Below are 55,570 nucleotides of genomic sequence, written 5' to 3'. Positions count from 1 at the left end.
ATCAGGCCGCCGCCGAGCAGCAGCGTGACGACCGTGCCGAGGCCCATGGCGATGTAGCCGTGCACCGACATCCCGGTGTCGCCGGCCCCGGACCACACGTCGACCGCCATCACGATCGCAACGACCAGGATGGCGCCGAGCGCCCCGGCGAGCAGTAAGGCGGGGGACGGCGACTTCGGTTTCTCGCTCGGCATCGCCGTCATATAGTCGTCGCGAGAGGCGTTGTCAGGCGAGGAGGCATCCATGACCACAGTGCTGACCCGGGAACAGGTCGACGCGTTCTGGCGAGACGGCGTGCTGACCGTCGAGGACGCCGTGACGCCGGAGCAGCTCGCCCGGCTGAGGGCCGATCTCGCCGGCTGGGTCGAGGAGAGCCGCTCGCACACCGAACCGTTCGGCCCGCCGACAGTCGACGAGCGGCCGCGCTTCGACATGGGAACCGAGCACACCGCCGAGCATCCGGCGCTGCGGCGGGTGAACAATCCATCCGACATCTCCGACGCCTATTTCGAGGTCATGACCGACGCCCGCACCGTCGACATGATCGCCGACCTGCTGGGGCCGAACGTCAAGTTCCACCACTGCAAGATCAACGTGAAGCTGCCGGGCGCGCGCACCGAGGTCGCCTACCACCAGGACTTCGCCTACACCCCGCACACCAACGACGACGTGATCACGGCGCTGCTGATGCTGGACGACGTCACCGAGGAGAACGGTTGCCTGATGGTGGTGCCGGGCACCCACAAGGGCCCGATCCACAGCCTGTTCAAGGACGGCGTGTTCACCGGCCGCATGGACACGGACGTCGAGGCCGACATGCTGGCCCGGCAGATCCCGGTGACCGGCAGGGCCGGGTCGGTCTGCCTGATGCACACCCGCCTCGCCCACGGCTCGGCCGCCAACCGCTCCGACCGGCCGCGCGGGCTGTACATCTGCGTCTACACCGCCGCCGACGCGGTGCCGATCGCCCGCAACCCGATGCCGAGCCCGAACGAGGGCCGCATCGTGCGCGGCAAGCCCAGCCCGACCGCGCGCATGATCCCGCTGGAGGTCGAGCTGCCGAAGCAGCCGAAGTCCGCCTCGTTCTTCACCGTCCAGGGCCAGGCATCGGCCGCTGCCGCGGAGTAGCCGACGTGACATTCTCGATCGTCGCCCGCGATGCGGCGACCGGCGCGCTCGGGATCGCAATCGCCTCGCGGGTGATCGCGGTCGGCGCGCTCTGCCCGTGGATCCGTCCCGGCGTGGCAGCGGTCTCGACCCAGTCCTACACCTCGCCGGTGGCGGCCGAGCGCACCCTGGCCCACCTGTCCGCCGGCCAGCCGTTCGACGCCGCCGTGGCGCAGGCGCTCGGCGACGACGACGGGCGGGTGTGGCGGCAGGTCCACGGCGTCGACGCCGCCGGTCGGCCCTATGCCTACACCGGGACGTCCTGCGTCACCTGGTGCGGACACTGGACCGGCGACGGCGTGTCGGTCGCCGGCAACATGCTGTCCGGCCCGGCCGTGGTCGACGCCGCCGCCGAGGCCTGGCTGGGCGGCCAGGGCCGGCGGTTCGCCGACCGCCTGCTCACCGCCCTGGAAGCCGGCCAGGCGGTCGGCGGCGACAAGCGCGGCCAGCAGTCGGCGGCCCTGAAGGTCGTGGGCGACGAGGCGCATGCCGAGGTCGACCTGCGGGTCGACGAGCACGCCGAGCCGATCGCCGAGCTGCGCCGGGTGTTCGAGCTGTTCTGGACCGAGCGGCGTCCCTACCTGGCAACCCTGCCGACCCGCCGGAACCCGAGCGGGATCTACGAACCCGAGGCGCGCGAGGCGTTCATCGCCCGGTTCAGGGCCGCCGACGCGACGCCCGGCTAGGCGCCGCACTGCACCGCCGCGCGACGGCGACCGTGAACCCGATTGCCCTTCGCGCCAACCGGGACATGCGCTATTGAGGCGGTCCCCTCCCACCCACCGGAAGAAGGCCTGATACCAGATGCTGTGTGTCGGTCTCACCGTTGCCCACGACGCCGGCGTCGCCGTGGTCGAGGACGGGCGGGTCATCGGACTGGTGCAACGGGAGCGGACCGACCGGCACAAGCGCTGCGCCCTGGTCACCGCCGACTTCCTGACGAACTCGCTCGCGCGCCTGGGCATCGACTGGTCCGACGTGGACGTGGTCGCGGTCTCGACCTGCCAGGCCTGGCCGTATCTGTTCCTGAACCCCGGCCGGTTCAGGTTCGACTACGACCTATCCTGCCTCGACCGGTTCCCGTTCGGCGCCCAGACCCGGCAGCTGATGGCCAGGGGGATGAATCGCCCGAACGCGCAGCAGCGGGTGGACTTCGCGGTCGCGCGGATCAAGGACGGCGCCTACGGCGAGTACTTCCGCGACGACCTGTCGGCGTTGGACAGCCGGACCGACGCACTGTGGTGCTACGACTGGCCGTACCGCCCGAAGTGGTGGAACGAGCCGCACGACCGCCGGGCCGTCGGCGAGTGGGCCGGACAGATCCCCGGCCTTCTCGACATGCACCAGGGCTACATGCCGATCCGGGTCACGCTGGACGGGGTGTCCAAGCCGGGTCTGCTGGTCCCGCACCACCTGTCGCACGCCGCCTATGCGTTCTACCAGTCGGACGCCGAGCGCGCCGCGGTCTACACCCTCGACAACGGCGACGGATCGACCCCGGAGACCGGCTATACCGGCGGCATCTACGCCTACGGCCAGGGCACGCGGCTGGTCACGCTGGGCCCGAGCTTCCACTTCCAGGGGCATCTGTACCAGCGGGTCGCCGAGAACCTGAACCTGGGCCACGGGTCCGGTGCCGGCAAGCTGATGGGCCTGGCGCCGTACGGGCAGCCGCGCTTCGCCGAGACCGCAATGATCGGCAATTCCTTCGCGGTCTTCGGCAAGGACTTCGCGTTCGGCGCGAAACCGTCGCGCAACGCGGTGTTCGAGCCGCTGCTGAACCGAGCCCGGGAACTCTGGCCGGCGCTGTACGACGAACCGGACGCTCTGCTGCCGTCGATCGACCCGGGCTCCAAGGGCAGCCGGGACGTGCGCCGCCTGCCGGTGGACATCGCCGCCACCGCGCAGTGGATCTTCGAGCAGAACGGGCTGCAGGCCTCGCGCGACCTGGCGACCGGCCTGCGCGCGGTCGGCTACGGGACGGCTGCGCTGTGCCTCGGCGGCGGCGGCGCGCTGAACTGCCCGGCCAACACGCTGATCCACGAGCAGGGACTGTTCCGCGAGGTCCTGGTGCCGCCGGCCTGCGACGACTCCGGGCTGCCCCTCGGGGCCGCCCAGGCGGTGGTGCACGACGTGTTCGGCATCGCCCGCGAGAGCCAAGGCCATGCCGGCGCCACCTCGGCCTATCGCGGCCTGGCATACACGCGGGCCGATCTGGACCGGGCCCTGGCCGCCCATGGCGAGGACCTGGTCGTGGAGGACCGTGTCGATGCCGCCGCCGATGCAGGTCGGGCGGTCGCCGCGGGCGCGATCGTCGGCTGGTTCGAGGGCCGCAGCGAGATCGGCCCGCGGGCGCTCGGCCACCGCTCGCTGCTGGCCGACCCGCGGCCGGCGGCGAACTGGCGGCGGGTCAACGAGCTGAAGCGCCGGGAGGTCTGGCGGCCGTTCGCGCCGGCGGTGCTGAAGGAGCGGGCTGGCGACTGGTTCCAGGGCGGGCCACCCGCCTCGCCGCACATGCTGTTCACCGCCCAGGTGAAGGGCGACCGGCTGCCGGCGATCACCCATGTCGACGGCTCGGCCCGGGTGCAGACGGTGGCCGACGACACCGGCCAGTTCCGCCGCGTGGTCGAGGCGTTCGACGCCGAGACCGGCGTGCCGGTAGTGCTGAACACCTCGTTCAACGGCCCCGGCGAGCCGATCGTCGAGACCCCCGGGGACGCGCTGCGGTTCCTGACCACGACCGAGGTCGACGCGGTCTACGTCGACGGCGTCAAGATTACCCGCCGCGCCGGCTGACGGCACCGGTCGACCGGCGACGCGGCGCGCTAATCAGCCGAGGCTGACCCGGTGCTGCGGTCGGTTGGCGAAGGAACGCGCCATCAGGGCGTCGTCGTCCAGCCGCGGCGGGCCGCTCCCGTCCAATTCCCGGCAGACCGCTGCGGCATCGACCGACTCGAAGCCGCCGGCCGGGACGCCGTCGCCGAGATCGATCAGGCCGATCCGCGACAGGTTGCGGAAGTCGGGCCGGGCGCCGGCCTCGACCGCCGCCGACAGTCGCTGGAACCCGGAAACCGCGACCGCACCGATAATCGGGACACGGTCCGGCGGGCCGTCCAGCGGCAGATAGAGCGAGTGATAGTCGAAGGTCTCGCGGCCGCCCACGATCACGTCGCGGCGGGTGTAGCCGGCACAGGGCCGGTCCGTCAGGTGTCCGTAGAAGCGCGAGAACATCGGACGCGCTTCCTCGGTGTAGAGATCGAAGAAGTCGACCCCGGTGACATTGGTGCCGAGAACGTAGTCGATATGGATGCCGGACAGCCGCACGACGATCGAGTCCGGCGGCGCCCACTCGGCGAGGAACACCCATCCGAGGAGTTCCCGGAGCCGGTCCGGACCGAGGTCGCCGCGCCCCGGCAGGCGGCCGCCGAGCGAAGCGCGGACCTCCGCATAGACGCGCAACAGCTGGGCAATCGGGCTGTTCCCCGGCAGCGCCCGCAAGCCTGCACCGCCGTCGTCTCGATCCGTCATGTTCGCTGCTGCCGGCCCGGATGGAGTTGCGCTCAACCGGACCAGGATGCCGCAGCGGCAGTTAACCAATGGCTAATCTTCGAGACCGCTATGCCGCCTCGCGCCCGGTCATGACCATATGGCTGAGCATGTCGGCATCCAGGCCGGAAACCGGCCGCTCGATCACCTTGCGGCCCTGCCTGAGGATCGCCACGCGGTGCGCGACGGCCACCACGTCGGCCATGTTGTGGCTGATCAGGACGACGGTCTTGCCGGTGCCGTTCAGGGCCCGGATCAGGTCCAGGACCTGGGCGGTCTCCCTGACGCCGAGGGCGGCGGTCGGCTCGTCCATGATCACGACGTCGGCGTTCCAGCGCAGCGCCCGGCCGATCGCGACCGACTGGCGCTGGCCGCCGGACAGACTGGCGACCGGCCGGGTGGCGTCGGTGACGGCCGAGCCGAGCTGGACCATGTAACCCGAGGCCTGATCGATCATCGTCCTCTTGTCGAGCACCCTGAGGGGCCCGAGGCCCCGCGTCAGTTCCGCCCCCATGAAGACGTTCTGGTAGATGGCGAGCCGTGGCGCCAGCGCCAGGTCCTGGTAGATGGTCGCCACCCCGCGGGTCAGGGCGTCCTGCGGCGACACGAAGCGGACCGGCTCGCCGCGCAGGTGAATCTCTCCTTCGCTCGGCACGTCGGCGCCCGAGATCAGCTTGATCAGGGTCGACTTGCCGGCGCCGTTGTCGCCGCAGATCGCCAGCACCTCGCCGGCCTGGACGTCGAGGTCCACGCCGGCGAGCGCCTGCACCGCACCGTAGCGCTTGGCGAGCCGGCGGACCGACAGGATCGGTTCGCCGGTCGGCGTCACTTCAGAAAGCCTTGCACGTTGCTGGCGTCGACCAGCACCGCGTCGGTGAACAGGTACGGACCGGAGACGATCGCGTCCTTCGGCTTGCCGTCGACCGCGATCGCCTGCATCGCGTCGACCGCGGCCTGGCCCATGGCCTCGAACGGGATCGACACGGTGGCCGACAGCAGGCTGGCCGGGTCGGCGACCCGTCGGAACGCCTCGGGCCCGCCGTCGATCGACACCAGGGTGATGTCGCCCTTCTTCATGCCCTGGGCCTGCAGCAGGTCGTCGATGATGAAGGCCTGGCCGTCGAACGACGCCCAGATGCCCTGGACGTTGCCCTGGTTCTGCAGCAGCAGCGCCTGCATGCCGTTGCGCACGTCGTCGCGCCACGACTTGGTGCGGGCCATGGTGTGGCTGCCGGCGACCGTGACCGCCGTGTTCTCGGACAGCACCGCGTCGAGGATCTTGCCGCGGATCCGGGTGCCGACATTGCCTTCGAACCGCTGGGTGAGGATCGAGCCCTGGTAGTTGAGCTGGCCCAGCAGGTACAGCGCCGCCTCGGCCCCGACCTTGTACTCGTTGACCTGAATGTCGAACAGGGTATGCGGGCTGGTGCCGCTCATCACCGTGATGACCGGGATACCCTTGGCCTTGGCGGCGGCGAACTGGGCGTCGGCCTCGACCGGCTTGCCCATCGCCACGACGATGCCGTTCACGCCCTTCTGCACCAGCGTCTCGAGCTGCTCGAGATGCGTCGGCATGGTGCCGTTGGAGTTCAGCACGGTGACGTTCCAACCGCGCTGCTTGGCGGCCGCCTCGACCGCGTTGGCGACCCGGGCATGGGTCTCCGCCGACATCTGGAACGCCACCACGCCCAGGTCGAACGCCAGCGCCGACGAAGCCGTGGCGAGCGACACGGCGGCGGCGGCAATCACTCCGGTAACCAGCTTTCTCATAGCATCCTCCCCATTGGAGCCCAGTAACAGTCAAACGCCGAACGCGGCCTTCTTCAACGTGCTCGCGGAAAGCGCGACCGAGCCGATGATGATCAGCCCCAGCACGATGTCCTGCACGTAGTAGTCGGCGCCCAGCAGGATCAGCCCGTTCGACAGCACCCCGATCACCACCCCGCCGACCAGGGTGCCGAGCACGTTCGGCCGGCCCGGCTCGAACATGGTCATGCCGAGCAGCACGGCGGCGATCGCGGTCAGCAGGTAGTCGCCGGCCATGGTCGGCGCGGCCGAGGACAGGTTGGCGGTCAGCAGCACCGCGGTCACCCCGGCGAGCGCGCCCGAGAGCGTGAGCCCGAGCACCTTCATCGAGCGCACCCGGATGCCGGCGAGCCGCGCCGGCTCCTCAGCCTCGCCGGTGCAGATCATGTGGAAGCCGACCCGGGTGTTCTTCAGCACGAACAGCGCGATCAGCACCACCGCCGCCATCCACAGCACCAGCACCGGGACGCCGAGCACATGGGCCCGGCCGAGCGCCACGAAGCCGGGGTCCCAGCGGCCGACGAAGGCGACGCCGGCGGTCAGGAAGAACGCGCAGCCATTGGCGATCGAGGCGGTGGCGAGGGTGGCGATCAGCGACGGCACCTTGACGCGCGTCACGAGAACGCCGTTCAGGACGCCGCCGGCACTGCCGAGCGCCAGGCCGGCGGCGATCGCCAGCGCCGGCGGATAGCCGTTGTGGATCAGCCCGCCGGTCGCCACCGCCGCCAGGCTGGCCAGGTTGGCGAACGACAGGTCGAGTTCGCCGGTGGTCAGGGCGAAGGTGAAGCCGATGCCGAGGATCGCCAGGAAACTGACCTGCTTGAGGATGTTCAGCAGGTTGACCGGATTCGCGAAGTTCGGCGCCGCGACCACGAAGAACAGGAACACCGCGAGCCCGGCCAGCGCGGTGCCGTAAGTCCCGATGAAGCCGCGCATGCGCCTTGCCTGCAGAAGTTCCGACTGCCCGTCATCCGCCTGCCCTTCGCGGCCCGGCTTCGCCGGACACCTCAGGGCGACAGAGTCATATGACGAGTCAAAGAGTTAAGTCTATCGCCCTGAGGCGCCGCGCGCATCGCGCGGCCACGAAGGGCCGCCGTCAGCCGCCGAACCGCCGCCCGGCCTGCGCCGTCGCCGCCTGCATCTCGGCCCACAGTTCCGCCCGCCGGTCCATGGCCGCCGCCCGTGCCGGGTCCGGATCGATCCGCCGGGCGACCCGCACCATCGCCGCCTGCGCCGACGCCAGGTCCGGGTAGCGGCCGAGCCCGGTCCAGGCGACCGCCGCCGCTCCGGCCAACCCGGCCTCCGGCTGCGCCGCCAGCTCGACCGGCCGGCCGAGGGCGTCGGCCTTGATCCGCGCCCAGAGGCCGCTGCGCGCCCCGCCGCCACCGAGCCGCACCACCTCGGCCGCCCGCCCGGCCGCGGCCTCGGCCCGGCGCAGCACCTCGCGGTTCAGCAGGGCGATGCCCTCCAGCACCGACCACAGCAGGTCGGCCGGCCCGTGTTCGGCCGACAGCCCGATGAACGAGCCCCGCAGGCCGGCATCCCAGTACGGCACCCGCTCGCCCTCCAGGAACGGCAGGAACAGCGGCGGCTCGTCGGCGAGGTCGGCGGTCTCCAGGGACGCGACCGCCGCCGCCGGGTCCTCGCCGCCGCGACCCAGCAGCCTGAGCGCGTGGCGCACGGTGGCGCCGCCGCTCTGGCTGGGCCCGCCGACCTGCCAGCCTTCGCCCCAGTTGATGGTCACCAGCCCCGGGGCCGCGACCGCCCGCCCGGTGATCAGCCCCAGCACCTCGGAGGTGCCGGCGACGTTATAGGCCCGCCCCGGCACCAGCGCCCCGAGCCCGACCACGCCGGCCCAGGTATCGTGCGAGCCGCAGAACACCGGCACCCCGGCCAGCCGGTCGAACGGTGCGGGCAGGCCGGCGCGCACCCGCCCGACCGTGGCGGTCGGCGCGACGATCTCCGGCAGCAACCCGGCGTCGAGGCCGAGCGCGTCGAGCAGGGACCGCCCGGCGACCGGCTCGGCAGCGGCCCGCAGCCGGGCGCAGGAGACCGCGTCCGAGCGCGCCACGCCGGTCAGCCTGAACGCCAGCCAGTCCTTCGGCTCCAGCACCCTGGCGGTGGCGGCGTAGTTCGCCGGCTCGGCCTGCTTCAGCCACAGCAGCCGGGCGGCCGGGTGATAGGGGTTGAGGTTGGCGGCCTCCGGCAGCCCGGCGAGGTCGAGGGTCTCCTCGGCCCGCTCCACGACCTCCGCCGCCCGTGTGTCCCCGAACCCGATCGCCGCCCGCACCGCCTCGCCGTCGCTGCCGACGAACACCTGCGTGCGGGTCATGCCGCAGATGCAGATGCCTTCGAGGGCTGCGAAGCCGTCGGGCTCCCGGGCGGCGAGTTCGGCGGCGGCATCGCCCAGTTCCCACCACCAGAGGTCCGGGTCGGCATTGCCGACCGATCCATCGCCGGGGCGGCTGGCGACCGCACTTCGAAGCGATCCGTCGGCCGCGACCAGTGCCGCGCGAAGACCGGACCCGCCGAGGTCGACTGCCAGAACCAGCGCCATCAGTACCTCGGCCCGTTTCTCATTGTGTCTGGGTCCCGGCTCTCCGGGGCTGTGCCCCTGCGGCCGGGATGAGAGACTGAAGATGCGCCCTCCCCCGAATCCTCATCCCGGCCGAAGCGCAGCGAAGAGCCGGGACCCATGTCTCCGGACTGTCCAGGAGAGAGCGGCCCGTCCCCACCAGTCAGCAATGCCAATCCGCTTGCTCCCGCCCGCGACCCGCTCCGTCCGGACGTCCGACGATCGACGCGAAGATCGCACTACCGATAGCTCCTGAAGAAGCTCCGCAAAGCGCGAAAATCACGAACAGGCCAGACTTCTCGAAAATGGGAACTCGACCCGCAAGAAGCATCGCGCCCAGGGTTACGGTTAGGCCTATAGCTGCTCCGAGGAGATATAGCTGCCTCGATGAAAGAACTCTTCGCAGCGGCCAATAGAGGACCGCGAAAAGGGTGACCCCTGCCATGGTTGGCGCTCCGAACACGCCGAGCGCCAGAGCCAGAAAGGGCAGCAGGTTCTTCGATACGATCGAGATGACGAGGGGAATGCCGCCCAGTGCGAGACAAGGGGCGGCGAGCACCGTGACCACGTAGGCCAGCGGCCATCGCCACCACCGCAGTGGTGGCGCGTTCCCCGCCTCGACCTCGCCACCCGCCATCGAAGCCTCACGTCAGCGGCGTCACCCCGCACCACTTCTTGAAGGCCGGCCGCGCCATCAGGCGGTCGTAGTAGGCCTCCAGGTTCGGCATCGCCGGGCGGTCCTGGATCAGCACCATCCAGCGGTGCAGCTGCGGGCCGAGCGGGATGTCGGCCATGGTCAGCCGATCGCCCATGATGTAGTCGCGGCCCTCGAGCCGCTCCTCCAGGATGCCCCACACGCCGATGCCGTCGCGCCGGGCCTGGTCGATGACCTCGGGCTTGCGGTCGACCTCGGGCGTGCGAACCAGCCCCCAGAAGATCGGCGTCATGATCGGCAGCACCGTGGTCTGCTGCCAGTCCATCCAGCGGTCGGCGTCCGCGTATTCCTGCGGGTCGGACGGCGCCAGCCCGCCCTTGTCGTGCTTGTTGCAGAGATACCGGGTGACGGCGTTCGACTCCCACAGGACGAAGCCGTCGTCGTCGATCGTCGGCACCCGGCTGTTCGGGTTCATCGCCAGGTACTCCGGCGTCCTGGTCCGGCCGAAGGCGCCGCCGACGTCCTCGCGCTCGAACGGGACGCCCATCTCCTCGCAGGCCCACAGCGGCTTCATGACGTTGGCCGAGTTGGCGCGGCCCCAGATCTTCAGCATGGCAACCCTCGGGGTTAGGCGGTGGCGGTGCGGTGACGGGCGTCCCAGGCCTCGGGATCGGCCAGGAAGGCGCGGACCTCGTCGAGCTGGGCCTCGGTGTAGCCGCGCGCCGGGGCGGCGGCCAGCACGTCCCACCAGGTGCACAGCCCGTGCAGGTCGACGCCGCGCGCCTTCAGGTCGGTCACGCTCTGCGGGAACACCCCGTAGTGGAACACCACGAAGCAGTGGGCGCATTCCATGCCGGCCTCGCGGATGCCGTCGACGAACGACAGCTTGCTGCCGCCGTCGGTCGCCAGGTCCTCGACCAGCAGCACCCGGGCGCCGTCCTTCACCTCGCCCTCGATCCGGGCGTTGCGGCCGAAGCCCTTCGGCTTCTTGCGGATGTAGGCCATCGGCAGGTCGAGCAGTTCGGCCATGAAGGCGGCGAACGGGATGCCCGCGGTCTCGCCACCGGCGACGATGTCGAACGCCTCGACCCCGGCCTTGTGCGCCAGCATCTCGACGCCGAGCCGCATCAGCCGACGACGGGCGCGCGGGAACGCGATGATCTTGCGGCAGTCGACATAGACCGGGGACAGCCGGCCGGAGGTGAAGGTGAACGGCTCCTCCGGGCGGATGTGCACCGCCTGGATCTCCAGCAGGATGTCGGCGGCAACCGCCGCCGGGCTCTTGTGCCAGTCTGGCGTCAAGCTGGCGGGCGTGAGCGCTCCGGTCATGTCGTCTCCTTCGGGGCGTGGAACTCGCCCGTCATACGCCCGAGAGGTCGGAGTCGGCAACTGCCGGAGGATGAGACGCGGCTGGGTCCCGGCTCTGCGCGGCTCCGCCGCTTCGGCCGGGATGAGGGAGCACTATGGACGCTCGTCTCTTCCTCATCCCGGACCGGGCCGCCACCGGCGGAACGGATCCGGGACCCACGGTGCGACGGGCGTCGACCCCAGCAACCGCTCACCCCCCGTCGAAGGTCCAGGCCCGGCGGTCGTCGGCCAGGCCGATCAGCGCCAGCCCCTTGGCGACCGACTGGAACTCGTCGCCGGCCTGGATGCGGTCGGCGCCGAACCGCGCCTCGAAGCGCCGGCGCACAGCGGGGACCAGCGAGGTGCCGCCGGTCATGAACACCACGTCGACCTCGGCGCCGGCCTCGCGGGTGTCGGCCAGCACCGCGTCCAGGTGGCGGTCCAGCTCGGCCAGGTCGTCGGCGATCCAGCCGTCGAACGCGTCGCGTTCGACCGTGCACTCGACGTCGACCCCGAGGTCGTCGAGCGACAGGGTGACGGACTCGGCCGCGGACAGCGCCGCCTTGGCCGCCGTCACCCGGTGGTTCAGGTGGAGCCCGAAATTGCCGTCGACCAGCGCCAGCAGCCGCTCCAGTTTCTCCGGGTCGTCGGACTGGCGGACCAGCTGGCGCAGGTCGCGCAGCACCTCCGGCGTGCGCAGGAACGAGAACTCGTGCCAGTTGGCGATGCGGTTGAAGTAGGCGGCCGGGATGTCGAAGCGCTTGCCGAACGAGCTGTAGGTCGTGCCCTTGCCGACCAGCGGCGCCACCGCGTTCTGCACGATCCGGAAGTCCAGGCGGTCGCCGCCGATCCCGACGCCGCGGTGCGCGATCGGCGTCACCCGGATCGGTGCTCCATGGGGGGCGCCGTCGCCGATCCCGTAGCGGATCACCGAGTAGTCGGTGGTGCCGCCGCCGAGGTCGGCGACCAGCACCGTCGCGTCGCGGGTCAGGCGGGTCGCGAAGTAGTAGGAGGCGGCGACCGGCTCGTACACGAAGCCCGGAGTGCCCAGCCCGGCGTCGCCGTAGGCGGTGCGCAGCCGGGTCATCGCCAGCCCGTCGTCCGGGTCGCTGCCCCAGAACGTCACCGGCCGGCCGGCGACGCAGTCCGAAACCGGGCCGACCTTCCCGTCGGCGAGTTCCACGAGCGCGGCAAGGAATGCCGAGACGAGGTCCTCCAGGCGCCAGGTCCGGCCATAGATTCGCGTCTCCTGGAACAGCCGGCTGCCGAGATAGGACTTCGGCGACTGCACGAACCGGCATTCCTCCGGCGCCGCCAGGTAGCGCCGGATGGCCCATGGCCCGATTTCGACCTGGATCGGGTTCGCCTTCCCCTCAGCCGGCGTGAAGGTCAGCACGGTGCGGCAGCCGCTCGACGTCTCGCCGTCCATGGTGAAGGTCGCGGTCGCCACGACGCCATCCCGGTCCGCCAGCGCCAGGACGGTGTTGGTGGTGCCGAAATCGATACCGATCGAGGCGGCCATGGGTCTCCTCCCGGTGCGCGGCACGGCTGACGATGGATTGGGATCGCGAAGGGGGGGGATCGCGACGGGGCGGCGTCAGTACCCGATCCGACGGTCCGGGTCAACGGATCGTGGAACTCGCCCACGGCCTGCCATAGCCATGGCGTGCCGCAGCCACACCGTGCCGTGGGCGGCTCCACCACGAGGACGCCCCGATGCGCCGATCCCTCCCGACGATCCTCGCCGTGCTGGCGTGCGGCCTGGTCGCGGCCTGCGCGTCTCCCGGCTACGTCCGGGCCTGGCGGGCCTGCCACGAGGCGTGGGTGCAGCGGATCCCGCCGGACTTCCGGCAGGTCCTGACGACCCGGGAACGGTCAGTCGAGGTGCCGGATGGCACCGAGACCTGCACGACGGTCGGCGGCACCCGGCGCTGCGAGAAGGGCATGCGCGTCGAATGGATCCCCTACACCGTCGCCGAGACGGTCGACGTCAACGCGCGGCGGCGCGAGCCGCATGTCCGGTCCTGCGCCGCCCGGCACTGCATCGGGGCCTACGGCAACCCGGACTGTCGGCCGTGACCGGTCCGCTCAGGCCTCCGGTCGGCGGATCTGGTAGCCGGTCTTGCTCTGCTCGAATCCGGCGTTGCGGTAGAACGCATGGGTCGCCGGGTTCCGGGAGCCGGTCATCAGCATGACCTTGTAGCAGCCCGCCTCCCAGGCAGCGGCGACCGCCGCGTGCAGCACCGCCCGGCCAAAACCGCGCTGCCGGTGGTCGCCATGGGTCACCACGTTCTCGATCAGGGCGTAGGGTGCGGCCGACCGCGTCAGGTTCGGGATCACCACCAGCGTGCAGGAGGCGACCGGCTGCCCGCCCGGCTGCAGGCCGAGATACACCGTCAGCCCCGGATGCCCGATCAGCCGGTGCCAGGCCGCCTCGGCCTCGCCGTCGGGCAGGACCGGCTCGTCGGGATGGAGGTGCCGGTACAGTTCGCGTATCGACACCAGGTCGGCCCGACCGGCCGCCCGGATCGTCAGGTCGGCCATGGGTCCTCCGCTCGGTCCGACAGCCCGTTCAATCCGACAGTCCGCTCAATCCGACGGCCCGCTCAGTCCGACAGCATCGTCATGGCGGCCCGCCGCTCGCCCGGCTTCAGCTTCAGGAACAGGGTCCGGGCCCGCTTGGCATCCGGTTCGCTGCCGCTGTCGGCAGCCTTCTGCATCGCCTGCGTGGCGGCATGCTTGGGGCCGCAGATGAAATTCAGCGCCTTGGCAAGGCGCCCCATGGCGGCCGGGTCGATATTCGTCTGGTCCATCACCGTGTCCTTCATTGCTCGTCGAGCCGTCACGCCCCCATCAGCGCCTGCTCGAAATCCGGGTTGCCGACCGCCACCTGTGTCGGCCAGTCCAGCACCAGCCGGCCGCGCGCCAGCACCACGACCCGGTCGGCGACCGCCAGTGCCCGCGCCGTATCCTGCTCGGCCAGCAGCACCGCGGCACCGGCGTCGGCCAGCCCTCGCGCGGCCGCAAACACCTGGTCGCGCACCACCGGGGCCAGACCGAGCGAGGGCTCGTCCAGCAGCACGACCGACGGATCGGCAATCACCGCCCGGGCGATCGCCAGCATCTGCTGCTGGCCGCCGGACAGCCGCCACGCGGTCTCGTGCCGCTTCTCCGCCAGGACCGGGAAACGCTCGAGCATAGCGTCGATCCGCCGGGCCCGCTCGCCCTTGTTGCCGGGGGCGGCGACGTCGAGGGTCTCCTCCACCGTCAGGCCGGGAAACAGCCGCCGGCCCTCGGGGGACCACCCGATCCCGTGCCGGGCCCGGTGTTCGACCGGCCAATCGGAGATCTCGGCCGGGCCCAGCCAGATCCGGCCGCGCGCCACCGCTGCCGTCCCCACGATCGCGTGCATCAGCGTGGACTTGCCGGCCCCGTTCGCCCCGAGCACGGCGACCACGGTCCCCGGCTCCACCGACAGCGAGACCGGGCCGAGCAGCGTCGCGCCGGCCACCCGGACCTCGACGTCCTCGAGCGTCAGCCCGTCGCGCGACGCCGCCTCGGTCATGCCGCCGCACCCTGGCCGAGATAGGCGGCGACCACCGCCGGATCGCGCCTCACCGCCTCCGGCGTGCCGGCCGCCAGGACCCGGCCGGCGTCCAGGCACACGATGCGGTCGGCGAGCGGCAGCAGGAAGTCCATGCCGTGGTCGACGACCAGGACGGCCAGGCCCTCGTCCGCCAGCCGGCGCAGCAATGCCGAGAGCGCCGACCGTTCGTCGGCCGTCAGCCCGGCCGCCGGCTCGTCCAGGATCACAGCACCCGGCTCGGTCGCCAGGGTGCGCGCCAGATCCAGGCGCCGCAGTTCGGCGGCGCCCAGCGCGGCGACCGGCTCGGCGGCCCGGCCGGCGAGCCCGACCCGCTCCAGCGCCGCCAGCGCGACCGAGCGGTCGCGGGCGGCGACCGCCGCCGCCTCCAGCACGAACAGGCCCTCGGGGAACTCCGGATGCTGGAACCCGCGCCCGAGCCCGAGCGCGGTGCGGTGGTGGGCCGGCCGCTCGGCGAGCGGCACGCCGCCCAGACGGATCTGTCCGGCATCCGGCGTCTCCAATCCGCTGATCAGGTTGAGCACGGTGGTCTTGCCGGACCCGTTGGCCCCGATCAGGCCGACCACGGTGCCGGCCGACACCGCGAACGAGACGCCGTCGAGCGCCGTCACGCCGCCGAACCGCTTGCGCAGCCCGTCGACCGCCAGCGCCTTGCCGCGTCGCCGGGCCGGGGCGGAAGCGGCCGCCGGAACCGCCGGCGGCCGGCGCGGAAAGCGGTCGCGCAGCCAGCCGTCCAGTCCGCGCGGCATCAGCACGATGGCCGCCAGCAGCACCACGCCGTAGGCCGCCAGGTAGGAGCCTTCGAGGAACCGCAGCACCTCCGGCAGCGGGATCAGCAGGGCGGCACCGGCGACCGCCCCGGGCCCGCTGCCCCGGCCGCCGACCACGGCGATCGCCAGGATCGTCACCATCACCTCGAAGCCGGTCACCGACGGCGACACCACGCCGATCCCGTGCACCTGCAGCCCGCCGGCGAGACCGCCGAGCGCGCCCGCGGCGGCGAACAGCACCAGCCGCGCCGGTACCGGGTTCAGGCCGAGCGTCAGGGCGGCGTGCGGTGCGTCGCGCAGGGTGGCGAACCGGGCGGCCCGGCCACCGGCGAGCATCGCCCGGGAGGCCAGCAGGCAGAGGCCGACCAGGGTCCAGACCAGCGTCAGCATCGGCCAGCCGCCGACGATCTCGACCGGCCCGACGGCAAGCGGCGGCACCCCGTAAAGCCCGTTGGCGCCGCCGGTCAGCTCCAGGTTGGTCGCCGCCAGCAGGGCGAGTTGGGCGAGACCGAGGGTGGCGAGTGCCACGTAGTGCGATTCCAGCCGGGCGATCGGCAGCGCCACGGCGGCACCGACCGCCGCCGGTGCCACGACCGCCGCCACGATGCCGAGCGGCGCCGGCAGCCCGAGCGACAGCGTCAGCAGGGCGCTGGTGTAGGCGCCGATGCCGAACAGGGCGCCCTGGGCGAGCGACAGCAGGCCGAGCCGGCCGAACACCAGCTGGTAGCCGATCGCCGCGATCGCGTAGATCCCGACCAGGGTCGCGACCCGCAGGGCGTAGGTGTCCCCGAGTGCGACGACCCCGCCGAGCCCGGCCGCGGCGGCCGCCAGATACACCAGGTCGCGACGGTCCGGACCGGTCACGCGCGCCGCCCCGTGGTCTCGCCGAACAGCCCCTGCGGCCGGACCGCGAGCACCGCCAGCACGCCGAGATACAGCAGCGCCTCGGCCACCAGGTAGGAAGCCGAGGCGGCGACCAGGGTCTCGAACACGGCGATCGCGAAGGCCCCGAGAGCGGCCCCCCAGATCCGGCCCCAGCCGCCGATGACCGTCGCGACGTAGGCCTTCAGCATCAGCGCACCGCCGTCGGTCGGGGTGACCAGGTACTGGTTCGACAGCAGCAGCCCGGCAGCCCCGGCCAGCGCCGCCGCCAGGGCGAAGCTGACCGCGATGGTCAGCCGGACCGGGATGCCGACGGCGCGCGCCATCTCCGGGTCCTGGGCGGCCGCCCGCAACCGGCGACCGAACCGGGTCTGCTGCAGCAGGAAGTGCACCGCGAAGATCAGCGCCGCGGCGGTGGCGATGGTCGCGAGCTGCTGGTGCGCGAGACCGACCCCCGCCACGTCCAGGATGCCGGAGTCGATCAGCGGCGGCCCGCGCCGCGGCTCCGGCCCGATGCCGACGGTGACGCCGTGGTGGACGATCAGCCCGACCGCGATGGTCGCGATGAACACCGCGGTCGGCGGCGCCCGGCGCAGCGGGGCATAGGCGATGCCGGCGACCGCCAGCCCGACCGCCGCCATGACCGCCAGAACCGCCGGCAGGACCAGCAGCCCGGGGACCGGCAGGTCGGCCGGCAGCAGCATGGCCGCGCCGACGCCGACCATGCCGCCGAGCATCACCAGTTCGCCGTGCGCGAAGTTGACCGCCCCGACCGCGCCGATCACCAGCACGAAGCCGAGGGCGACGAGCGCATAGACGGCGCCGAGCGCGACCGCGTTGACCGCGAGCTGCGCCGCCGCCTCGATCACCTCACCCCGTCCACCGCATCATAGCGCTTCATGATGGTCGGCACCCTCCCGGTGCCGTCGTAGCACACGATCACGGCGTCGTGCGCCATGTTTCCGGTGCCGTCGGACACATAGTCCATCGCCAACCCCTGGTAGCGGCGACCGGCCAGCCAATCCCGCACCGCCTGCGGGCTCCGGGCGCCGTCGGCGACCGCCGCCAGCACCATCCGCATGCCGTCGTACTGGCCGAGCGCGAAGGCGTCGGGCTCGCTATGGAACCGCTCCCGATAGGCGTTGGTGAAGGCAGCGACCCTCGGATCGGCCTCGGAGACCGGCGACGACGCGGTCTCGGCGCACACCCCGGTCAGCTGGTCCGGCTCCAGCAGCGCCGCGGTGGTCGGCTGGTGCATGGCCGAGCCGGCGACGACCGGCAGGCCGAGTCCCAGGCCGTGCGCCTGCCGGACCGCCAGGGCGGTCGGGCCGGAGTGCAGCTGCAGCAGCAGGCCGTCCGCCCCGGCCGCACGGGCCCGCTCGAGCGCCGGCACCAGGTCCTTGATGCCGGGGTCGATGGCTTCTTCCAGCACCGGCTCGACACCGAGCTGCTTCAGGGTCCGGGCCAGATGCTCGCGCCCGCTCTGTCCGTAGGCGGTGGTCTGGTAGAGGACGGCCGGCTTCTTCATGCCGAGTTCCTGCACGGCGTAGCGCGCCTGGGCGACCTTCACGACCGCGTCGGTCGGGAAGAACCGGAACACCACGTCGTGGCCGAGTTCGGTGATCTTGGCGGTGCCGGAAACGGTCACCAGCGGCACGCCGGCGCGGTCGGCGATCGGCGCCATCGCCAGCATCTGGGTTCCGAAGATCGGGGCCGCGACCGCCACCGGCTGCTCGCGGTCGAGTGCGCGCTGCAGTGCCGTGACGGCGACCTCGGGCGACGTCGCGGTGTCGGCCACCTGGTAAGTGACCGAAACGCCGGCCGGCGGCTTGTCCAGCGCCAGCACGGCGCCGTTGCGCTGGGCGGTGCCCTCCAGCGCCAGGAAGCCGGTGATCGGGACCAGCACCGAGACCGCGACCGGCTCGGCGGCCCCGGCGGCGAGCGCGGGGGCGGCAGCGGCCGGAACGGCCAGGCTCAGCAGCAGAACGGGAATCAGGCGGCGCATGCGTCTCGCTCCTCGGGCGCCGGACGGAGGAGCGCGGCCTTGCGATGGGGATCGTCCAAGACCGTGACGTCTCCCTCCGCCGGCGTGACCCGGTTCAGGTTCGATGGGTGTGATCTCAGCCCGCCGCACGACACGGCAGGCACCCCAGCATCACGTACGGCGGCGAGGGTGCGGAATACTTGGGATGGTGTCAACGGGTGGAAGTACCCGACGAGAGCGCCCCCCTCAGATGCCCATGCGGACGAGCAGGCACCATCGCCCGGGACGGCCCCTTCGGCAGCGGGAGCGGCCGCATCGACGGCCCGGAACACACGATTGCCTTGCTGACGATTACCCCCTCGTTCAGGCATGGAAACATCGCTCCGCGAAACATGATCGCTTCCGACGGTCGCCTGTACCAACAGAACACGTCTCGGCTCATCGGAGCCCCGGATGTCTTGCAGGCGGAGAAATCGGCCATGATCGACCGGGCATATGTGAATGAGCGGTTGTTTCGAAACCTGATGCCGGTCTTGTCAAAACCGTGCAGCGCCAGCAGACGCGGCGCGTAGTGCCGCACCAGGAAGTCGCCGGGTTCCTCGGCCGCGACATCGACGAGCGTGACGCCATGGTCGCGGAGCGCCTCGGCGACGAACGATGCGTCGTCGGGGCGCAGCCGCCAGCGCTCCAGCAGCCCGGCGAACTCCGGCGCGGTCTCCGGGTCGACGAGGCGGCGGAACACGTAGCCGTCGTCGCCGGCCGCCGAGCGGATGTCGAGAACCCGCTTGGGGTGCCAGTCGGGGTGCGCGTGATAGGCCCGCTCGATGTCCCTGAGGAGCTGCAGGCTCTTCGGGTCCCAGTTGTCGCGCGCGATGTTCCGGACGGTGGTATCGCCCCAGCGGACGGTCCGGGCGATCTGCCGGGGCGTGAGTCGGCCCGATCCGCGTTCGGCAGCCCCCGCCAACCGGGCGAAGCGCTGGCAGTCGTGCTTCAACATCTCGAAGCACGCCGACATCATCTCGCCCAATAAGGGTAACTTATCCACAGACGATCCACAGCATACGCGTTTTTTTGCGCGCCGGGATCCGCCAAGAACCTCCCCGCGGCGTTGACCCCCGCGCAACCGTGCAGACTACTCTCCGGAAGGTGCATTGCAACTATGCGACATGCCCGACCGGGAGGAACCATGAGTGCGGACAGCGCAAGGCCCGACCCGCATCCCGAACTCGACCGTCGCGCGTTCAGCGAGAAGTGGCACGCCCTGCAGGCGCTCAAGGGACCCTACGCCGACCAGCTGCCGGCAATTCAGCGAGCCGAGACCCGCTACTTGGCCGACACCACTGACGGCGACCGGCCGGTGGCATGGTGCGCCAGGTGCGGCGCGCCGTTCTTCGCCGGCGAGGAGTTCCAGGTCGGCCCCGACGGCGCCGCCGGTTGCCGCCACGACCCGGACGGTCACCGTATCGGACGCTGCTTCGCGGTATTCATGCGCGGATGAGCCACGGACCCGGAGCCGCCGGCCCCCTCCCGCCGCGACCGGCTCGATCGACCGCCAGCCGCCGGGCCGACGGCGATGCCGAGCGAGTTCTGAATATTGAGGAGCGACGCGTACAGCCCGTTCAGCGAGGTGTTCGAGAACACCGGCGCTGCGACGGTCGCCGAGATCAGCAGCATGCCTCCGACCGTATCGCCGCTGATGATCTGCCTGAACGGTTTCGGCGATCTTCCGTTGTCCGGTCGTGCCGTGGACGCGTCGCTCCCCCTTATGCATGGCGATGCGGTCAGGACGAAGTGGCGATCGTGGAGCCCTGCCGCCAATCGGAAACCGATCTCCGATTGATCGGATTTTCCGATCACCGACAGCATCGCTGGACCGGATTCGAACGATCTCCCATGCTTGCCGGATGCCCTCGCTCCGACAGCTCGAATACCTGGTGGCGATCGCGGAGACCCTGCACTTCCGCCGGGCTGCCGAGCGCTGCAACACCACCCAACCGACCCTCAGCGGCCAGCTCAAGGCGCTCGAGGACCGGCTCGGCGCGCGGCTGGTGGAGCGCAGCCGCACGAGGGTGATCCTGACGCCGCTCGGTGCCGAGGTCGTCGGGATCGCGCGGCGCATGCTGGCGGATGCGCAGGAGATCCGGACCCTGGCGGTCAGCCGCGGCACCGAGCTGTCCGGCGTCATGCGGCTCGGCCTGCCGCCGACCGTCGGCCCCTACCTGCTGCCCCAGGTGATCCCGGAGCTGCACCGAACCCATCCGAAGCTGAAGCTGTACGTCAGGGAGGAACTGCCGGGCGGCCTGCCGGCGGCCCTGCGCGAGGGCCGCTACGACCTGGTGATGGCGCCGCTGCCGGTCAGGCTGCGCGAACTGGTTGTCGAGCCGCTGTTCCGCGAGCGGCTGTATCTCGCGGTGGCCGCCGACCATCCGCTGGCGAGCCGGGGCACTGTCCGGCGTGCCGACCTGCGTGACCAGGACGTCCTGGCGCTCGGTGCCGGCCACCAGCTCCACGACGTGGTCCTCGCGTTCTGCCAGGACCACGGCGCGCGCCTGCGCTTCGACTACGAGGGCACCAGCCTCGACACCCTGCGGGAGATGGTGGCGATGGGCCTCGGCCTGACCTTCCTGCCGGCGCTCTATGTGCGGACCGTGGCGGCCCGCGACGACAGCATCAGGACCCTCGAGCTCGCGGACCGCGCCCTGCACCGTGCCGTCGGCCTGGCCTGGCGGCGATCGAGCGTGCGCCAGGACGGCTACCGCACCCTCGCCGGGCTGCTGCGTCGGGCGCTGGCCAGGGAACTGCCGGAACTGGAGATCCTGGAGCCGGGCGCCCGCGCCTAGCCCCGTTGCCGCGCCGGCCCGCGCGTGCTCCGATGCCGGCATGAGCGCACCCGACCCGAACCTGCCGCCCCATCTCGACCGCGACTTCGTCGGCTACGGCCGGACCCCGCCCAGAGCCGACTGGCCGGGCGGCGCCCGGGTCGCGGTCAACTTCGTGATCAACTACGAGGAGGGGTCCGAGTACTCGATCCCGGACGGCGACGGCTTCTCCGAGGCCAGCCTGACCGAGTCCCCTGACTCGCCGAACGGCCCCGGCTCGCGCGACCTCGCGGCCGAGAGCATGTACGAGTACGGGACCCGGGTCGGGTTCTGGCGGCTGCACCGGCTGTTCACCGAGCGCGGCCTGCCGGCGACCGTCAACGCCTGCGCCCTGGCTCTGGAGCGCAACGACGAGGCCGCCGCGGCGATCCGCGAGACCGACTGGGACATCTGCTGTCACGGCTGGCGCTGGGTCGAGCACTGGCGGCTGACCGAGGACCAGGAGCGCGAGCACATCCGCCGGGCCGTCGAGTCGCTGGAGCGCACCACCGGCGCCCGGCCGCCGGGCTGGTACTGCCGGCACGGACCGAGCGTGAACACGAGGCGATTGCTGGTCGAGCACGGCGGCTTCCTCTACGACAGCGACAGCTACGCCGACGAGTTGCCGTACTGGACCCGGGTCGGCGACACCCCGCACCTGGTGGTGCCGTACTCGCTCGCCACCAACGACTCCAAGTTCTCGCGCAACCACTTCCCGACCGCCGACGACTACGTGGCGCATGTGCGGGACGCCATCGACCTGCTGTGGGAGGAAGGGGCGGAGACCCCGCGGATGATGTCGTGCGGGCTGCACCTCCGCCTGATCGGCCACCCCTCGCGCGCCGCCGGCCTCGCCCGGCTGCTCGACTACTGCATGGCCAAGGAGGGCGTGTGGGTGGCGAAGCGTGCCGACATCGCCCGGCACTGGGCGGCCCGACATCCGGCGGCGTGAACCGCCCGACAGCGGGCCGGTGGCGACCTCAGAGTTCGGACTGACGCGGCGCGCGCTCCATCCCGACCAGCAGCCGCACGACCTCGCCGTCCCGCATCAGCGGCAACCCGATGCGCCACCAGGCCGAGAGAAAGAACTGCATCGCCGGCGTGTAGCGCAGCAGCAGCGGTTCGGGGCGCAGGATCTGCGCGCGATAGGTCACCGTCAGGAACGCCATGAACGGGATGGTCATCTGGCCGACCATCATGCCGGTCATGTCCGTGCCCAGCGTGGTGGCGATGTCGGAGCCGTGCAGCCGGAACCGAAAGTCCCGTCCGCCGTCGAGCACGTCGAGCAGCGATATCGCGCCCAGCGCCGGCCGCAGCATCAGGGGATCGACCGTGTCCGGACCCGGCGGACCGCCCGCCTCGGCGGCCGCGTCCCGCCACCATTCGGCAAGATGACGAAGGGCCACGGAATCCAGGTCCTGCGGGTCCGGGTTCCAGGCGATCAGCGGCGGCGGGCTGCCGAGCCGCGCCATCAACGCATCGCAGCAATCGGTTTCGCCGTCCGCCAGCCGCCTGGCCAGCGCCCAGGACTCGTCGGCGTCCACGGTCGCGACCGACCGCCGATACCGCACCTCGCGCGTGTCGCTTGCTGAGTCCATGGCCAACTCCGGCTCGGCCGCGGCAATTCATCCGCATCATACACGACATCACGGTCGATCCGGATCTACGTACTTCCCGATGCGCGCTCCGTGGGCCGCGCTCACCGATAGCGAAGCGGTGCCGGGACCGCCTTGACATGTCGCAAAAATGAATATGAATTCATGTTCACGCCAGTTGAACCGTCCTCCCGCTCCGAACGGCGGCGTCGCGACCTGTTGGCGGCGGCGCGACGCGTGGTCAGCGACGGCGGGTTCCGGGACCTGCAGATGCTGGCCGTGGCCGCCGCCGCCGGTACCGCCGTCGGCACCATCTACCGCTACTACCCGACCAAGGCCGAGCTGTGCGCCGCCCTGGTCGCCGAAGTGTCGGCACGCGAGCTGGAGGTCATCCGCTCGATCTGCGAGGCCGACGGTGCCCCGGGGCAGCGCCTGCGCGACGCGGTGTCCGCGTTCGCCCGCCGCGCCCTGCACAACCGCCGGCTGGCCTACGCCATGATCGCCGAGCCGGTGGAGGCGGCGGTCGACGACGCGAGACTGGAATGGCGGCGCCGGATCGGCGAGGCGCTGGCCGGCCTGATCGCCGACGGCGTCGCCCGGGGCGCGTTCCGGCCGGTCGATCCGAAACTGGCCGCCGCCTGCGTGGTCGGCGCCTTCATGGAGGCGCTGGTCGGCCCGCTGACTCCGGCCACCCTGCTCGACGACGACGACAAGCTGGCGGCCGACATCGCCGGGCTCTGCCTGGCGATCGTCGACGCGCCCGATCCCACGGAGGAAGCCCCCACGGAGGTAGATCGATGACTGCAGCAGAGGCAACCTACGCGACCCACGACGTCTACAACCAGTCGGGCGACCTCGGCGACGTCGACCTGTTCGGCGGCGACGCGGTGCTTCGGGACGCGGTCGCCGCCTTCGACGCCGGCTGGGCGACCGACCGCCTGCATGCGGCCGGACGGGTGACCGGCTCGGCCGAGACCCGCCTGCTGGCCCGCCAGGCCAACCGGGTCCTGCCGGAGCTGCGTACCCACGACCGGTTCGGCAACCGGGTCGACCAGATCGAGTTCCATCCGGCTTGGCACGAGCTTATGGCGCGCTGCTTCGGCAGCGGCAGCCACTCCCTGTCCTGGGTCGACAGGCGGCCCGGCTCGCAGGTCGCCCGGGCCGCGCTGTCCTACCTGTGGAACCAGGCGGAGAACGGCATCTGCTGCCCGATGGGCATGACCTTCTCGTCGGTCGCCGCCCTGCGCCACGCCCCCGACCTGACGGCGCACTGGGAGCCGATGATCCTGCGCGACGACTACGACCCGCGGCCGCTGCCGGCCGAGCGGAAGCGGGCGGTCACCGTCGGCATGGCGATGACCGAGAAACAGGGCGGCTCGGACCTCAGGCGCACCCAGACCACGGCCCGGCCGGCCGGCAACGATCGCGGCCCCGGCTCGACCTGGCTGCTGACCGGCCACAAGTGGTTCTTCTCGGTGCCGCAGTCCGACGTGTTCCTGACCCTGGCGCAGACCGAGAAGGGCGTGACCTGCTTCCTGGCGCGCGGCTGGCTGCCCGACGGCAGCCGCAACCGCCTGAAGATCCAGCGCTTGAAGGACAAGTGCGGCAACAAGTCGAACGCCTCCTCCGAGGTCGAGTTCTACGACATGGAGGCGCAGCTGGTCGGCGAGGAGGGCCACGGCATCCGCGCCTCGATCGAGATGGCGCACCTGACTCGGCTCGACTTCGCGGTCGGCTCGGCCGGGCTGATGCGCCAGGCGGTCACCCAGGCGATCCACCACACCAGCAACCGCTCCGCCTTCCAGAAGCGGCTGGTCGACCTGCCGATCATGGGCCGGTCGTCGCCGACCTGGCGCTGGAGGTCGAGGGCATGACCTGGATGGGGCTGCGCCTCGCCGCCACCCTCGACCGCGAGGCGACCGACGAGGGCGAGCGGCTGCTCGGCCGGATCGCCACGCCGATGGCCAAGTACTGGGCCTGCAAGCGCGCCCCGGCGGTCGTCACCGAAGCGCTCGAGTGCCACGGCGGCAACGGCTTCATCGAGGACCACCTGATGGCCCGGCTGTACCGCGAGGCGCCGCTGAACGGCATCTGGGAAGGTACCGGCAGCGTCATCTGCCTCGACGTGGTGCGGGCGATCCGCCGCGAGCCGGCGACCGTCGACGCGTTCCTGGACGTGCTGCGCGCCGACCGCGGCGCCGACCCGCTGCTCGACCGCGAGGCCGACGCGCTGGCCGAGCTGCTGCCGCGGCTCGCCGCCGACGAGACGCCCGCCCGCCACGTGGTGGAGCGCATGGCCCACGCCTTCCAGGCCGCATTGATGATCGCCCAAGCTCCCGCGGAAGTCGCGGCGGCGTTCTGCGCCACCCGGCTCGGCGAGGGCTGGCGCGGCCATTTCGGCGGCGGTGCGGCGGACCTGCCGGTGCACGCCATCGTCGACCGGGCGCGGCTGGCGGGGTAGGACGCCGCCTCAGCAATCGCGACACCACGGATACGACGGCTACACTCGCCCCATGATCCGCGAAGCCCTGGAGTGGCTGGTCACCCCGAGCCTGCCGTTCGCCCGGCGGTCCGGGCACCTGTCCGAGTTCGTGGCGATCGCCGCCCGTCGGCGTCGGCACCGCGCGGCCTGGGCGTCGCACGAGGCCCGCAGCCGGGCGGCGGTGCTGCGCGCCGCCGCCGCGGCCGACCCGGACGGCACCGCCGTGATCCTGGGGGCCGGCCACCTGTACGACGTGCCGCTGGAAGAGCTGGCGACGCGGTTCCGCCGGGTCCGGCTGGTCGACCTGGCGTTCTCCACCGCGACCCGGCGGGCGGCCCGGCGGCTCGGCAACGTGACCTGCCTGCGCCGCGACGTGACGGAGTCGCTGCCGTCGCTGGCGCCGGTCGCCGAGCCGCGCTTCCTGCTGGGCGAGCCCGGCACCCGGTTCGTGGCGTCGGTCAACCTGCTCTCGCAGCTGGCCGTGGTGGCGACCCGCGACCTGGACGACGCCACGGCCGACCGGATCGGCCGGGCACTGGTGCAGGCGCATCTCGACTGGCTGCGACGGCTCCCCTGCCCGGCCGCGCTGATCTGCGACCGCGCGATCGAGATCGCCGGCCCGGACGGCTCGGTGATCGCAACCCTGGATCCGCTGAAGGGCGCCGCCGCACCGGAACACGACGAGACCTGGATCTGGGAACTGGCGCCGCGCGGCGAGATCGACCGCGACCACGCCGTCCGGCACGTCGTCGGCGCGACCGACGACGTCCGGCGCCCTCAGAGAGAAACCGACGCCCAGTCATGCGCTTGACGCATTTGACTTGCACCGCGGATCATCGATTTAGGAGCGGGCGGAGCAACGTGGTCCGCCTCTCCGACGCGAAAGGCGTCCCGACGATGTCCGCTAACGCCCTGCAGACCCCGACCACCCCGGCACCGACGCCGCGCCACCGCGCGCCGTTCGCGATACGGGCCGGCCGTCTGGCCGACATCCCCGCCCTGGTCCGGCTCGAAGAGACCTGCTTCGAGACCGACCGGCTGTCGCGCCGCAGCTTCCACCACATGCTCACCAAGGCTAAGGCGTCGCTGTTCGTCGCCCAGGCCGAGGGCACGGACGGCGAGCTCCTGGGTTACGGCATCGTGCTGTTCCATCTCGGCACTGCGCTGGCCCGGCTGTACTCCCTGGCGGTCCACCCCGAAGCCCGCGGCCGCGGCATCGGCGTCCGCCTGCTCGACTACGCCGAGGCCGAGACCCGGGCGCATGACTGCGTGGCGCTGCGGCTCGAGGTGCGGACCGACAACGCCGCCGCCATCGCGCTGTACGAGAGCCGGGGCTATCGCCGGCTGGCGCCGCTGCCGCACTACTACGAGGACGAGAGCGACGGCTGGCGCTACGAGAAGCGCATGAAGTTCAGCCCGGCGCCGAGCGTGCCGCAGGTCCCCTACTACCACCAGACCACCGACTTCACCTGTGGCCCGGCCTGCCTGATGATGGCGATGTCGGCGCTCGACCCGGCGCGGCCGATCGACCCGGACGACGAGATCCGGATCTGGCGCGAGGCGACCACCATCTTCATGACCTCGGGGCACGGCGGCTGCGGGCCGTTCGGCCTGTCGCTGGCCGCCCATCGCCGCGGCTTCCAGGTCCGCACCATCGTCACCCGCAGCGGGCCGCTGTTCCTGGAGAGCGTGCGCAGCGTCGAAAAGAAGCGGATCATGGAGCGGGCCCAGGCCTCGGTCCGGGCCGACTTCCGGGCCGCCGGCCTGAAGGCGGAGATCGCCCCGATCACCGCCGACACCCTCAAGCAGGCGCTCGACGACGGCTGGATCCCGATCCTGCTTATCAGCTCCTACCGATTCAACGCCGAGAAGGTTCCCCATTGGATCGTCGTGACCGGCGTCGACGATCGCTTCCTGCTGGTGCACGACCCCGACATGGACGACGACCTGCTGAAGACCGACGTGGACTGCGTCCACGTGCCCGTTCCCCGTTCCGCCTTCGACAGCATGGCACGCTACGGCCGCTCCCGCCTGCAGGCGGCGGTCCTGCTGCGCGGCAAGGCGACCGTCCGCAAGAAGACCGCCGGCAAGGAGCACGATGCATGAGCGCGCTCGTCGTCCTGGTCGACCGGATGGAGGACCTGCCGATTCCGCCCGAGGGGCTGCGGGTGATGCGGACCCGCGACTACCTCACCCAGCCCTCCGGCTTCGGCGACGAGACGGTCCGTATCGTCAACCTGTCGCGCGACCTGGTCTATCTCGGCCAGGGCTACTACGCGTCGCTGCTGGCCGAGGCGCGCGGCCACCGCGTCATCCCGTCAGCCGCCGCCATCCTGTCGCTGAAGGAGCGCAGCCGGGCCTGGACCGGGATGCGGGCGGTCGAGCGGGTGCTGCTGCGCACGCTCGCCCGGATCAAGGAAACGCCCGAGGCCTCGTTCTCGATCGACGTCTATTTCGGCCGCACCGCCGATCCGCGCTACGAGCGGGTGGCGCGCGAGGCGTTCGACCGGTTCCGGGCGCCGATCCTGCGGGTGCAGATCCGCCGCGACCCGGAATGGGGCTTCTACGTCAAGGCGATCCGGCCGCGCACCATCGACGAGCTGCACGCCGCCGAGCAGCCGGTGTTCGCCGCCGCGCTGGAGGCCTACACCCGGCGGGCCTGGCGCGCGCCGAAGGGCCCGAAGCGGGTACGCTACACCCTGGCGGTGCTGCACGACCCGAAGGAGGCGATGCCGCCGTCCGACCCGAAGGCGCTGGCCACCCTGGAGCGGGTCGGTGCCCAGATGGGCGTGTCGGTCGAGCTGATCCAGCCGAAGGACTACTCCCGGCTGGCCGAGTTCGACGCCCTGTTCATCCGCATGACGACGGCACTGGACAACCCGACCTACCGGTTCGCCCGCAAGGCCGAGGACGAGGGCATGCCGGTGATCGACGACCCGACCTCGATCCTGCGCTGCACCAACAAGGTGTTCTTGGCCGAGACCCTGGCGGCCAAGAAGATCCCGGCGCCGAAGACCCTGGTGCTCGATTCCCGCAGCGTGAAGCGGGCCACCGACGAGCTGTCGTTCCCGATCGTGCTGAAGATCCCGGACGGCTCGTTCTCGCGCGGCGTGATGAAGGCCGACAACCTGGACATGCTCAAGCGCATGTCGCGCGAGCTGCTGGACGACAGCGACCTGATCCTGGCCCAGGAGTTCATGCCGACCGAGTTCGACTGGCGGGTCGGCGTGCTCGACGGCAAGCCGCTGTTCGTCTCACAGTACACGATGGCCCCGAAGCACTGGCAGATCTACAACCACACCGCCACCGGCCCGGCCAAGTCGGGCGGCTTCCGCACCATGGCCGTGGAGGACACCCCGAAGCAGGTGCTGGACACCGCCGTGGCGGCCGCCCGGCTGATGGGAACCGGGCTGTACGGCGTCGACCTCAAGCAGAACAGCCGCGGCGTGTTCGTGGTCGAGGTCAACGACAACCCGAACATCGACGCCGGCGTCGAGGACAAGGTCCTCAAGGACGCCCTGTACCGCAAGCTGCTGGAGTCCTTCGTGCGCCGGATCGAGGCCGGCTGAACGGCGAGATGAACGCACGGTAATTTGACGGACGGTCGGCGGCGCCTATCCTCGCTGCCAGGAGGACCCGCCGATGATCCGTCGCCGCTCGCTGCTCGCCATGCTCGCCGCTTCGACGACCGTCTCCGCGGGCGCCGGCGGGCTGTCGTCGCCGGTCCGGGCGGCGCCGCGCGACACCCTGACCATCGGGTTGACGCAGTACCCCGGCACCCTGAACCCGATGATCGATTCGATGCTGGCGAAGTCCTATGTACTCGGCGCCAGCCAGCGGCAGCTGACCATCGAGGGCCACGACTGGGAACCGGTGCCCCAGCTGGTCGTCAAGCTGCCGAGCCTGGAGGACGGCGACGCCGAGCGGTTCCCCTCGAAGACCGAGGCCGGCGAGCCGGTCGACGGCGTGCGCAAGACCTACGCGCTGCGCGACGACGCGTACTGGGGCGACGGCACCCCGGTCACCACCGCCGACGTGCTGTTCGGCTGGGAGGTCGGCCGCCACCCGGATACCGGGGTCGCCAATTTCCGCGCCTACCGCGACGTGCTCGACATCGTGGTCCATGACGACAAGCGCTTCACCGTGGTGGAACGCAAGCTCGACTACCGCTACCGCTCGATGGGCGATTTCCAGGTGCTGCCGGTGCATCTAGAGCGCCCGGCCTTCGCGGAGCCGCGCGAGTACCGCAACCGCACCCTGTACCAGACCGACCCGGCCAATCCCGGGCTGTGGAACGGCCCGTACCGGGTGGCGCGGGTCGAGACCGGCGCCCGCATCGTGCTGGCCCGCAACGAGCACTGGAAGGGCACCCGGCCGGCCTTCGACCGGGTCGAGGTCCGGGCCATCGAGAACACCTCGGCCCTGGAAGCCAACCTGCTGTCCGGCTCGATCGACATGATCGCCGGCGAACTCGGCCTGGCGGTCGACCAGGCGATCGCCTTCGAGAAGCGGCACGGCGACCGATTCGCCGTGCTGTACCAGCCGGGATTGGTCTACGAGCACCTGGACGTGATGCTGGACAATCCGGTCCTGGCCGACCGCCGGGTCCGGCAGGCGCTGATCCTGGCGGTCGACCGGCAGGCGATCAGCGACCGGCTGTTCGCCGGCAAGCAGCCGGTGGCCGACGGATTCGTGCACCCGCTCGACCGGGTGCACGCATCCGACAGCGTGCCGACCTACGGCTTCGACCCGTCGCGCGCCGCCGCCCTGCTGGAGGAGGCCGGCTGGCCCCCCGGCCCCCAGGGCGTCCGCATGAACGGCAAGGGCGAGAGGCTCTCGGTCGAGCTGATGACCACCGCCGGCAACCGCACCCGCGAGCTGGTCGAGCAGGTGCTGGCCGACTACTGGAAGCGTGTCGGCGTCGAGACCCGGATACGCAACGAGCCGGCCCGGGTGTTCTTCGGCGAGACCGTGCAGAAGCGCAGGTTCACCGGCCTCGCCATGTTCGCCTGGCTGTCGGCGCCGGAGAGCCTGCCGCGCACCACCCTGCACTCGGAATCGATCCCGACCGAAGCCAACAACTGGGCCGGCCAGAACGCCACCGGCTTCCGCAACGCCGAGATGGACCGCCTGATCGACGCCGCCGAGATCGAGCTCGACCCGGACCGGCGCAAGGCGCTGTGGGCCGAGATGCAGCGGATCTACGCGACCGAGCTGCCGGCTATCCCGCTGTATTTCCGGGCCGAGCCCTACATCCTGCCGAACTGGCTGACCGGCGTCCGCCCGACCGGTCACAAGTACACGACCACCAACTGGATCGAGGACTGGAGGGTGGCGGAGTGACGGCGGCCGTCGCCCGTCGCTTCGTGGGTCCCGGCTCTTCGCCCGGATCAAGCCCGGGCTTCGGCCGGGATGAGGGGTGTTTTGGGCGATCTCCATTTGTCCTCATCCCGGATTGGCGCGCTGAAAGCGTGACGGAGCCGGGACCCAGAGTTCGAAGGGCCGGCTGAAGCCATGCTGCGCTACCTCGCCGGGCGGATCGTGCAGGCCCTGGTGGTCCTGCTGCTGCTGTCGGCCGCGACCTACGTCCTGCTCGGGCTGATGCCGGGCGACCCGATCGACCTGATGGTCGGCGCCGACCCGCGGATCACCTCGCAGGACATCGCCCGGCTGAAGGCGCTGCAGGGCCTCGACCGGCCGTTGTGGGAGCGCTACCTGCACTGGCTGGGGGCCGCGCTGCACGGCGACCTCGGCTATTCGCGGCTGTACACCCAGCCGGTGCTGGACATCGTCGCCGACCGCATGCCGCGGACCCTGGTGCTGATCGGCCTGGCGCTGGCGGTGGCGCTCGCCGTCGCCCTGCCGGCGGCCACGGTGGCGGCCCGCAACCCCGGCGGGATCGTCGACCGCGGGGTCAACCTGCTGTGCTTCGCCGGCATCTCGGTACCGCCGTTCTGGCTGGCGCTGATCCTGATCATCGTGTTCGCCGTGGTCCTGGGCTGGCTGCCGGCCGGCGGAACGGTCGGTGCCGAGGGAGGCGGCCTGCTCGACCGCGCCGCCCATCTGGTGCTGCCGGTCGCCACCCTGGCCGCCGCCAGCGTCGCCGCCTACACGAGGCACCTGCGCGCCGCCCTGATCGAGGCGCTCGGCGAGGACTACGTCCGCACCGCCCGCGCCAAGGGCCTCAGCGAGCGCGTGGTGACCATGCGACACGCCCTGCGCAACGCCCTCCTGCCGGTGGTCACCCTGCTCGGCCTCGACCTCGGCAGCCTGGTGTCCGGCGCGCTGGTGACCGAGACCATGTTCGCCCAGCCGGGCATGGGCAAGACGATCTACGACGCGGTCATGGGCAACGACTACAACCTGGCCCTGGTCGGCCTGCTGGTGGCAGCGGCGGCGACCCTGCTCGGCAACCTGGCGGCCGACCTCGCCTACGCCCGGCTCGACCCGCGCATCGTCTACCGCGCGGAGCCCGGGGCGTGAGCGCCATCGTCCGACGCCTCGGTCCCGGCGCCAGCCTGGCGGCCGCGATCCTGGTCGCGCTGGCCCTGGCCGCGGCGGCGGCGCCGCTGGTCGAGCGCGCCCTCGGCCTGGACGCCGAGGCGGTCGACCTGTTCGGCCGGCTGGCGCCGCCCTCGGCCGCGCACCCGCTGGGCACCGACGAACTCGGGCGCGACCTGCTGCTGCGGCTGCTGTACGGCGGCCGGGTGTCGCTGACCGTCGGCGTGGTGGCGGCGGTCGCGGCGGCGGCGATCGGCACCGCGATCGGCCTCGCCGCCGGCTATCTCGGGGGCCGCACCGACGCCGTGCTGATGCGGTTCGCCGACGGGGTGATCGCCCTGCCGCTGCTGCCGCTGCTGATCGTGCTGGCGGCGGTCGACCTGACCAAGCTCGGCCTGTCGCCCGAGGCCGCGGCGTCGGAAACCGTGCTGCTCGGCCGGCTGGTGGTGCTGGTGGCGCTGGTCGGCTGGCCGACCACGGCGCGGCTGGTGCGCGCCGCCGCCCTCAGCCTGCGCCGACGCGAATTCGTCGAGGCCGCCCGCGCCCTCGGCTTCTCGCCGCTGCGCGTCGCCGTCCGCCACGTGCTGCCGAACGCGGCGGCACCGATCCTGGTGGCGACCACGCTGGCGGTCGGGAACGTGGTGCTGTTCGAGAGCGTGCTGAGTTTCCTCGGCCTCGGCATCCGGCCGCCGACCCCGTCCTGGGGCAACATGCTGACCGGCGCCCAGGAGCTGATCTGGGAGAGTCCGCGGCTGGCGGTCTGGCCGGGCGTGCTGATCTTCGCGACCGTGGTCAGCGTCAACCTGCTGGGAGACGCCCTGCGCGACGCCCTCGACCCGCGCTCGCGGCGCCGCGCGGCCGGTGGCGCCCGGGGCGGCGAATAGGCGCGCTGCGGTCACCCACGATTGCGGGCGCTGCCCGAAACCGCCAAAGTCGGGCCATGACCGCAGCCCGCTCCATCCTGCTCGCCGTCCTGGCGCTCGGCCTGCTCGCCGGCTGCGACGATCCTCCTCAGCAGCCCCGGGGACAGGAGAACCTGCGCGAGGTGAAGCCACCCTCCGGCCCCGAGTTCACCGGTGACGTCTGCGTGGTGGTGCGCAACCGCGCGCCGTTCACCATCACCGGTCGCGTTCTTATGAAGACGCGCGAACGCGCCACCTTCCGGCTGGCCCGCAACGAGACCCGCCGGCTCTGCCTGTCGGGAACGACCTACGGCAACTACACGGTGTCTTTCGTGCTCACCAACTTCGTCACCATCCCGCTGTTCAGCTGCTACACCACGACCGAGCAGGCGATCGAGGTGTTCGCCTACCAGCGCGGCGACAGCTGGCTGTACAACGCGACCTGCCGGTAGCGGGCGGCGCCCGTCGCGCCGTGGGTTCCGGCTCGGCCACGCCCACGCGCGGCCGTCCGGAATGACGAAATCGGGGGATGCGTCGGCCCGCGCGACCTCTCTATCGTCATTCCGGACCGGGCCGCCCTCGGCGGAAGCGGGGATGCGGCGGCCGGTTCCCCCTCCCCCCGTCGTCATTCCGGACCGGGCCGCCCTCGGCGGACCGGCGCCGGAACCCACCAAGCGACGGGCGCTCCCCGTTATCCTTCCGCCCGCGGCAGCTCGGCCTCGACCAGCTTCGACCAGTAGCTGGCGCCGAGCGGCAGCACCTCGTCGTTGAAGTCGTAGCCCGGGTTGTGCAGCATCGCACCGGCCTCGGCCTCGCCGGCGCCGAGCCAGATGTAGCTGCCGGGTCGGGCCCGCAGCATGTAGGCGAAGTCCTCGCCGCCCATGCTCGGGGTCGGGTTGCGGTCCACCTTGTCGGCCCCGACCAGCTCGGCCGCCACCCGGGCCGCGATCTCGGTCTCGGCCTCGTGGTTGACGGTCGCCGGGTAGCCGCGCCGGAAGTCGACGTCGCCGCGGCCGCCATGAGCGGCGGTCACGCCGTCGACGATCTGCCGCATGCGCCGCTCGGCGATGTCGGTGACCTCGTCGCGGTAGGTGCGCACGGTGCCGCACAGCTTCACCAGCGGCGGGATGACGTTGTAGGCGTCGCCGCCGTGGATCTGGGTGACCGACACCACGACAGAGTCGAGCGGGTGGGTGCTGCGGCTGGCGATCGACTGCAGGGCGCCGACCAGCTCGGAAGCGACGACGATCGGGTCGACGGTCTGGTACGGCATGGCGGCGTGGCCGCCGCGGCCGTGAACGACGATGTCGAACTCGCTGGTGCCGGCCATCATCGGCCCGGCCTTCACCGCGAACTCGCCGACCGGCATGCCCGGCATGTTGTGCATGCCCCACACGGTCTCGACCGGGAACAGCTCGAACAGGCCTTCCTTGACCATGCGGTCGCCGCCGGCCCCGCCCTCCTCGGCCGGCTGGAAGATGAAGTACACGGTGCCGTCGAAGTTGCGGGTCTCGGCCAGGTACCGTGCCGCCCCCAGCAGCATGGTGGTGTGGCCGTCATGGCCACAGGCGTGCATGCGCCCGGGGTTCAGCGACGCATGCTCGGCACCGGTCGCCTCGGTGATCGGCAGCGCATCCATGTCGGCCCGCAGCCCGATCGCCTTGCCGTTGTCCGAACGCCCGACCAGCTTGCCGACCACGCCGGTGACGGCCAGGCCGCGGTGCACCTCGATGCCGAACGACTCCAGCTGCTTCGCCACGAAGTCGCTGGTCCACTCCTCCTCGTAGGACAGCTCCGGGTGCTGGTGCAGCTCGCGCCGCCACGCGGTCATGTCGGCGTGGAAATCGGCGATACGGTTGATGATCGGCATGATCGGGTTCCTGGTTGTGGACGCGGCGTCCGGGCGAGAGGGTATTCGACCGAACGGCTCAGCTCGGGCAAGGGAGAATCTGCTCGGGACCGACCGGAAACGCGGATTTGAAACGCTTGGACAGGTCCCGCATGATCGATCGGTTGCCTCGAATGACCTTGACCCGGTCGTCGATCTGCCCGCGGGTCTCGCCGGTGCATTGCGTGCGACGGCCCATGAGCTCGCGAAAGACCCATGGCTGACAGGCGGTTAGCGCCGACGGCTGCCGGGTCACCGAACCCTCGGTGACACCGAGCTTCCCGAAATCCTCGCCGGGTGCGGCAGGCGCCGTCGTGAGCCGGGCGAACGAGGCCTCCAGGACCTTGGGATCGGCAGACGGCGCCAGCGCGATCTCCATCGACACATGCCCGGCGTAGACCGTGGCCCCCGGGCGCACGTCGATGACGGCGGACGCGTCGAGCGGACGGCCCGCCTGATCGAAGCAGACCAGGCCCTGGCCGCCGGTCTGCGCCACGTCGACCGCCTTTACGAAGGCGTAGCGGCCGGCGTCGACGCGGCGCGCGACATAGCCGGTCTTCTCGATCGCCGGCAGCTCGATGTAGCTCGGGCCGGCCTTGCCCGCGAGCATGCTTCGCTGCTCCGGCGAGAGCGTCCCGGAGGCGCCCAGCTCCGCTAGATGGATGCTTGGCAGGGACGCGACCTTCCGGCTCTCCCAGTCCGCCATTCCGGCCGGAGGGATCAGCTTCACGCTGTAGCTGTAGACGATCTCGGTCTCGGGCCCGCCGAACGGCGGCCCGTCGTTGAAGGTCGAGCGCGGCGACGAGCGCCCGGCGCACGCCGCCAGTACGACACACAGCAGCACACCCAGAGCGGGCGCCATCCACCTACGCGACATCGTTGCCCCCAGTTCGTCCCCGCCGTCCGTCTGAAACGCGGCGCTGCCGCGGCGCAAACGTCCGAAGCGCTGCCCGACACCCTATAGGGTTCAGGACGTGTCCGAAAAGGACCGTTCACCGAAAGCGGGTCCGAAGTCGCCGCGCCACTACCGGGCCTTCGCCACCACGCCGTTCTTCACCACCATGCGGTGGTTGGCGACCAGCGCCGCCATGGCGATGTCGTCGACCGGGTTGCCGTCGACGATCAGCAGGTCGGCGGCCTTGCCGTCGGCGATCGTGCCGCGGTCGGTCACGCCCATCAGGTCGGTGCCGTTGCGGGTCGAGAAAACCAGCGCGTCGGCCGGCGAGATGCCGGCCTCGGTGACCATGTACTGCAGCTCCAGCGCATTCACGCCGTGCCGGTTGTACGGGGTGCCGGCGTCGGTCCCCATCGCGATCTTGCCGCCGGCCTTGTAGAACTTGCGGATCGAGTTGACGTGGTCGACCACGACGCGCTCGCACTTCTCGACCGCGTAGGCCGGCACGCCCTGGTCCTTGTGGGCCAGGATGTTCTTCACCGCCGCCAGGGTCGGCACCAGGTAGGTGCCGCGCTTGGTCATCTCCTCGACGCACTCGTCGGTCATGAAGATGCCGTGCTCGATCGAGTCGATCCCGCCGCGCACCGCGTTCAGGATGCCTTCCGAGCCCTGGGCGTGGCTGGCGCAGCTCTTGTGGAAGCGATGGCCCTCGTGGATCCCGGCCGCCATCTCCTCGGCGGTGTAGTGGGCATCCTCCGGGTTGACGCCCGGGGTCATCACGCCGCCGGTCGCCATGATCTTGATGACGTCGGAGCCGGCGTGCACCTGCTCGCGCACCGCCTTGACCACCTCGTCGACGCCGTCGGCGATCCGGCCCAGCCGGTTGCCGTGACCGCCGGTCATGCAGATCATCCGGCCGGCGGCGCGGATCGTCGGGCCGAGCTGCTGGCCGGTGTTGCAGGCGTCGCGGACCGCGAACTCCAGGTAGTCCTTGCCGCCGCAGTCGCGCACCGAGGTGACGCCGCCGCGCAGGGTGGTCTGGGCGTTGGCCAGCGCCTTCATGACGATCTGGCTGTCGCGCAGCACCACCATGGCGGCGTGCGGGTTGGCCTCGCCGCCCATGCACAGGTGGACGTGGCAGTCGACCAGACCCGGCAGCAGGGTGCCGCCCGAAGTGTCGACCCGCTCGCCGGCGAACCCGTCGAACTCGCCGAGCGGGGCGAGCTTCGCGATCGTCGCCCCCTCGACCAGCACGCCGTGATCCTCCAGCAGCCGGCCGGTTCCGTCGAATACCAGGCCGCCCGCGTAAAGCGTCGCCATCGGTCTGCTCCTGTGCTGATTGGGGGCCGGTCGCCGGCCGCAACGAAAGGTCGGTGATGGTTAGTCCAGCCGGCCGGCCGGGGCAAGGTCGGCGAGCCGGGCGTCGATAACCGCGGCGTCCGGCAGGCTGCTCATCGCGCCCTCGGCGGTGCAGGCGAGGCCGGCGGCGACGCTGGCGCGGCGCATCGCCTCGGGCAGAGCGCCACCGCCGTCGAGGGTCGCCGCCAGCACCCCGACGAAGGCGTCGCCGGCGCCGACGGTGTCGACCGCCGCGACCGGCAGTACCCCGACCGACCAGGCGGTGCCGTCGGCCTCGGCCGCCACCGCCCCGTCGCCGCCGAGGGTGACGATGCAGGTGAGCCGGTGCCGGGCCGCCAGGTTGCGTGCCAGGCCGAGCGGGGTGCCGGCCTCGCCCTCCAGGGTCCGGGCCTCCGGCTCGTTGACCACCAGCACGTCCACGTCGGCCAGCGCCGACGGCGGGATCGGCCGGGCCGGTGCCAGATTCAGCACGGTCCGCGCGCCGGCCGCCCTGGCCCGCCGCAGGGCCGCGGCAGTCTGCTCGACCGGGATCTCCATCTGGCACACCAGGGTGGTGCCCGGGCCGAGCCCGGCGTCCGCCAGCAGGTCAGCCGCGACCGCGCCGTTGGCGCCGCTGGCCACCACGATCTGGTTCTCGCCGCCGGCCTCGACCATCACCGCCGCGGTGCCGGTGGCGCCGGGGACCCGCCGCACGCCCGAGACGTCGCAGCCGGTGTCGGCCAACGCCGTCAGCATGTCGCTGCCGGAACTGTCCTCGCCGACGCAGCCGAAGAATGCCGCAACCGCCCCGGCGCGGGCCGCGGCCGCTGCCTGGTTGGCGCCTTTGCCGCCCGGCCGCACGGTCACGGTCGGGGTCAGCACGGTCTCGCCGCGCCCCGGCAGCCGGTCGACGGCGAAGAACAGGTCGGCGTTGATCGAGCCGAGGACGACGATCACGGCCCGCTACCGCAGCTTCGGATTCAGCGCGTCGCGCAGCCAGTCGCCGAGCAGGTTGACGCTGAGAGCGAGCCCGACCAGCGCCAGGCACGGGAAGAAGGTGATCCACCACTCGCCGGAGAACAGGAAGTTGTTGCCGATGCGGATCAGGGTCCCCAGCGACGGCGTGGTCGGCGGCATCCCAACCCCCAGGAAAGACAGGGTCGCCTCGCTGATGATCGCCAGCGCGAGCCCGATGGTGGCGATCACCAGCACCGGCCCCATCACGTTCGGCAGGATGTGCCGCAACATGATCAGGAACGGGTGAATGCCGATCACCCGGGCGGCCTGGACGTACTCCTTGTTGCGCTCCACGAGCGTGGCGCCGCGGGTCACGCGGGCGTATTTCGGCCAGTCGGAGATGCCGATGGCGACCACCAGGACCATGATCGCCAGCTTCTCGTCCATCTCGCCGCCGACCTGGACCCGCACGACCCCGTCGATCATCAGGGCGATCAGGATGCCGGGCACGGTGAGCTGGATGTCGGCGGTTCGCATGATCAGCGTCTCCACGAAACCGCCGACATAGCCCGACAGGATGCCGAGCGAGATGCCGAGCACCGCCGAGAACAGCACCGCGGCGAAGCCGACCAGCAGGGAGATCCGGGCGCCGTACACCAGCGTGGAGAGGATGTCGCGGCCCTGGTCGTCGGTACCGAGCAGGTAGCGCGCCATGCCGTCCTCGGTCCAGGCCGGCGGCGTGAAGGCGTCGGCGTAGACCAGGCTGGCGGGGTCGAACGGATTCTGCGGCGTGACCAGCGGCGCGAACAGCGCGGCCAGCAGGTAGGCCAGGGTCACGACCGCCGCGGTCACCGTCACCGGCGAGCGCGTGAAGCTCCACCAGAGATCGGAGTCGAGCAGCCGGCCGAGCGCCGAGGACGGCGCCTTCGGGCGGTCGGATGCGGCGGCGCGCCGCGGTTCGACGTCGACGGCCATGTCAGCTCAACCGCCCGGCGGCGGTCCCCCTGTCGACCTTCAGGCGCGGATCGATCGCGTAGTACAGCAGGTCGACCAGCAGGTTGATGGACACGAAGACGAACGCGACCATGGTCAGGTAGGCGGCCATGATCGGCACGTCGGCAAACTGCACGGCCTTGATGAACAGCAGGCCCATGCCGGGCCAGTTGAACACCGTCTCGGTGATGATCGAGAACGCGATCAGCGAGCCGATGTTGAGGCCGACGATGGTGATCACCGGCACCAGCGTGTTCTTCAGGGCGTGGCCGAAGTTGATCGCCCGGTTGCTGAGCCCGCGGGCGCGCGCGAACTTGATGTAGTCGGTGCGCATCACCTCCAGCATCTCCGAGCGCACCAGCCGCATGATCAGGGTCAGCTGGAACAGGCTGAGGGTGATCGACGGCAGAATCAGCGCCTGCCAGCCGGAGAAGGTCAGGAATCCGGTGCTCCACCAGCCGATCTGCACGACCTCGCCGCGTCCGAACGACGGCAGTACCAGCATCTGCACCGAGAACAGGTAGATCAGCAGGATTCCGATCACGAAGGTCGGCAGCGACACCCCGATCAGCGACACCGTCAGCAACGCGCGGCTGACCCAGGAATCGCGGTGGATGCCGCAGTACACGCCGAGCGGGATGCCGGTGATCAGGGCCAGCACCGCCGAGACCAGCACCAGCTCGAGCGTCGCCGGCATGCGCTCGGCGATCAGGTCCTCGACCGGCCGCTGCAGCCGATAGGAGATCCCGAACTCGCCCTGCAGCGCGTCGACGACGAAGCGGCCGAACTGCACGGGAAACGGATCGTTGAGGCCGAGCCGCTCGCGCAGTTCCCGGCGGTCCTCCTGGGTGGCCTCCTGGCCGACCATGTTGTTCACGGGGTCGCCCGCGAAGCGGAACAGCGAAAACGACACGAACGCCACGACCAGCATGACGAGCGCGGCCTGCAGGAGCCGGCGGATCACGTAGGAAACCAAAGGCGGGTCCCTCGATCGAAGCGGTCGGCCGGCCCGATGGAACCGGGCCGGCCGCCGGGTCAGGTCACGGTCACTTCCACTGCGCGGTGCGGAACTGCGGCGAATCGTTGGGCACGATCGGCAGCGTCAGCCCGTCCTTCATGCCCCAGGCGATCACCTGGTGGTGCAGCGGCAGGTAGACGTTGGACGCCTTCAGGATGTCCCAGGCCTCCTTGATCATCGCGTCCCGCTTGGCGGAGTCCGTCTCGGTCTCCATCAGCGTGGTCAATTCGTCCAGGCGGGCATCCGCGAAGCCGGTGAAGTTCCAGCTCCCCTTGGAGGCCGCGAGGTAGGAGAACACGTAGTGGGAGTCGAGCGTCGGCACGCCCCAGCCGAGCATGTAGAAGTCCGATTCCTTGTTCTGCAGGCTCTTGAAGTGGATGCTCTTCGAGCGCGCGTTCAGCGACACCTCGATGCCGATCTTGGCGAGCATGCCGACGGTCGCCTGGCAGATCGCCTCGTCGTTGTTGTAGCGGTCGTTCGGGCAGTCCAGCTGGACCTTGAAGCCGTTCGGATAGCCGGCCTCGGCCAGCAGCTTCTTCGCCGCGTCGACGTCGTAGCCGAGCCGCTCGTCCAGCGCCTCGGTGTAGCCGTGCACGCCGGGCGAGGTGATGATGCCGGCCGGGAAACTCATGCCGCGCATCGTCTTCTTGCGGATCGTGTCGATGTCGATCGCGCGGTACATGGCCTCGCGGACCTTCGGGTTCTTGAACGGGTTGCCGCCGGCGACCTCGGTGTGCCGCAGCTTGTCGACGCCGGTGTCGACCCCGAAGAAGATCGTGCGGATCTGGTTGACCTGCTCGACCTTGAGGCCGGGCGTGGCCTTGATCCGGGCCAGGTCCTGCAGCGGCGGGTCGAGCACGAAGTCGAGTTCGCCCGACAGCAGCGCCGCCACCCGGGTCGCGGGGTTGGCGATCGGCCGGTAGACGATCTCGCTCACGTTGGTCTTCGGGTCGGAGACTCCCCAGCCCCACCAGGCCTCGTTGACGGTCATCCGGGTCTCGATGTCCGGGTCGCGCTTGGCGAGGATGAACGGGCCGGTGCCGTTGGCATTGCGGACCGCGTGGGTCTCCTCCTTCTCCTTGTAGTTCTGCGGCGCCTGGACGCCGTGCTGCTCGGACCACTCCTTGTCCATGATCCGGATCGAGCTGATCTGGTCCGGCAGGATCGGGTTCGGACCCTTCGTGGTGATCCGCACCGTGTAGTCGTCGACCTTGTCGACGGTCTCGATCGAGTTGACGTAGTTCTTGAAGTCCGAGGTCTCCGACAGCGCCCGCTGGAACGAGAACACCACGTCGTCGGCGTTGAACGGCTGGCCCTCGTGGAACTTGACGCCCTCCCGCAGCTTGAACTCCCAGACCGACGGCTCGACCGGCTTCCACGACACCGCCAGCCCCGGGATCTTCGCGAGCTTCGAATCCCGCAGGATCAGGCTGTCGTAGACCTGCGAGTTCATGGTGCTGGTCGGACCCTCGTTCTGGGCGTGCGGGTCCATCGTCAGCGCGTCGCCCTGGCTGGCCCAGTTCAGCGTCTTCGCGCTGGCTCCCCCGGCGAACGCGACGGCCGTCGCGAGCCCGAGCGCATATGCCACGTGTCTCATACGGTCAGTCCCCTGTTGTCCTGAGCTTTTGGGGCGCGGCCAAATGACGCGCCCGTGGGGAAGTCTAGTGAAGGCCGGCGACCGCCGCCACCCGGTCCCGTCGATCGGTCGCGACGACGTGACCGACGCCGCGGTCAGCCGTCGTGGACGCTGCCGCCGAGACCCTCCGGAACCGCCGGCGCGGCCAGCACCGGCTCCTCCGGCACCCGCCCCTCCTCGACGCCGTGGCACGCCACGGTCGCGTTGCCCGGCATTGCCAGCGCCCGCGGACTCTCGACGCGGCAGCGCTCGTTGGCGAACGGACAGCGCGGATGGAAGCTGCAGCCGGTCGGCGGGTTGATCGGGTTCGGCACCTCGCCGCCGACCGGCGTGCGCTCGCGCCCGGTCATGTCGAGGTCGGGAATGGTGTCCAGCAGCAGCCGCGTGTACGGGTGCCGCGGCGTCGTGAACAGCGTCCTGGACGGCGCCTGCTCCACCATCTTGCCGAGGTACATCACCCCGACCCGGTTGGAGATGTGATACACGACCGCCAGGTTGTGGCTGATGAACAGGTAGGTCAGCCCGAGGTCGCGCTGCAGGTCGCGCATCAGGTTGAGGATCTGCGCCTGCACCGACACGTCGAGCGCCGAAGTCGGCTCGTCGCACACCAGGAACTCGGGATTGGAGGCGAGCGCCCGGGCGATCGAGATGCGCTGGCGCTGGCCGCCCGAGAACTCGTGCGGGAACTTCTCGCCGTCGCGCGGGTTCAGCCGCACCTGCTCCAGCAACTCGCCGACCCGGCGCTCGACCGCCGCCTTGTCGGACGCCAGGCCGAACGCCCGGATCGGCTCGGCGACGATGTCCCGCACCCGCCAGCGCGGGTTCAGGCTGGCATACGGGTCCTGGAAGATCATCTGCAGCCGGCGGCGCACCGGTGCCATCTGCTTGCGGCTCAGGCCGGCGATGTTGCGGCCCTCGAGCTCGATGGAGCCGGCGGTCGGGCCGTGCAGCCCGACGATCAGCCGGGCGACCGTCGACTTGCCGCATCCGGACTCGCCGACCAGCCCGAAGGTCTCGCCGCGGGCGATCTCCAGGTCGATCCCGTCGACCGCCTTCAGGATCTGCCGCGGCTGGCGCTCCAGCACCCGGTTCAGCCAGGGTGCCGAGACGTCGAAGTAGCGCTTCAGCCCGGCGACCTTCAGCACCGTGCCGCTGGCCGCCGGATCGTGGATCTTCGCCGCCTCAGCCATCGGCCCGCTCCATCGCCGTGCCCGACCGGCTGGCGACGATCGCCTTGGCCTCGGCGGTCGTGCGGCCGGCGGCTGTGTCGTACAGCCAGCACGACACCTGCCCGTCGTCGACCGCAATCAGCTCCGGCCGGTCCCGGCGGCAGCGGTCGAAGGCGTGCAGGCAGCGCGGGTTGAACGCGCAGCCCGGGGGAATGTCGGTCAGCCGCGGCATCGAGCCCGGGATCTGCTCCAGCCGGTCGGCATCGTGGCCGATCGCCGGGATCGAGCCCATCAGCCCGTGGGTGTAGGGGTGCTTGGCGTTCTTGATGACCTCGCGCACCGGCCCGATCTCGGCGATCCGGCCGGCATACATCACCGCCACCCGGTCGGCGGTCTCGGCGATCACGCCCATGTCGTGGGTCACCAGCATCACCGCCGTGCCGTGCTCGCGGCACAGCCGCTTCAGCAGCGCGATGATCTGCGCCTGGATCGACACGTCGAGCGCGGTCGTCGGCTCGTCGGCGATGATCAGCCGCGGGTTCACGCACAGCGCCAGCGCGATCACCACCCGCTGCCGCATGCCGCCGGAGAACTGGTGCGGGTACTGGTCGACCCGCCGCTCCGGCGCCGGGATGCCGACCTCGGCCAGCAGCTCGACGGCCCGCGCCCGCGCCTGGGTCGGGGTCATGTCGGTGTGGGTCATGATGGTCTCGGTCAGCTGCCGGCCGATCGAGTACAGCGGGTTCAGGCTGGTCAGCGGGTCCTGGAAGATGGCGCCGATCTCCTTGCCGCGGATCCGCCGCATCTTCTCGTAGGGCAGGTTGTCGATCCGCCGGCCCTCGAGCAGGACCTCGCCGGATGCGATCCGCCCCGGCGGCTCCAGCAGACCGATCACGGCAGCACCGGTCATCGACTTGCCGGCACCCGACTCGCCGACCACGCCCAGCACCTCGCCCTCGGCGATGTCGAAGGAGATGTCGTCGACCGCGGTCAGCGTGCCGCGGCGGGTCGGGAACTCGACGACGAGGTTTCGGACCTGCAGCAGAGGATTCGCCATGGCCATCACCGGAGCTTCGGGTTGAGGGCGTCGCGCAGCCAGTCCCCGAGAAGGTTGACCGCCAGGACCAGGATGGCGAGGGCCGCGCCCGGGAAGATCGTGATCCACCATTCGCCGGAGAACAGGTAGTCGTTACCGACCCGGATCAGCGTGCCGAGCGACGGTTCGGTCGGCGGCACCCCGACCCCCAGGAACGACAGGGTGGCCTCGGCGATGACGGCGAGCGCGAGCTGGATGGTGGCGATCACCAGCACCGGCCCCATCACGTTGGGCAGGATGTGCCGCAGCATGATCTTGGCCGGGTGGATGCCGATCACATGGGCCGCCTGCACGTACTCCTTGCCGCGTTCCACCAGGGTCGAGCCCCGCACAGTGCGGGCGTACTGCACCCAGTTCGACAGGCCGATCGACAGCACCAGCACCACATAGGCGAGCGTCACCTGGTCGACCTGCCACTCCGGATGGGTCTTGAAGTAGCCGATCACCACGCCGTTGATCAGCAGCGCCACCAGGATCGCCGGGAACGACAGCTGGATCTCGGCCATCCGCATGATGAAGGCGTCGACGGCGCCGCCGACGAAGCCGGACAGCAGCCCGAGCGCGATGCCGAGCACCATCGACAGCAGCACGCTGGCGAAGCCGATCAGCAGCGACACCCGGCTGCCGTAGATGATCGCCGACAGCATGTCGCGGCCCTGGTCGTCGGTGCCGAGCAGGAAGCGCGGATCGCCGTCCGCCATCCAGGCCGGCGGGATCAGGCTGTCCAGCAGGTCCAGCTTGGCCAGGTCGAACGGATCGTGCGGCGCGACCCAGGGCCCGAAGGCCGCCGCCAGGAAGTACAGCAGGGTCACCGCCGCGGCACCGACCGTCACCGGCGAGCGCTTGAAGCTGGCCCAGACGTCACCGTCGAGGAACCGCCGCAACGGGTCGAGCAGGCCCGGCGCCGAGGTGTGTGCGTCAGCCATGGCCGGTCGCCTTCCCGGTGTCCACGCGCAGCCGCGGATCAACCACGTAGTACAGCATGTCGACGATCAGGTTGATGACCACGAAGAAGAAGGCGATCAGCATCAGGTAGGCCGCCATGATCGGGATGTCGACGTTCTGGACCGCCTGCAGGAACATCTGCCCCATGCCCGGCCACTGGAACACCGTCTCGGTGATGATCGCGAAGGCGATGATCGAGCCGATCTGCAGCCCGGTGATGGTGATCACCGGCACCAGCGTGTTCTTCAGCGCATGGCCGAAGTTGATCGCCCGGTTGGCGAGGCCGCGGGCGCGCGCGAACTTGATGTAGTCGGTGCGCAGCACCTCCAGCATCTCCGAGCGCACCAGCCGCATGATCAGGGTCAGCTGGAACAGCCCCAGCGTGATCGACGGCATGATCAGCGCCTTCAGCCCGTCGGCGGTCAGCAGGCCGGTGCGCCAGCCCCCCAGGTCGACCACCGTGCCGCGGCCGAACGACGGCAGCTGCAGGACCGACGGGTCGATCGCGAACAGACCGAACACCGAGATCGCCGGCGCGTTCGCCAAGGTCACCGAGAACAGGAAGATCAGCAGGATGCCGATCAGAAACGTCGGCAGCGAAATGCCGATCAGCGAGACCGTGAGGAACACCTTGGCCAGGAAGCCGTCGCGGTTCAGCCCGGTGTAGACCCCCATCGGGATCCCGACCAGCAGCGAGAACAGCGCCGACACCGCCGACAGCTCGAGCGTCGCCGGCAGCCGCTCCAGCAGCATGTCGGCGACCGGCCGCTTGTGCTGGTAGGAGATGCCGAAATCGCCGGACACGGCGTTGACGATGAAGTGCCAGAACTGCACGACGATCGGGTCGTTCAGGCCGAGCCGCTCGCGCAGGGCGGCGCGCTCGGCGAGGCTGGTCTCGATGCCGACCATCTGGTTCACCGGGTCGCCGATGAACTGGAACATCGCGAACGACACCAGCGCGACGACGAACATCACGAACAGCGACTGGATGAACCGTCTGATGATGAAAGCGACCATGGGGTCGAAATATCCTGAAACTCGACGAGTCGAAATGACGACCGGCCGGCGGGGACTCCGCCGGCCGGCCCCAGTGCGTCAGGCGCTCAGTTCACCTTCACGTAGTACAGCATGAACTGGTTGTCGGCCCGCTGGGCGAGCTCGATGTTGGCGCGCTTGCCCCAGGCCAGACCCTGCTGGTGCAGCGGGATGTAGCCCCAGTCGTCGTTCAGCTGCTTGTACGCGTCGAAGATCATCTGGTCGCGCTTCTTGGCGTCGGTCTCGCTCAGGACCTTCGCGGTCAGTTCGTCGACCTTGGCGTTCGAGTAGCCGCCGACGTTGAACTTGCCGCGACCGTCGTCGGCCGGCGTGGCGATGATGTTGTACAGCACGTTCCAGCTGTCGAACGAGCCCGGGGTCCAGCCCAGCAGGTAGAAGCTGGTGTCGCGCTTCGGCCGCAGGATCTTGGCGAAGTACTGGGCCTTCGGCTGGGCCAGCAGGTCGACCTTGACGCCGACCTTGGCCAGCATCGCCACCACCGCCTGGCAGATCTTCTCGTCGTTGACGTAGCGGTTGTTCGGGCAGTCCATGCCGACCTCGAAGCCGTCCGGGTAGCCGGCCTCGGCCAGCAGCTTCTTCGACTTCTCGGGGTCGTACTCCGGCCGCTTGAACTCGTCGGAGCGCGAGAACAGGAACGGCGAGATCATCAGGGCCGACGGGGTCGACAGGCCGCGCATGATCTTCTTCTTGATCGCCTCGACGTCGACCGCGCGGTAGAACGCCTCGCGCACCCGCACGTCCTTGAACGGGTTCTTGCCCTTGACGTTGGAGTACAGGAGCTCGTCGTACTCCTGGTCCATGCCGAGGAAGATGGTGCGCAGCTCCGGCCCGGCCAGCACGTCGGTGTTCGGGTCGCCCTCGAGCCGCTTCATGTCCTGGACCGGCACCGGGTACATCATGTCGATCTCGCCGGACAGCAGGGCCGCTACCCGGGTCGAGTCGGAGCTGATCGGGGTCATGACGACCTCGGTCAGGTTGTGCTTCTTGTTGGCGGCGTCCCACCAGCCGTCATACGGCTTCAGCACGGTCTTCACGTCGGTCTCGCGCGAGGCGACCATGAACGGCCCGGTGCCGTTGGTGTTGCGGGTCGCGTAGTTCTCCTTGCCGGCGGTCACGTCGGTCGGAGCGGTGGCGTCGTTCGCCTCGGACCACTCCTTGTCCATGATGTACCAGGTCGCCCACTCGGCGTTCAGGATCGGGTTCGGGGCGTCGGTGACGAAGTCGACGGTGTGGTCGTCGACCTTGACGATCTCGGTCACGCCGGCGAGGCGCGTCTTGAGGTCGGACCCCTCGGCCCGCACCCGGTCGGCCGAGAACAGCACGTCGTCGGCGTTGAACTCGTTGCCGTTATGGAACTTCACGCCCTTGCGAAGGTGGAACCGCCAGCGCGTCGGCTCGACGATCTCCCAGCTCTCCGCCAGGGCCGGCTGGATCTGCAGGTTCTCGTCGCGCCGGATCAGCCCCTCGTACACGTTGCCGAGCAAACCGAGGGTGAAGGTCTCGTTCAGCGAGTATGGGTCCAGCGACTGGGCGTCGCCCTGGAAGGCCCATCGGAAGGTCTTGGCTTCCGCCGCGGGGGCGGCGAACGCCCCGGCGAGCACGGCCACCGCGGCGGCGGCCATCAACGTCTTACGCATTGTCAAAGCTCCCACGTGTGTCGCCAGTGGCGACGGTTCCGCATCTCGGTGGCGCGGACCGCCGCGTTCGACTTATTGGTGCCGGCCCTGCCGGCACATCGGGGCAATAAAGCTGTTGTGCCCTACGGCGTCAATCGCGAGCGGGTACGGCCGGCCGCCGTCAGGGCCCGTCCGGGAGCCGGCGCCCGTGCGTTCCGTCGGCCTCGACGAACCAGTCGCCGATCTCGCTGGACGTCATGAAGACGACGTCGTCGCGCTCGAGCAGCAGGTCGAGACAACGCTCGAAGTGATGCGCCACGTGGGGCACGCCGATCAGGTGCGGGTGCAGCGCGATCGTCAGGACCCGGGGCTGGATCGGCGCCTCGCGTTCGAAGACCGCCAGGGTCGCCTGCAGGCGCCGGTACATCTCGTCGCTCGAGCTGTGCTGCACCGCATAGATCGGCACGTCGTTCATCTCGAAGGTGTACGGCATCGCCACCATCGGGCCGTGCTCGGTTCGCATCCAGCACGGCAGGTCGTCGACCAGCCAGTCGTGCAGGAACTCGACGCCGTGCTTCCTGAGCAGGTCCGGTGTCTCCAGGGTCTCGCCGATCCCCGGGCCGAGCCAGGCACGGACCTGCTGCCCCGACAGGCCGCGCAGCCGGGCCAGCGAGCGCTCGATCTCCGCCTCCTGGTCCTCCGCCTGCTTCAGGGACTGCTGGAACCAGCCGTGCCCAACGAACTCCCAGCCGGCGGCCAGTACGGCGTCGGCGATCGTCGGATAGACGTCGGCGACCTGGGCGTTCATCAGCGCCGAGACCTTCAGGCCGCGATCAGCCACCGCCCGCATGAAGCGCGGCAGCCCGCACCGCAGGCCATACTCCACCCAGGCGAAGTTCGGGACGTCCGGCGGATCGCTCGGCCGGCCGTGCGGCGGCGGCAGCACACCGCGCGGCATCGGCCGGTCGAATGGCCAGTACTCGATGTTCATCGCCAGGTTCACCATGATCGGCTTGCCGCGATACGGGGCGAGCCGGGGCCGGTCGCTCGACAGCTCGAAGGGCACGCGTGGGTTCGACCACATGCAGGTTCACCTCGGTTGAGTTCAGCCGGTGGTCATCTGGCGCGGCAGGTAGGTCGCCATGTCCGGAAAGACGATCAGCAGCGCGACCATGACCACCATCACGATGAAGAACGGCAGGGCGGCACGCGCCAGATAAAGCAGGTCCCGCCCCGTCAGGGACTGGATCACGAACAGGTTGAGCCCGATCGGCGGCGTGATCTGCGACATCTCCACCACCACCACGATGTAGATCCCGAACCAGATCAGGTCGATGCCGGCCTGCTCGACCATCGGCATGATGACGGCGACGGTGAGCACGACGATCGAGATGCCGTCGAGGAAGCAGCCGAGCACCGCGAAGAACACGGTCAGCGCAAACAGCAGCATCATCGGCGAGAGCTGCAGGCCTGCGATCCATTCGGCCAGCTGACGCGGAATGCCGGTGAATCCCATGGCCACCGACAGGAACGCCGCCCCGGCCAGGATGAAGGCGATCATGCAGGACGTTCCGGTCGCGCCGAGCAGGCTCTCCTTGAAGGTCCGCCAGCTCAGGGAGCCGGTGACCGCCGACAGCAGGAGGGCACCGGCCACGCCGACCGCGGCCGCCTCGGTGGCGGTCGCGAAGCCGAGATAGATCGAGCCGATCACGCCGACGATCAGCAACACGATCGGGATCAGCCGCCCCGCGGCCATGATCTTCTGGCCGAAGCTCATCGAGAACTCGGCCGCCGGAACCTTCGACGGGTTGAGGAGCGCCCAGACCACGATCGTCGACATGAACAGGGTGACCAGCACCAGGCCGGGGACCACCCCCGCGATGAACAGCCGGCTGATCGACACGTCGGCCGCCACGCCGTACACGATCAGGATGATCGACGGCGGGATCAGCAGCCCGAGCGTCGCCGACCCCGCCAGCGTACCCAGCGTCATGCGCTCGTCGTAGCCGCGTTTGGCCAGCTCGGGGATGGTGATCCGGCCGATGGTCGCGGTCGTCGCCGCCGACGACCCGGAGACGGCGGCGAAGATTCCGCACCCGACCACGTTGACGTGCATCAGCCGGCCGGGGATCCGGGTCACCCAGGGGGCCAGTCCCTTGAACATGTCCTCCGCGAGGCGGGTCCGGAAAAGGATCTCGCCCATCCAGATGAACAGCGGCAGCGCGGTCAACGACCAGGACCACGACTGTCCCCAGCTGGTGGTCGCCAGGATCGCCCCGGGCGGCGACGACGAGAATGCCGCGATCCCCAGGATCCCGACCGCGAACAGCGATAGCGCGACCCAGAAGCCGCCGGCCAGCACGACCACCAGGACCAGGCCGAGGAAGGCGCCGATGAGCCCGACGTCCATGCCTCATACCTCCTGCGAGACGTCGGTGTCGCGCCCGGGGCCGCCGGACAGGTAGACGGGATCGAGGCCTCTCAGCATCCGCAGTGCGTCGGCCAGGAAGGCCAGGGTCAGCACGGTCACCCCGATCATCATTCCCGACTGCGGGATCCACAGCGGGATCGGCACCAGGCCCTGGGTCAGGTCGCCGAACGTGACGGAGTAGTAGACCATCTCGGCCGTGTTGACGGTGATGAACAGGCTCACGGCCAAGCCGCCGACGACACAAAGCGCCTCGGCGACGCGGCGGCGGGCTCGCGGCAGCCGATCGAGCAGCAGCGTGACGCGGATGTGGTGGTTCTTGCGAAGCGCGTAGCCGAGGGCGAGGAACGAAGAAGCCGACAGGCAGTACCCGGCGAACTCATCCGCGGAGGGGATCGCCACTCCCATGAGCCGGCCGACGACCTGGGCCAGCACCAGCACGCAGATCGCGGCGAGGAAGAACGCCGCCAGTCCGCCGCAGGCCGCGAACAGTCGATCCATCTGCTGTCTCCGAAATCGACGGCGCGTCACCGCCTCCCCCGGCCGAACCCCGGGGGAGGCGGCGCACCGCGATCAGTTGCGGTAGGCCTTCAGGAGGGCGGCGCCGTCGGCTCCTGCGCTCTTCTCCCAGTCGGCCGCCATCTTCGCACCGATATCCTTGAGCCCGGAAACCAGCTCCGCGCTGCCGGACTCGACCTTCATCCCCTTCGCCGCGAGTTCCTTCGAGCTGGAGTCGGAGACCTCCTTGCTCATCGTCCAGCCGCGCGCCTCGGCCGCCGCCGCGGCCTTCTGAACCGCTTCGCGTTCGGCATCGGAGAGCGAGCGCCAGGCGCGCTCGTTCACGAACACCATGTTCTTCGGCATCCAGGCGTTCAGGTCGTAGAAATAGCTGGCGAAGTCCCAGGCCTTGGTGCGCAGGCCGGTAGCGCCCGAGGTGACCATCGCGTCGACCACGCCGGTCGAGAACGCCTGCGGGATCTCGACCGCCTCGACGATCGTCGGGACCGCGCCCATCAGCTCGGCCATCGAGGCGGTCGCCGAGTTGTAGGTCCGGAACTTGACGCCCTTCAGGTCGGCGAGCGACGCGATCGGGCTCTTGGTGTAGAAGCCCTGGCCCGGCCACGGCACGGCATACAGCAGGCGCATGCCCTGCTTGGCCAGCCGCGCCTCCACCATGCCCCGCTGGGCCTTCCAGAGCTTGGCCGCCTCGTCGTAGTTCGACGCGAGGAACGGCACCGCGTCGACCCCGAAGATCGCGTCCTCGTTCAGCAGGTTCGCCATGAGCATTTCGGCGATCTGCACCTGGCCGGTCTGGACCGCGCGCTTGATCTCCGGATGCTTGAACAGCGACTGCCCGCTGTGGACGTTGATCTTGAGCGAGCCGCCGGTCGCGGTCTCGACGTCCTGGGCGAACAGGCGGATGTTCTTGGTGTGGAACTCCGCTTCCGGGTACGGCGTGGGCATCTCCCAGGTGGCCGCAGCAGCCACCGACACCGACATCATCCCGACGGTCGATGCGACGGTGAGCATCCTGAGCAACGACATGTCTCTCTCTCCCTGGCTGATCGCTGGCCGGACGGCCTGATGCAAATGTGTATACAATGCCGGCAATTGTAAACTGTCGACAGCGCAGGTTCGGGAGGACGTGCCTTTCGTCTCAGAGTCGGGCGAGCGCCGGTGCGACCACGGAGCCTGCTTCGACGGGTATCCGGCCGTGCCAATCGGTTTCCGACTGGTAGGCGTGGGCCATCGCCAGGAGCGTCGCGTCGGTTCCCGGACGCCCCACCAGCTGCATGGCGACCGGCATTCCGCGATCGTCGAAGCCGACCGGCAGAGCGACCGCCGGCAGCCCCAGATAGTTGGCAAATCGGGTGAACGCGCTCACCGCATAGAGCGTCCGCGGGGTGAAGGCCGGGGAGCCGGGTTCGACTTGCGAGAGCGGCGGCGTCCGGAGCGGCATGACCGGCAGGACCACCACGTCGGCATCCCGGAACAGCCGTTCCGACGCCTCCCCGGCCAGACCACGACGACGTTCGAGGCTCGCTGCCAGTTCGGCGTCGCCGATGTCGCGCCCCTTCGCGAGGCGTCTCGCGAAGACCGGGTCCAACTTTCCCCGCTCGATCGCCCCCGACCAGCACCGCCACGCTTCCGCCTGCATGACGGACAGCGCCTCGTCGCCGGCCTGCCGCATGACCTCCATCGCCTGGACCCGGGATCGGCCGCGGGCGAGTCCGTCCAGCACGTCCGCGGCCCCTCGAACGGCGCGGGCGACCGCCTCCTCGCTGGCCGATACGGCATCCTCGGCCACCGCGATCGCCGGCGCAGCGGACCCGGCCGGCACCGTGACCCGACCCGCGGTGAGAACCTCGGCCGCCGCAATGATGTCGGCAGCGCCTCGGGCGAGCGGGCCGATGGTATCGAGGCTCGGCGACAGCGGCATCGTTCCGTCCGTCGGTATCAGACCCGGCGTCGGCTTCCACGCGGTCACGCCACAAGCCTGTGCCGGAATCCGGACCGAGCCTCCGGTGTCGGACCCGAGGGCCAGCACGGCGGCGCCGGTCGCCACCGCGACCGCCGGACCGGAGGACGATCCGCCGGGCATGAAGGCCGTGTTCCACGGGTTCCGGGCAGTCCCGGCCCCCGACGGTTCGTACGCGAGCGGGGTCATTGCCGCGAAGCCGACGAGGTTGGCCCCGGCCGCGTCGAGAAGCCGAAGCACCCGGGCCGGCTCCCGGGTCGCGAGGTCGACGCCCTCCGGCAGGCCGCAGCCCGGGCGACGGAGCGCCGACACCATCATGTCCTTGACGGCGTACGGCAGGCCGGCCAACGGTCCCGAGCCGACCGGTCGTTCGGGAGCGATTTCGACGAAGGCGTGAAATGTGTCCTGCAGCGCCCCGGCGATCTCCCGACTGATCTCGAGGACCCGCCCGCGCCCGGACCGGTCGAGCGTCGCCCAGTCCGGCCAGCGTTGCCGCTTCGCTTCACCCGTCATCTTCAGAGCACCCCGATCACCGCGCCGGTCGACAGGGTCGCCAGCGTGCCGGCGACGATCGACTTGATGCCGAGGCCGGCGATCTCGGCCCGACGCTCCGGGACCAGCCCGGCCATACCGCCGAGCATGATGCCGAGGCTGCCGAAGTTGGCGAACCCGCACATCGCGTAGGTCATGATCAGCCGGCTGCGCTCGGACAGCGCGTCCGGTGGCAGCTTCGCGAAGTCGAGATACGCGACGAACTCGTTGACCGCGGTCTTGGTGCCCATCAGCCGGCCGCCGACCGCCGCCTCGTCCCAGGGCAGGCCGATCAGCCAGACCAGCGGCCGCATCACCCATCCGAAGAGCCGGCTGAGCGACAGCGCCTCGCCGCCGACCGCCGGCAGCAGCCCGAGGACCGAGTCGACCAGCGCGACCAGGGCGACCATCACCAGCAGCATCGCGATGATCCCGAGGAACAGCTCCAGCCCGGCCTGGGTGCCGCGGGCGATGGCGTCCATGGTGCCGGTGGCCTCGGACGCGATCTCGAGCGAGCCGCCCGTCGGCAGCCCCTCGCGCGGGATCATCAGGGCGGCGACGGCGATCGCGGCCGGGGCGCTGATGATCGAGGCGACCAGCAGGTGGCCGGCGGCGTCCGGCAGCACCGGGCCGATGATGGTGGCGTACAGCACCATCATGGTGCCGGCGATGGTCGCCATGCCGCAGGTCATCACCATGAACAGTTCGCTGCGGTCGAGCCGGGCCAGATACGGCCGCACGAACATCGGCGCCTCGACCATGCCGATGAAGATGTTGGCGGCGGCCGACAGGCCGACCGGGCCGCCGACGCCGAGCGTGCGCTCGAACAGCAGGGCGAAGCCGCGCACGATCAGCGGCAGCACCCGCCAGTAGGTCAGCACCGCGGCCAGCGCCGAGATCACGATGACCAGCGGCAGCGCCCGGAACGCCAGGATGAACGCCGCCCCCGGCCGGGTCTCCTCGAACGGCAGCGGGCCGCCGCCGAGATACCCGAACACCAGGGTCGAGCCGGCCTCGGTCGCCGACTGCAGCGCCAGCACCAGCCCGTTGAGCCCGGCGAACGCCGCCCGGACCGGCGGGACGTGCAGGACGATGGCGGCTACTGCCAGCTGCAGGGCGATGCCGACCAGCACCACCTGCGGCCGGACCAGGCGGCGGTTCTCGCTGATCGCCCAGGCGATCGCGAAGATCGCGATCAGCCCGACCCCGGATTGAAGTCGTTCCATGGTGGCCCCCGCCGTTGCCTGCCCGCCGCTGTCTGCCCGCCACTGTCTGCCGGCGGCGAGTGTGGCGGCAGCCGCCGGCATGTACAACCGGCCGGTTCGGCCGCCGGATTGACGGTGAGACCGCGACCGCATCTGTGGCATTGTCCCGGCAAAACGAGGAGGAACCGCATGCCCGTCCGAGACATCGACCACGTCGTGGTGATGACGCGCGACCTGGAATCCGCGCGCGCCGGCTGGGAGCAGCTCGGCTTCACCACCACGCCGCGCGCCGTCCACCCGTTCGGGACCGCCAACAGCCTGATCCAGATGCAGGGCAACTTCGTCGAGCTGCTGGAGATCGACGACGCGAGCCTGATTCCCCCGATGGCGGACCGGTTCTTCAGCTTCGCCGAGCACAACCGCGCGTTCCTGGAACGCTGCGGCGAAGGCGCATCGATGCTGGTTCTGACCAGCGACGACCGCGACGCCGATCGCGCCGGCTGGAGCACCCGGGGGCTGCGCGAGTACGACCCGGTCGACTTCGAGCGCCAGGCCACGCTGCCGGACGGCAGCAAGGTCCGGGTCGCGTTCTCGCTGGCCTTCACCGGCGATGCGGCGCTGGACGGGCTCAGCTTCTTCGTGTGCCAGCAGCACACGCCCGAGGCGTTCTGGAAGCCCGACTACCAGAAGCACCGCAACGGCGCCCGGCGGATCAGCGCCGTCACCCTCGCCTCCCCGGATCCCGAGGTGGCACGGCCGTTCCTGGAGGCCTATTCCGGCGGCACCGCGGGGGCCACCGCCCCGGACGGCTGCTACGGGGTCGCCCTGGCGCACGACCGCCTCGAGGTCGTGCCCGGCAGCCCGCCGGCGATCCCGGCGATCGACATCGCCGTCGACGACGTCGAGGCGGCGGCCGGCCTGCTGGCGGGCGCCTGGCGCGACGGACCGGCGGTCGTGGTGCCGCCGGAGATCACCAACGGCGTGTGCGTCCGGCTGGTCCCCGCCGCCGGGTCGGCGATGGAGACCGCTGCCCGATGACAGTCGAAACCCGGGTGGCCACGCCACCGTCCCCCACCGTGGCCCCGACCATGACCAGGCTGGTCGCGGTGGTCTTCCTGCCGTTCGCCGGCGGCTATTTCCTGTCCTACCTGTTCCGCTCGACCAACGCGGTCATCGCCCCGCAGCTGACCGACCAGATCGGGCTGACGGCGGCCGATCTCGGCCTGCTGACCAGCTGCTACTTCCTGGCCTTCGCCAGCTTCCAGCTGCCGCTCGGCCTGCTCCTGGACCGGTTCGGGCCGCGCCGGGTGCAGTCCGCGCTGCTGCTGTCGGCGGCGCTCGGGGCCGGCCTGTTCGCAGCCGGCGACTCGCTGGTCGAGCTGGCGGTCGCCCGGGCCTTCATCGGGCTCGGGGTCTCCGGCGGGCTGATGGCGTCGTTCAAGGCGATCACCCTGTGGTTCCCGAAGGACCGCTGGCCGCTGGTCAACGGCTGCTTCCTGGCGATGGGCGGGCTCGGCGCGATCGCCGCCACCGCGCCGCTGGAAGCCGCCCTCGAGGTCACCGACTGGCGCGGGGTGTTCGCCGGCCTCGCCGCGGTCACCGTGCTGGTCGCCGCCGTCATCCGGTTCGCGGTGCCGGAACGCCCG

General features: G+C 70.6%; 56 protein-coding genes and 1 riboswitch (2 of these 57 cut by a window edge). Of the genes, 19 read left to right on the top strand and 37 right to left on the bottom strand.

Annotated features, from left to right (window positions below; translation table 11 throughout):
• Window positions 1-194: the 5' portion of a hypothetical protein gene (locus tag IE246_RS16545; RefSeq protein ID WP_229837288.1), read on the bottom strand. The gene continues 79 nt to the left of window position 1, outside the view; 194 of the gene's 273 nt are visible here — the first part of the coding sequence; its start codon is at window positions 192-194; its stop codon lies beyond the left edge, outside the window.
• A 49-nt stretch (window positions 195-243) separates the two neighbouring features.
• Between IE246_RS16545 and IE246_RS16540 the strand changes: the two genes are divergently transcribed.
• From IE246_RS16540 to IE246_RS16530, 3 genes are all read left to right on the top strand, one after another.
• Window positions 244-1,128 carry a phytanoyl-CoA dioxygenase family protein gene (locus IE246_RS16540; protein ID WP_189991608.1) on the top strand — a complete coding sequence of 295 codons (885 nt, stop codon included), beginning with the start codon at window positions 244-246 and terminating at the stop codon, window positions 1,126-1,128.
• 5 nt (window positions 1,129-1,133) lie between these two features.
• Entirely contained in the window at window positions 1,134-1,853 is a 720-nt protein-coding gene (locus tag IE246_RS16535; protein ID WP_189991606.1) for a DUF1028 domain-containing protein, read from the top strand.
• Window positions 1,854-1,971: 118 nt separating this feature from the next.
• Window positions 1,972-3,963: a carbamoyltransferase C-terminal domain-containing protein gene (locus IE246_RS16530; RefSeq protein WP_189991604.1), complete on the top strand. Its 1,992-nt coding sequence runs from the start codon at window positions 1,972-1,974 to the stop codon at window positions 3,961-3,963.
• A gap of 33 nt (window positions 3,964-3,996) precedes the next feature.
• Here IE246_RS16530 and IE246_RS16525 read toward each other — a convergent pair whose 3' ends face one another.
• The 9 genes from IE246_RS16525 to IE246_RS16485 form a co-directional block, all read right to left on the bottom strand.
• Window positions 3,997-4,695 (bottom strand): PAS domain-containing protein, encoded by a 699-nt coding sequence (locus IE246_RS16525; protein WP_189991602.1) that lies wholly within the window; start codon window positions 4,693-4,695, stop codon window positions 3,997-3,999.
• 88 nt (window positions 4,696-4,783) lie between these two features.
• Entirely contained in the window at window positions 4,784-5,542 is a 759-nt protein-coding gene (locus IE246_RS16520; RefSeq protein WP_189991600.1) for an ATP-binding cassette domain-containing protein, read from the bottom strand.
• A complete protein-coding gene (locus IE246_RS16515; RefSeq protein WP_189991598.1) occupies window positions 5,539-6,483 on the bottom strand; it encodes a sugar ABC transporter substrate-binding protein in 945 nt (314 codons plus the stop codon). Before IE246_RS16515 ends, IE246_RS16520 begins: the two co-directional genes overlap by 4 nt.
• A gap of 30 nt (window positions 6,484-6,513) precedes the next feature.
• On the bottom strand, window positions 6,514-7,455 hold the full coding sequence (locus IE246_RS16510) for an ABC transporter permease (protein ID WP_189991596.1): 942 nt from the start codon (window positions 7,453-7,455) through the stop codon (window positions 6,514-6,516).
• Between the two features lie 160 nt (window positions 7,456-7,615).
• The gene (locus IE246_RS16505; RefSeq protein ID WP_189991594.1) at window positions 7,616-9,076 is read right to left on the bottom strand and encodes a xylulokinase; all 1,461 of its coding nucleotides are present in this window, start codon (window positions 9,074-9,076) and stop codon (window positions 7,616-7,618) included.
• 181 nt (window positions 9,077-9,257) lie between these two features.
• Window positions 9,258-9,731 (bottom strand): hypothetical protein, encoded by a 474-nt coding sequence (locus IE246_RS16500; RefSeq protein WP_189991592.1) that lies wholly within the window; start codon window positions 9,729-9,731, stop codon window positions 9,258-9,260.
• A gap of 7 nt (window positions 9,732-9,738) precedes the next feature.
• The gene (locus tag IE246_RS16495; protein ID WP_189991590.1) at window positions 9,739-10,362 is read right to left on the bottom strand and encodes a glutathione S-transferase family protein; all 624 of its coding nucleotides are present in this window, start codon (window positions 10,360-10,362) and stop codon (window positions 9,739-9,741) included.
• A gap of 14 nt (window positions 10,363-10,376) precedes the next feature.
• Entirely contained in the window at window positions 10,377-11,078 is a 702-nt protein-coding gene (locus IE246_RS16490) for an orotate phosphoribosyltransferase (RefSeq protein WP_189991588.1), read from the bottom strand.
• A 229-nt stretch (window positions 11,079-11,307) separates the two neighbouring features.
• Window positions 11,308-12,618 (bottom strand): Hsp70 family protein, encoded by a 1,311-nt coding sequence (locus IE246_RS16485; RefSeq protein ID WP_189991586.1) that lies wholly within the window; start codon window positions 12,616-12,618, stop codon window positions 11,308-11,310.
• Window positions 12,619-12,812: 194 nt separating this feature from the next.
• On the opposite strand from IE246_RS16485, the gene IE246_RS16480 reads away from it, so the two are divergent.
• The gene (locus tag IE246_RS16480) at window positions 12,813-13,175 is read left to right on the top strand and encodes a hypothetical protein (RefSeq protein WP_189991584.1); all 363 of its coding nucleotides are present in this window, start codon (window positions 12,813-12,815) and stop codon (window positions 13,173-13,175) included.
• A gap of 9 nt (window positions 13,176-13,184) precedes the next feature.
• On the opposite strand, the gene IE246_RS16475 is transcribed toward IE246_RS16480, so the two are convergent.
• The 7 genes from IE246_RS16475 to IE246_RS16445 form a co-directional block, all read right to left on the bottom strand.
• Complete coding sequence (locus IE246_RS16475) at window positions 13,185-13,640, bottom strand: GNAT family N-acetyltransferase (RefSeq protein ID WP_189991582.1); 456 nt, start codon at window positions 13,638-13,640, stop codon at window positions 13,185-13,187.
• A 62-nt stretch (window positions 13,641-13,702) separates the two neighbouring features.
• Window positions 13,703-13,909, bottom strand: coding sequence for a hypothetical protein (locus tag IE246_RS16470; protein ID WP_189991580.1), 207 nt, complete (start codon window positions 13,907-13,909; stop codon window positions 13,703-13,705).
• 29 nt (window positions 13,910-13,938) lie between these two features.
• A complete protein-coding gene (locus IE246_RS16465; protein ID WP_189991578.1) occupies window positions 13,939-14,661 on the bottom strand; it encodes an ABC transporter ATP-binding protein in 723 nt (240 codons plus the stop codon).
• Window positions 14,658-16,334, bottom strand: coding sequence for a branched-chain amino acid ABC transporter ATP-binding protein/permease (locus tag IE246_RS16460; RefSeq protein ID WP_189991576.1), 1,677 nt, complete (start codon window positions 16,332-16,334; stop codon window positions 14,658-14,660). Before IE246_RS16460 ends, IE246_RS16465 begins: the two co-directional genes overlap by 4 nt.
• The gene (locus IE246_RS16455; protein ID WP_189991574.1) at window positions 16,331-17,221 is read right to left on the bottom strand and encodes a branched-chain amino acid ABC transporter permease; all 891 of its coding nucleotides are present in this window, start codon (window positions 17,219-17,221) and stop codon (window positions 16,331-16,333) included. The genes IE246_RS16460 and IE246_RS16455 overlap by 4 nt, the downstream gene beginning before the upstream one ends.
• A complete protein-coding gene (locus IE246_RS16450; RefSeq protein ID WP_189991572.1) occupies window positions 17,218-18,357 on the bottom strand; it encodes an ABC transporter substrate-binding protein in 1,140 nt (379 codons plus the stop codon). Before IE246_RS16450 ends, IE246_RS16455 begins: the two co-directional genes overlap by 4 nt.
• A gap of 53 nt (window positions 18,358-18,410) precedes the next feature.
• A riboswitch (TPP riboswitch) is annotated at window positions 18,411-18,514 on the bottom strand.
• A gap of 33 nt (window positions 18,515-18,547) precedes the next feature.
• Window positions 18,548-19,363 carry a hypothetical protein gene (locus tag IE246_RS16445; RefSeq protein WP_189991570.1) on the bottom strand — a complete coding sequence of 272 codons (816 nt, stop codon included), beginning with the start codon at window positions 19,361-19,363 and terminating at the stop codon, window positions 18,548-18,550.
• Between the two features lie 159 nt (window positions 19,364-19,522).
• Here IE246_RS16445 and IE246_RS16440 point away from each other — a divergent pair, with 159 nt between their 5' ends.
• The gene (locus tag IE246_RS16440) at window positions 19,523-19,834 is read left to right on the top strand and encodes a hypothetical protein (protein WP_189991568.1); all 312 of its coding nucleotides are present in this window, start codon (window positions 19,523-19,525) and stop codon (window positions 19,832-19,834) included.
• Here IE246_RS16440 and IE246_RS16435 read toward each other — a convergent pair.
• A complete protein-coding gene (locus IE246_RS16435) occupies window positions 19,792-20,202 on the bottom strand; it encodes a hypothetical protein (RefSeq protein ID WP_189991566.1) in 411 nt (136 codons plus the stop codon). The genes IE246_RS16440 and IE246_RS16435 overlap by 43 nt on opposite strands.
• A 38-nt stretch (window positions 20,203-20,240) precedes the next feature.
• On the opposite strand from IE246_RS16435, the gene IE246_RS16430 reads away from it, so the two are divergent.
• Window positions 20,241-21,176: a LysR substrate-binding domain-containing protein gene (locus IE246_RS16430; RefSeq protein WP_189991564.1), complete on the top strand. Its 936-nt coding sequence runs from the start codon at window positions 20,241-20,243 to the stop codon at window positions 21,174-21,176.
• Window positions 21,177-21,216: 40 nt separating this feature from the next.
• Entirely contained in the window at window positions 21,217-22,146 is a 930-nt protein-coding gene (locus IE246_RS16425; protein WP_189991562.1) for an allantoinase PuuE, read from the top strand.
• Window positions 22,147-22,174: 28 nt separating this feature from the next.
• Here the strand turns inward: IE246_RS16425 and IE246_RS16420 are convergent, their stop codons facing one another.
• Window positions 22,175-22,792: a PAS domain-containing protein gene (locus tag IE246_RS16420; RefSeq protein ID WP_189991560.1), complete on the bottom strand. Its 618-nt coding sequence runs from the start codon at window positions 22,790-22,792 to the stop codon at window positions 22,175-22,177.
• Window positions 22,793-22,954: 162 nt separating this feature from the next.
• Here IE246_RS16420 and IE246_RS16415 point away from each other — a divergent pair, with 162 nt between their 5' ends.
• The 10 genes from IE246_RS16415 (at window position 22,955) to IE246_RS16370 (ending at window position 33,126) form a co-directional block, all read left to right on the top strand.
• A complete protein-coding gene (locus IE246_RS16415) occupies window positions 22,955-23,590 on the top strand; it encodes a TetR family transcriptional regulator (RefSeq protein ID WP_189991558.1) in 636 nt (211 codons plus the stop codon).
• On the top strand, window positions 23,587-24,663 hold the full coding sequence (locus tag IE246_RS28145) for an acyl-CoA dehydrogenase family protein (RefSeq protein ID WP_189991556.1): 1,077 nt from the start codon (window positions 23,587-23,589) through the stop codon (window positions 24,661-24,663). Before IE246_RS16415 ends, IE246_RS28145 begins: the two co-directional genes overlap by 4 nt.
• A complete protein-coding gene (locus IE246_RS28140) occupies window positions 24,660-25,250 on the top strand; it encodes an acyl-CoA dehydrogenase family protein (protein ID WP_189991554.1) in 591 nt (196 codons plus the stop codon). Before IE246_RS28145 ends, IE246_RS28140 begins: the two co-directional genes overlap by 4 nt.
• 52 nt (window positions 25,251-25,302) lie before the next feature.
• A complete protein-coding gene (locus IE246_RS16400) occupies window positions 25,303-26,082 on the top strand; it encodes a hypothetical protein (protein WP_189991552.1) in 780 nt (259 codons plus the stop codon).
• A gap of 86 nt (window positions 26,083-26,168) precedes the next feature.
• A complete protein-coding gene (locus IE246_RS16395) occupies window positions 26,169-27,377 on the top strand; it encodes a GNAT family N-acetyltransferase/peptidase C39 family protein (RefSeq protein WP_189991550.1) in 1,209 nt (402 codons plus the stop codon).
• Window positions 27,374-28,840, top strand: coding sequence for a RimK family ATP-grasp domain-containing protein (locus tag IE246_RS16390; protein WP_189991548.1), 1,467 nt, complete (start codon window positions 27,374-27,376; stop codon window positions 28,838-28,840). The genes IE246_RS16395 and IE246_RS16390 overlap by 4 nt, the downstream gene beginning before the upstream one ends.
• A gap of 73 nt (window positions 28,841-28,913) precedes the next feature.
• A complete protein-coding gene (locus IE246_RS16385) occupies window positions 28,914-30,614 on the top strand; it encodes a peptide ABC transporter substrate-binding protein (RefSeq protein ID WP_189991546.1) in 1,701 nt (566 codons plus the stop codon).
• A gap of 171 nt (window positions 30,615-30,785) precedes the next feature.
• The gene (locus IE246_RS16380; RefSeq protein WP_189991544.1) at window positions 30,786-31,754 is read left to right on the top strand and encodes an ABC transporter permease; all 969 of its coding nucleotides are present in this window, start codon (window positions 30,786-30,788) and stop codon (window positions 31,752-31,754) included.
• A complete protein-coding gene (locus IE246_RS16375; protein WP_229837286.1) occupies window positions 31,751-32,656 on the top strand; it encodes an ABC transporter permease in 906 nt (301 codons plus the stop codon). Before IE246_RS16380 ends, IE246_RS16375 begins: the two co-directional genes overlap by 4 nt.
• A 56-nt stretch (window positions 32,657-32,712) precedes the next feature.
• Complete coding sequence (locus IE246_RS16370) at window positions 32,713-33,126, top strand: hypothetical protein (protein ID WP_189991542.1); 414 nt, start codon at window positions 32,713-32,715, stop codon at window positions 33,124-33,126.
• A 239-nt stretch (window positions 33,127-33,365) separates the two neighbouring features.
• On the opposite strand, the gene IE246_RS16365 is transcribed toward IE246_RS16370, so the two are convergent.
• The 18 genes from IE246_RS16365 to IE246_RS16280 all read right to left on the bottom strand — a co-directional run bounded on the left by IE246_RS16365 (window position 33,366) and on the right by IE246_RS16280 (window position 53,945).
• Window positions 33,366-34,544: a M20 aminoacylase family protein gene (locus IE246_RS16365; protein WP_189991540.1), complete on the bottom strand. Its 1,179-nt coding sequence runs from the start codon at window positions 34,542-34,544 to the stop codon at window positions 33,366-33,368.
• 58 nt (window positions 34,545-34,602) lie between these two features.
• Window positions 34,603-35,424 (bottom strand): hypothetical protein, encoded by an 822-nt coding sequence (locus tag IE246_RS16360; RefSeq protein WP_189991538.1) that lies wholly within the window; start codon window positions 35,422-35,424, stop codon window positions 34,603-34,605.
• A gap of 162 nt (window positions 35,425-35,586) precedes the next feature.
• The gene (locus tag IE246_RS16355; RefSeq protein ID WP_189991536.1) at window positions 35,587-36,777 is read right to left on the bottom strand and encodes a metal-dependent hydrolase family protein; all 1,191 of its coding nucleotides are present in this window, start codon (window positions 36,775-36,777) and stop codon (window positions 35,587-35,589) included.
• Window positions 36,778-36,837: 60 nt separating this feature from the next.
• Complete coding sequence (locus IE246_RS16350) at window positions 36,838-37,752, bottom strand: PfkB family carbohydrate kinase (RefSeq protein ID WP_189991534.1); 915 nt, start codon at window positions 37,750-37,752, stop codon at window positions 36,838-36,840.
• Between the two features lie 6 nt (window positions 37,753-37,758).
• Window positions 37,759-38,727 (bottom strand): ABC transporter permease, encoded by a 969-nt coding sequence (locus tag IE246_RS16345; RefSeq protein WP_189991532.1) that lies wholly within the window; start codon window positions 38,725-38,727, stop codon window positions 37,759-37,761.
• Between the two features lies 1 nt (window position 38,728).
• A complete protein-coding gene (locus IE246_RS16340; RefSeq protein ID WP_189991530.1) occupies window positions 38,729-39,721 on the bottom strand; it encodes an ABC transporter permease in 993 nt (330 codons plus the stop codon).
• A 70-nt stretch (window positions 39,722-39,791) separates the two neighbouring features.
• On the bottom strand, window positions 39,792-41,360 hold the full coding sequence (locus IE246_RS16335; protein ID WP_189991528.1) for an ABC transporter substrate-binding protein: 1,569 nt from the start codon (window positions 41,358-41,360) through the stop codon (window positions 39,792-39,794).
• Window positions 41,361-41,494: 134 nt separating this feature from the next.
• Entirely contained in the window at window positions 41,495-42,589 is a 1,095-nt protein-coding gene (locus IE246_RS16330) for an ABC transporter ATP-binding protein (RefSeq protein ID WP_189991525.1), read from the bottom strand.
• The gene (locus tag IE246_RS16325; protein WP_229837277.1) at window positions 42,582-43,625 is read right to left on the bottom strand and encodes an ABC transporter ATP-binding protein; all 1,044 of its coding nucleotides are present in this window, start codon (window positions 43,623-43,625) and stop codon (window positions 42,582-42,584) included. The genes IE246_RS16330 and IE246_RS16325 overlap by 8 nt, the downstream gene beginning before the upstream one ends.
• A gap of 5 nt (window positions 43,626-43,630) precedes the next feature.
• Window positions 43,631-44,590, bottom strand: coding sequence for an ABC transporter permease (locus tag IE246_RS16320; RefSeq protein ID WP_189991522.1), 960 nt, complete (start codon window positions 44,588-44,590; stop codon window positions 43,631-43,633).
• Window positions 44,583-45,626: an ABC transporter permease gene (locus tag IE246_RS16315; RefSeq protein WP_189991520.1), complete on the bottom strand. Its 1,044-nt coding sequence runs from the start codon at window positions 45,624-45,626 to the stop codon at window positions 44,583-44,585. Before IE246_RS16315 ends, IE246_RS16320 begins: the two co-directional genes overlap by 8 nt.
• Before the next feature lie 86 nt (window positions 45,627-45,712).
• Window positions 45,713-47,302, bottom strand: coding sequence for an ABC transporter substrate-binding protein (locus tag IE246_RS16310; protein ID WP_189991517.1), 1,590 nt, complete (start codon window positions 47,300-47,302; stop codon window positions 45,713-45,715).
• A 160-nt stretch (window positions 47,303-47,462) separates the two neighbouring features.
• Complete coding sequence (locus tag IE246_RS16305; RefSeq protein WP_189991515.1) at window positions 47,463-48,365, bottom strand: polysaccharide deacetylase family protein; 903 nt, start codon at window positions 48,363-48,365, stop codon at window positions 47,463-47,465.
• A gap of 21 nt (window positions 48,366-48,386) precedes the next feature.
• On the bottom strand, window positions 48,387-49,691 hold the full coding sequence (locus IE246_RS16300) for a TRAP transporter large permease (protein ID WP_189991513.1): 1,305 nt from the start codon (window positions 49,689-49,691) through the stop codon (window positions 48,387-48,389).
• Between the two features lie 3 nt (window positions 49,692-49,694).
• The gene (locus tag IE246_RS16295; protein ID WP_189991511.1) at window positions 49,695-50,210 is read right to left on the bottom strand and encodes a TRAP transporter small permease; all 516 of its coding nucleotides are present in this window, start codon (window positions 50,208-50,210) and stop codon (window positions 49,695-49,697) included.
• Window positions 50,211-50,282: 72 nt separating this feature from the next.
• Entirely contained in the window at window positions 50,283-51,254 is a 972-nt protein-coding gene (locus IE246_RS16290; protein ID WP_229837275.1) for a TRAP transporter substrate-binding protein, read from the bottom strand.
• A 112-nt stretch (window positions 51,255-51,366) separates the two neighbouring features.
• Window positions 51,367-52,701, bottom strand: a complete 1,335-nt coding sequence (locus IE246_RS16285) for an amidase (RefSeq protein ID WP_189991509.1) — start codon at window positions 52,699-52,701, stop codon at window positions 51,367-51,369.
• 2 nt (window positions 52,702-52,703) lie between these two features.
• Window positions 52,704-53,945 (bottom strand): NupC/NupG family nucleoside CNT transporter, encoded by a 1,242-nt coding sequence (locus tag IE246_RS16280; RefSeq protein ID WP_189991507.1) that lies wholly within the window; start codon window positions 53,943-53,945, stop codon window positions 52,704-52,706.
• Between the two features lie 168 nt (window positions 53,946-54,113).
• Here IE246_RS16280 and IE246_RS16275 point away from each other — a divergent pair, with 168 nt between their 5' ends.
• Window positions 54,114-54,962, top strand: a complete 849-nt coding sequence (locus IE246_RS16275; RefSeq protein ID WP_189991505.1) for a VOC family protein — start codon at window positions 54,114-54,116, stop codon at window positions 54,960-54,962.
• Window positions 54,959-55,570 carry the beginning of an MFS transporter gene (locus tag IE246_RS16270; protein ID WP_189991503.1) on the top strand. It continues 669 nt past the right edge of the window, so the window shows 612 of its 1,281 coding nt (coding positions 1-612); its start codon is at window positions 54,959-54,961; its stop codon lies beyond the right edge, outside the window. Before IE246_RS16275 ends, IE246_RS16270 begins: the two co-directional genes overlap by 4 nt.

Source organism: Thalassobaculum fulvum, assembly GCF_014652915.1.
In the GTDB taxonomy this organism is placed as follows: domain Bacteria; phylum Pseudomonadota; class Alphaproteobacteria; order Thalassobaculales; family Thalassobaculaceae; genus Thalassobaculum_A; species Thalassobaculum_A fulvum.
This window is presented reverse-complemented; position numbering and strand designations above follow the sequence as displayed.

Excerpts from the sequence above, each read along its gene's own strand:
- IE246_RS16540 (WP_189991608.1), top strand. The coding sequence starts at position 244 with ATGACCACAGTGCTGACCCGGGAACAGGTCGACGCGTTCTGGCGAGAC.
- IE246_RS16530 (WP_189991604.1), top strand. The coding sequence starts at position 1,972 with ATGCTGTGTGTCGGTCTCACCGTTGCCCACGACGCCGGCGTCGCCGTG.
- IE246_RS16525 (WP_189991602.1), bottom strand. The coding sequence starts at position 4,695 with ATGACGGATCGAGACGACGGCGGTGCAGGCTTGCGGGCGCTGCCGGGG.
- IE246_RS16515 (WP_189991598.1), bottom strand. The coding sequence starts at position 6,483 with ATGAGAAAGCTGGTTACCGGAGTGATTGCCGCCGCCGCCGTGTCGCTC.
- IE246_RS16510 (WP_189991596.1), bottom strand. The coding sequence starts at position 7,455 with ATGCGCGGCTTCATCGGGACTTACGGCACCGCGCTGGCCGGGCTCGCG.
- IE246_RS16505 (WP_189991594.1), bottom strand. The coding sequence starts at position 9,076 with ATGGCGCTGGTTCTGGCAGTCGACCTCGGCGGGTCCGGTCTTCGCGCG.
- IE246_RS16500 (WP_189991592.1), bottom strand. The coding sequence starts at position 9,731 with ATGGCGGGTGGCGAGGTCGAGGCGGGGAACGCGCCACCACTGCGGTGG.
- IE246_RS16495 (WP_189991590.1), bottom strand. The coding sequence starts at position 10,362 with ATGCTGAAGATCTGGGGCCGCGCCAACTCGGCCAACGTCATGAAGCCG.
- IE246_RS16490 (WP_189991588.1), bottom strand. The coding sequence starts at position 11,078 with ATGACCGGAGCGCTCACGCCCGCCAGCTTGACGCCAGACTGGCACAAG.
- IE246_RS16485 (WP_189991586.1), bottom strand. The coding sequence starts at position 12,618 with ATGGCCGCCTCGATCGGTATCGATTTCGGCACCACCAACACCGTCCTG.
- IE246_RS16480 (WP_189991584.1), top strand. The coding sequence starts at position 12,813 with ATGCGCCGATCCCTCCCGACGATCCTCGCCGTGCTGGCGTGCGGCCTG.
- IE246_RS16475 (WP_189991582.1), bottom strand. The coding sequence starts at position 13,640 with ATGGCCGACCTGACGATCCGGGCGGCCGGTCGGGCCGACCTGGTGTCG.
- IE246_RS16470 (WP_189991580.1), bottom strand. The coding sequence starts at position 13,909 with ATGGACCAGACGAATATCGACCCGGCCGCCATGGGGCGCCTTGCCAAG.
- IE246_RS16465 (WP_189991578.1), bottom strand. The coding sequence starts at position 14,661 with ATGACCGAGGCGGCGTCGCGCGACGGGCTGACGCTCGAGGACGTCGAG.
- IE246_RS16450 (WP_189991572.1), bottom strand. The coding sequence starts at position 18,357 with ATGCGCCGCCTGATTCCCGTTCTGCTGCTGAGCCTGGCCGTTCCGGCC.
- IE246_RS16440 (WP_189991568.1), top strand. The coding sequence starts at position 19,523 with ATGAGTGCGGACAGCGCAAGGCCCGACCCGCATCCCGAACTCGACCGT.
- IE246_RS16435 (WP_189991566.1), bottom strand. The coding sequence starts at position 20,202 with ATGCTGTCGGTGATCGGAAAATCCGATCAATCGGAGATCGGTTTCCGA.
- IE246_RS16430 (WP_189991564.1), top strand. The coding sequence starts at position 20,241 with ATGCCCTCGCTCCGACAGCTCGAATACCTGGTGGCGATCGCGGAGACC.
- IE246_RS16425 (WP_189991562.1), top strand. The coding sequence starts at position 21,217 with ATGAGCGCACCCGACCCGAACCTGCCGCCCCATCTCGACCGCGACTTC.
- IE246_RS16420 (WP_189991560.1), bottom strand. The coding sequence starts at position 22,792 with ATGGACTCAGCAAGCGACACGCGCGAGGTGCGGTATCGGCGGTCGGTC.
- IE246_RS16415 (WP_189991558.1), top strand. The coding sequence starts at position 22,955 with ATGTTCACGCCAGTTGAACCGTCCTCCCGCTCCGAACGGCGGCGTCGC.
- IE246_RS28145 (WP_189991556.1), top strand. The coding sequence starts at position 23,587 with ATGACTGCAGCAGAGGCAACCTACGCGACCCACGACGTCTACAACCAG.
- IE246_RS28140 (WP_189991554.1), top strand. The coding sequence starts at position 24,660 with ATGACCTGGATGGGGCTGCGCCTCGCCGCCACCCTCGACCGCGAGGCG.
- IE246_RS16400 (WP_189991552.1), top strand. The coding sequence starts at position 25,303 with ATGATCCGCGAAGCCCTGGAGTGGCTGGTCACCCCGAGCCTGCCGTTC.
- IE246_RS16395 (WP_189991550.1), top strand. The coding sequence starts at position 26,169 with ATGTCCGCTAACGCCCTGCAGACCCCGACCACCCCGGCACCGACGCCG.
- IE246_RS16390 (WP_189991548.1), top strand. The coding sequence starts at position 27,374 with ATGAGCGCGCTCGTCGTCCTGGTCGACCGGATGGAGGACCTGCCGATT.
- IE246_RS16385 (WP_189991546.1), top strand. The coding sequence starts at position 28,914 with ATGATCCGTCGCCGCTCGCTGCTCGCCATGCTCGCCGCTTCGACGACC.
- IE246_RS16380 (WP_189991544.1), top strand. The coding sequence starts at position 30,786 with ATGCTGCGCTACCTCGCCGGGCGGATCGTGCAGGCCCTGGTGGTCCTG.
- IE246_RS16370 (WP_189991542.1), top strand. The coding sequence starts at position 32,713 with ATGACCGCAGCCCGCTCCATCCTGCTCGCCGTCCTGGCGCTCGGCCTG.
- IE246_RS16365 (WP_189991540.1), bottom strand. The coding sequence starts at position 34,544 with ATGCCGATCATCAACCGTATCGCCGATTTCCACGCCGACATGACCGCG.
- IE246_RS16360 (WP_189991538.1), bottom strand. The coding sequence starts at position 35,424 with ATGGCGCCCGCTCTGGGTGTGCTGCTGTGTGTCGTACTGGCGGCGTGC.
- IE246_RS16355 (WP_189991536.1), bottom strand. The coding sequence starts at position 36,777 with ATGGCGACGCTTTACGCGGGCGGCCTGGTATTCGACGGAACCGGCCGG.
- IE246_RS16345 (WP_189991532.1), bottom strand. The coding sequence starts at position 38,727 with ATGGCCGTCGACGTCGAACCGCGGCGCGCCGCCGCATCCGACCGCCCG.
- IE246_RS16335 (WP_189991528.1), bottom strand. The coding sequence starts at position 41,360 with ATGAGACACGTGGCATATGCGCTCGGGCTCGCGACGGCCGTCGCGTTC.
- IE246_RS16330 (WP_189991525.1), bottom strand. The coding sequence starts at position 42,589 with ATGGCTGAGGCGGCGAAGATCCACGATCCGGCGGCCAGCGGCACGGTG.
- IE246_RS16325 (WP_229837277.1), bottom strand. The coding sequence starts at position 43,625 with ATGGCGAATCCTCTGCTGCAGGTCCGAAACCTCGTCGTCGAGTTCCCG.
- IE246_RS16320 (WP_189991522.1), bottom strand. The coding sequence starts at position 44,590 with ATGGCTGACGCACACACCTCGGCGCCGGGCCTGCTCGACCCGTTGCGG.
- IE246_RS16315 (WP_189991520.1), bottom strand. The coding sequence starts at position 45,626 with ATGGTCGCTTTCATCATCAGACGGTTCATCCAGTCGCTGTTCGTGATG.
- IE246_RS16310 (WP_189991517.1), bottom strand. The coding sequence starts at position 47,302 with ATGCGTAAGACGTTGATGGCCGCCGCCGCGGTGGCCGTGCTCGCCGGG.
- IE246_RS16305 (WP_189991515.1), bottom strand. The coding sequence starts at position 48,365 with ATGTGGTCGAACCCACGCGTGCCCTTCGAGCTGTCGAGCGACCGGCCC.
- IE246_RS16300 (WP_189991513.1), bottom strand. The coding sequence starts at position 49,691 with ATGGACGTCGGGCTCATCGGCGCCTTCCTCGGCCTGGTCCTGGTGGTC.
- IE246_RS16295 (WP_189991511.1), bottom strand. The coding sequence starts at position 50,210 with ATGGATCGACTGTTCGCGGCCTGCGGCGGACTGGCGGCGTTCTTCCTC.
- IE246_RS16290 (WP_229837275.1), bottom strand. The coding sequence starts at position 51,254 with ATGTCGTTGCTCAGGATGCTCACCGTCGCATCGACCGTCGGGATGATG.
- IE246_RS16285 (WP_189991509.1), bottom strand. The coding sequence starts at position 52,701 with ATGACGGGTGAAGCGAAGCGGCAACGCTGGCCGGACTGGGCGACGCTC.
- IE246_RS16280 (WP_189991507.1), bottom strand. The coding sequence starts at position 53,945 with ATGGAACGACTTCAATCCGGGGTCGGGCTGATCGCGATCTTCGCGATC.
- IE246_RS16275 (WP_189991505.1), top strand. The coding sequence starts at position 54,114 with ATGCCCGTCCGAGACATCGACCACGTCGTGGTGATGACGCGCGACCTG.